The 49,928-nt window shown below is 40.5% G+C and carries 45 protein-coding genes and 8 pseudogenes; 36 read left to right on the top strand and 17 right to left on the bottom strand.

Going from position 1 to position 49,928, the window contains the following annotated elements; genetic code table 11:
- Nucleotides 1–145: 145 nt before the first annotated feature.
- Nucleotides 146–994 (bottom strand): putative RNA methyltransferase, encoded by an 849-nt coding sequence (locus HT729_RS02270; RefSeq protein WP_001095519.1) that lies wholly within the window; start codon nucleotides 992–994, stop codon nucleotides 146–148.
- 151 nt (nucleotides 995–1,145) lie between these two features.
- Between HT729_RS02270 and HT729_RS02275 the strand changes: the two genes are divergently transcribed.
- Nucleotides 1,146–1,424 carry a DUF6110 family protein gene (locus HT729_RS02275; protein WP_000910909.1) on the top strand — a complete coding sequence of 93 codons (279 nt, stop codon included), beginning with the start codon at nucleotides 1,146–1,148 and terminating at the stop codon, nucleotides 1,422–1,424.
- Nucleotide 1,425: 1 nt separating this feature from the next.
- Nucleotides 1,426–3,486: a heavy metal translocating P-type ATPase gene (locus tag HT729_RS02280; RefSeq protein ID WP_172931621.1), complete on the top strand. Its 2,061-nt coding sequence runs from the start codon at nucleotides 1,426–1,428 to the stop codon at nucleotides 3,484–3,486.
- A gap of 77 nt (nucleotides 3,487–3,563) precedes the next feature.
- On the opposite strand, the gene tyrS is transcribed toward HT729_RS02280, so the two are convergent.
- The gene (tyrS, locus tag HT729_RS02285) at nucleotides 3,564–4,820 is read right to left on the bottom strand and encodes a tyrosine--tRNA ligase (RefSeq protein ID WP_172931622.1); all 1,257 of its coding nucleotides are present in this window, start codon (nucleotides 4,818–4,820) and stop codon (nucleotides 3,564–3,566) included.
- Between the two features lie 141 nt (nucleotides 4,821–4,961).
- Between tyrS and pbp1b the strand changes: the two genes are divergently transcribed.
- From pbp1b to HT729_RS02315, 6 genes are all read left to right on the top strand, one after another.
- On the top strand, nucleotides 4,962–7,421 hold the full coding sequence (gene pbp1b, locus HT729_RS02290) for a penicillin-binding protein PBP1B (RefSeq protein WP_172931623.1): 2,460 nt from the start codon (nucleotides 4,962–4,964) through the stop codon (nucleotides 7,419–7,421).
- A 64-nt stretch (nucleotides 7,422–7,485) separates the two neighbouring features.
- A complete protein-coding gene (locus HT729_RS02295) occupies nucleotides 7,486–8,397 on the top strand; it encodes a DMT family transporter (protein WP_055349653.1) in 912 nt (303 codons plus the stop codon).
- 229 nt (nucleotides 8,398–8,626) lie between these two features.
- Nucleotides 8,627–9,325: a 2,3,4,5-tetrahydropyridine-2,6-dicarboxylate N-acetyltransferase gene (dapD, locus tag HT729_RS02300; protein ID WP_000127477.1), complete on the top strand. Its 699-nt coding sequence runs from the start codon at nucleotides 8,627–8,629 to the stop codon at nucleotides 9,323–9,325.
- 68 nt (nucleotides 9,326–9,393) lie between these two features.
- Nucleotides 9,394–10,524, top strand: a complete 1,131-nt coding sequence (locus HT729_RS02305; RefSeq protein ID WP_054392633.1) for an N-acetyldiaminopimelate deacetylase — start codon at nucleotides 9,394–9,396, stop codon at nucleotides 10,522–10,524.
- A gap of 11 nt (nucleotides 10,525–10,535) precedes the next feature.
- Nucleotides 10,536–11,075 carry a 5-formyltetrahydrofolate cyclo-ligase gene (locus tag HT729_RS02310; protein WP_023935345.1) on the top strand — a complete coding sequence of 180 codons (540 nt, stop codon included), beginning with the start codon at nucleotides 10,536–10,538 and terminating at the stop codon, nucleotides 11,073–11,075.
- Nucleotides 11,059–11,733, top strand: a complete 675-nt coding sequence (locus tag HT729_RS02315; RefSeq protein WP_000658506.1) for a rhomboid family intramembrane serine protease — start codon at nucleotides 11,059–11,061, stop codon at nucleotides 11,731–11,733. The genes HT729_RS02310 and HT729_RS02315 overlap by 17 nt, the downstream gene beginning before the upstream one ends.
- Nucleotides 11,734–11,893: 160 nt before the next feature.
- Here HT729_RS02315 and galU read toward each other — a convergent pair whose 3' ends face one another.
- Nucleotides 11,894–12,793 carry a UTP--glucose-1-phosphate uridylyltransferase GalU gene (gene galU / locus HT729_RS02320; protein ID WP_172931624.1) on the bottom strand — a complete coding sequence of 300 codons (900 nt, stop codon included), beginning with the start codon at nucleotides 12,791–12,793 and terminating at the stop codon, nucleotides 11,894–11,896.
- A gap of 21 nt (nucleotides 12,794–12,814) precedes the next feature.
- The gene (locus HT729_RS02325; RefSeq protein ID WP_050207897.1) at nucleotides 12,815–13,831 is read right to left on the bottom strand and encodes an NAD(P)H-dependent glycerol-3-phosphate dehydrogenase; all 1,017 of its coding nucleotides are present in this window, start codon (nucleotides 13,829–13,831) and stop codon (nucleotides 12,815–12,817) included.
- A gap of 400 nt (nucleotides 13,832–14,231) precedes the next feature.
- Here HT729_RS02325 and HT729_RS12340 point away from each other — a divergent pair, with 400 nt between their 5' ends.
- A complete protein-coding gene (locus tag HT729_RS12340; protein ID WP_078140763.1) occupies nucleotides 14,232–14,483 on the top strand; it encodes an arginyl-tRNA synthetase in 252 nt (83 codons plus the stop codon).
- Between the two features lie 114 nt (nucleotides 14,484–14,597).
- On the opposite strand, the pseudogene HT729_RS02335 reads toward HT729_RS12340, so the two are convergent.
- The 9 genes and pseudogenes from HT729_RS02335 to HT729_RS02375 form a co-directional block, all read right to left on the bottom strand.
- Nucleotides 14,598–15,029: pseudogene (locus HT729_RS02335) on the bottom strand (transposase); the annotation flags it as partial.
- 61 nt (nucleotides 15,030–15,090) lie between these two features.
- Complete coding sequence (phoU, locus tag HT729_RS02340; protein ID WP_001245781.1) at nucleotides 15,091–15,741, bottom strand: phosphate signaling complex protein PhoU; 651 nt, start codon at nucleotides 15,739–15,741, stop codon at nucleotides 15,091–15,093.
- Nucleotides 15,742–15,755: 14 nt separating this feature from the next.
- On the bottom strand, nucleotides 15,756–16,508 hold the full coding sequence (pstB, locus tag HT729_RS02345) for a phosphate ABC transporter ATP-binding protein PstB (RefSeq protein ID WP_000536446.1): 753 nt from the start codon (nucleotides 16,506–16,508) through the stop codon (nucleotides 15,756–15,758).
- Nucleotide 16,509: 1 nt separating this feature from the next.
- Nucleotides 16,510–17,325, bottom strand: a complete 816-nt coding sequence (gene pstA, locus HT729_RS02350) for a phosphate ABC transporter permease PstA (protein ID WP_000049768.1) — start codon at nucleotides 17,323–17,325, stop codon at nucleotides 16,510–16,512.
- Entirely contained in the window at nucleotides 17,318–18,181 is an 864-nt protein-coding gene (pstC, locus tag HT729_RS02355; RefSeq protein WP_023935334.1) for a phosphate ABC transporter permease subunit PstC, read from the bottom strand. Before pstC ends, pstA begins: the two co-directional genes overlap by 8 nt.
- Nucleotides 18,182–18,298: 117 nt before the next feature.
- Nucleotides 18,299–19,174 (bottom strand): substrate-binding domain-containing protein, encoded by an 876-nt coding sequence (locus tag HT729_RS02360; protein WP_138699688.1) that lies wholly within the window; start codon nucleotides 19,172–19,174, stop codon nucleotides 18,299–18,301.
- 165 nt (nucleotides 19,175–19,339) lie between these two features.
- Entirely contained in the window at nucleotides 19,340–20,671 is a 1,332-nt protein-coding gene (locus tag HT729_RS02365) for an ATP-binding protein (RefSeq protein WP_023935331.1), read from the bottom strand.
- Complete coding sequence (locus tag HT729_RS02370) at nucleotides 20,672–21,379, bottom strand: response regulator transcription factor (RefSeq protein ID WP_000166478.1); 708 nt, start codon at nucleotides 21,377–21,379, stop codon at nucleotides 20,672–20,674.
- Nucleotides 21,380–21,462: 83 nt separating this feature from the next.
- Nucleotides 21,463–21,603 (bottom strand): annotated as a pseudogene (locus HT729_RS02375) (cupin domain-containing protein); the annotation flags it as partial.
- On the opposite strand from HT729_RS02375, the pseudogene HT729_RS02380 reads away from it, so the two are divergent.
- Nucleotides 21,596–22,108: pseudogene (locus tag HT729_RS02380) on the top strand (transposase); the annotation flags it as partial. The pseudogenes HT729_RS02375 and HT729_RS02380 overlap by 8 nt on opposite strands.
- A 190-nt stretch (nucleotides 22,109–22,298) precedes the next feature.
- Here the strand turns inward: HT729_RS02380 and argS are convergent.
- Nucleotides 22,299–23,990 carry an arginine--tRNA ligase gene (gene argS, locus HT729_RS02385; protein ID WP_119947513.1) on the bottom strand — a complete coding sequence of 564 codons (1,692 nt, stop codon included), beginning with the start codon at nucleotides 23,988–23,990 and terminating at the stop codon, nucleotides 22,299–22,301.
- 135 nt (nucleotides 23,991–24,125) lie between these two features.
- On the opposite strand from argS, the gene argR reads away from it, so the two are divergent.
- The 26 genes and pseudogenes from argR to HT729_RS02515 form a co-directional block, all read left to right on the top strand.
- A complete protein-coding gene (gene argR, locus HT729_RS02390; RefSeq protein ID WP_001231476.1) occupies nucleotides 24,126–24,572 on the top strand; it encodes an arginine repressor in 447 nt (148 codons plus the stop codon).
- 50 nt (nucleotides 24,573–24,622) lie between these two features.
- The gene (gene mutS / locus HT729_RS02395; protein WP_172931625.1) at nucleotides 24,623–27,157 is read left to right on the top strand and encodes a DNA mismatch repair protein MutS; all 2,535 of its coding nucleotides are present in this window, start codon (nucleotides 24,623–24,625) and stop codon (nucleotides 27,155–27,157) included.
- Between the two features lie 145 nt (nucleotides 27,158–27,302).
- On the top strand, nucleotides 27,303–29,009 hold the full coding sequence (gene patA / locus HT729_RS02400; protein WP_031233400.1) for a multidrug efflux ABC transporter subunit PatA: 1,707 nt from the start codon (nucleotides 27,303–27,305) through the stop codon (nucleotides 29,007–29,009).
- A 1-nt stretch (nucleotide 29,010) separates the two neighbouring features.
- Nucleotides 29,011–30,777 carry a multidrug efflux ABC transporter subunit PatB gene (patB, locus tag HT729_RS02405; protein ID WP_172931626.1) on the top strand — a complete coding sequence of 589 codons (1,767 nt, stop codon included), beginning with the start codon at nucleotides 29,011–29,013 and terminating at the stop codon, nucleotides 30,775–30,777.
- A gap of 288 nt (nucleotides 30,778–31,065) precedes the next feature.
- Entirely contained in the window at nucleotides 31,066–31,755 is a 690-nt protein-coding gene (locus tag HT729_RS02410; RefSeq protein ID WP_050223431.1) for a gamma-glutamyl-gamma-aminobutyrate hydrolase family protein, read from the top strand.
- A 170-nt stretch (nucleotides 31,756–31,925) separates the two neighbouring features.
- On the top strand, nucleotides 31,926–33,275 hold the full coding sequence (locus HT729_RS02415) for a glucose-6-phosphate isomerase (RefSeq protein WP_172931627.1): 1,350 nt from the start codon (nucleotides 31,926–31,928) through the stop codon (nucleotides 33,273–33,275).
- A 182-nt stretch (nucleotides 33,276–33,457) separates the two neighbouring features.
- Nucleotides 33,458–34,258: an SDR family oxidoreductase gene (locus HT729_RS02420; protein WP_023934055.1), complete on the top strand. Its 801-nt coding sequence runs from the start codon at nucleotides 33,458–33,460 to the stop codon at nucleotides 34,256–34,258.
- A gap of 62 nt (nucleotides 34,259–34,320) precedes the next feature.
- Nucleotides 34,321–36,147, top strand: a complete 1,827-nt coding sequence (locus HT729_RS02425; RefSeq protein ID WP_080673552.1) for a PTS sugar transporter subunit IIA — start codon at nucleotides 34,321–34,323, stop codon at nucleotides 36,145–36,147.
- Complete coding sequence (locus HT729_RS02430) at nucleotides 36,147–36,626, top strand: transcriptional regulator GutM (protein WP_023934056.1); 480 nt, start codon at nucleotides 36,147–36,149, stop codon at nucleotides 36,624–36,626. The genes HT729_RS02425 and HT729_RS02430 overlap by 1 nt, the downstream gene beginning before the upstream one ends.
- Nucleotides 36,627–36,641: 15 nt before the next feature.
- Nucleotides 36,642–37,184: a PTS glucitol/sorbitol transporter subunit IIC gene (locus HT729_RS02435; protein WP_023934057.1), complete on the top strand. Its 543-nt coding sequence runs from the start codon at nucleotides 36,642–36,644 to the stop codon at nucleotides 37,182–37,184.
- A 16-nt stretch (nucleotides 37,185–37,200) separates the two neighbouring features.
- Nucleotides 37,201–38,181, top strand: coding sequence for a PTS glucitol/sorbitol transporter subunit IIB (locus HT729_RS02440; RefSeq protein WP_020992831.1), 981 nt, complete (start codon nucleotides 37,201–37,203; stop codon nucleotides 38,179–38,181).
- A 98-nt stretch (nucleotides 38,182–38,279) separates the two neighbouring features.
- Nucleotides 38,280–38,651, top strand: coding sequence for a PTS glucitol/sorbitol transporter subunit IIA (locus HT729_RS02445; protein WP_023935311.1), 372 nt, complete (start codon nucleotides 38,280–38,282; stop codon nucleotides 38,649–38,651).
- Nucleotides 38,652–39,097: 446 nt separating this feature from the next.
- Nucleotides 39,098–39,574: pseudogene (gene pgi / locus HT729_RS02450) on the top strand (glucose-6-phosphate isomerase); the annotation flags it as partial.
- Nucleotides 39,575–39,704: 130 nt separating this feature from the next.
- Nucleotides 39,705–41,165, top strand: coding sequence for a glutamate--tRNA ligase (gltX, locus tag HT729_RS02455; RefSeq protein WP_000031077.1), 1,461 nt, complete (start codon nucleotides 39,705–39,707; stop codon nucleotides 41,163–41,165).
- A 13-nt stretch (nucleotides 41,166–41,178) separates the two neighbouring features.
- Entirely contained in the window at nucleotides 41,179–41,613 is a 435-nt protein-coding gene (locus HT729_RS02460; protein ID WP_023934276.1) for a cytidine deaminase, read from the top strand.
- Between the two features lie 113 nt (nucleotides 41,614–41,726).
- The gene (locus HT729_RS02465) at nucleotides 41,727–41,966 is read left to right on the top strand and encodes a hypothetical protein (RefSeq protein ID WP_000907298.1); all 240 of its coding nucleotides are present in this window, start codon (nucleotides 41,727–41,729) and stop codon (nucleotides 41,964–41,966) included.
- Between the two features lie 318 nt (nucleotides 41,967–42,284).
- A pseudogene (locus HT729_RS02470) lies at nucleotides 42,285–43,322 on the top strand (zinc-dependent alcohol dehydrogenase family protein).
- A 149-nt stretch (nucleotides 43,323–43,471) separates the two neighbouring features.
- On the top strand, nucleotides 43,472–43,837 hold the full coding sequence (locus HT729_RS02475) for a DUF1033 family protein (RefSeq protein ID WP_172930802.1): 366 nt from the start codon (nucleotides 43,472–43,474) through the stop codon (nucleotides 43,835–43,837).
- A 75-nt stretch (nucleotides 43,838–43,912) separates the two neighbouring features.
- Nucleotides 43,913–44,854, top strand: coding sequence for a competence type IV pilus ATPase ComGA (comGA, locus tag HT729_RS02480; protein WP_172931628.1), 942 nt, complete (start codon nucleotides 43,913–43,915; stop codon nucleotides 44,852–44,854).
- On the top strand, nucleotides 44,802–45,818 hold the full coding sequence (gene comGB, locus HT729_RS02485; protein WP_172930804.1) for a competence type IV pilus assembly protein ComGB: 1,017 nt from the start codon (nucleotides 44,802–44,804) through the stop codon (nucleotides 45,816–45,818). Before comGA ends, comGB begins: the two co-directional genes overlap by 53 nt.
- Before the next feature lies 1 nt (nucleotide 45,819).
- Nucleotides 45,820–46,143, top strand: coding sequence for a comG operon protein ComGC (gene comGC / locus HT729_RS02490; RefSeq protein WP_050207887.1), 324 nt, complete (start codon nucleotides 45,820–45,822; stop codon nucleotides 46,141–46,143).
- Nucleotides 46,106–46,540: a competence type IV pilus minor pilin ComGD gene (gene comGD, locus HT729_RS02495; RefSeq protein ID WP_050207886.1), complete on the top strand. Its 435-nt coding sequence runs from the start codon at nucleotides 46,106–46,108 to the stop codon at nucleotides 46,538–46,540. The genes comGC and comGD overlap by 38 nt, the downstream gene beginning before the upstream one ends.
- Nucleotides 46,503–46,805, top strand: a complete 303-nt coding sequence (gene comGE / locus HT729_RS02500) for a competence type IV pilus minor pilin ComGE (RefSeq protein ID WP_000413380.1) — start codon at nucleotides 46,503–46,505, stop codon at nucleotides 46,803–46,805. The genes comGD and comGE overlap by 38 nt, the downstream gene beginning before the upstream one ends.
- Nucleotides 46,768–47,229, top strand: a complete 462-nt coding sequence (gene comGF, locus HT729_RS02505; protein ID WP_172922103.1) for a competence type IV pilus minor pilin ComGF — start codon at nucleotides 46,768–46,770, stop codon at nucleotides 47,227–47,229. Before comGE ends, comGF begins: the two co-directional genes overlap by 38 nt.
- Nucleotides 47,207–47,620 (top strand): competence type IV pilus minor pilin ComGG, encoded by a 414-nt coding sequence (comGG, locus tag HT729_RS02510; protein ID WP_000265633.1) that lies wholly within the window; start codon nucleotides 47,207–47,209, stop codon nucleotides 47,618–47,620. The genes comGF and comGG overlap by 23 nt, the downstream gene beginning before the upstream one ends.
- 32 nt (nucleotides 47,621–47,652) lie before the next feature.
- A pseudogene (locus HT729_RS02515) lies at nucleotides 47,653–47,778 on the top strand (SAM-dependent methyltransferase); the annotation flags it as partial.
- 579 nt (nucleotides 47,779–48,357) lie between these two features.
- Here HT729_RS02515 and HT729_RS02520 read toward each other — a convergent pair.
- The 3 genes and pseudogenes from HT729_RS02520 to HT729_RS02530 form a co-directional block, all read right to left on the bottom strand.
- Complete coding sequence (locus HT729_RS02520) at nucleotides 48,358–48,834, bottom strand: GNAT family N-acetyltransferase (protein ID WP_000777684.1); 477 nt, start codon at nucleotides 48,832–48,834, stop codon at nucleotides 48,358–48,360.
- 149 nt (nucleotides 48,835–48,983) lie between these two features.
- Nucleotides 48,984–49,091, bottom strand: a pseudogene (locus HT729_RS02525) (IS5/IS1182 family transposase); the annotation flags it as partial.
- 102 nt (nucleotides 49,092–49,193) lie between these two features.
- Nucleotides 49,194–49,890: pseudogene (locus HT729_RS02530) on the bottom strand (IS5 family transposase); the annotation flags it as partial.
- Nucleotides 49,891–49,928: the final 38 nt, after the last annotated feature.

The raw sequence follows: 49,928 nt of genomic DNA on the forward strand, positions 1-49,928 counted from the left end.
TCAACTATTTCCTCTTAATGTGTATAGAAACTCCAGTGATTTTTGCATAACAAAACGCATAAGATTAAGGTTTGAGTACCTGTTCTTATGCGTTTTTGTAATATTGAAGATTTTCGGTAAGTTTTATACCTTTGGGAAGTCTAGTTTAGAATGCTTTCCCAACCAGAATCTCAGCCTCAATAGTAATCTCTGTCAGTTGGCTCCAGTCAATCTTGCTCTGGTCAACGTGAAAGAGGAGAGGAGTCATACTGAGTAGGGCTTGGAGTTGTTCTACTGTGATAGTCTTAGTCAGAGAGGCAGTTTGGTTAGATAGGATGGTAAAGTGTTCTTGGAAATGATTTTTGATATTTTGGTTGGAATAGTCCTTGTTTGTCAGCTGGTCTTGTACCTTCTGACGGATTTCCTTGAGGTGATTTTCAGTTGGGATAACCTTGATCAAGATACCGTCTTTGGATAAAACGCGACGAAATTCTCCATAGTTGGCAGGTGAAAAGATATCTAGTAGGATATCCATGCTGGCGTCTTTGATAGGAAGACGAGCCAAGTCACCAACGAACCAATTGACTGCCCAGTTGGGTTCACTTTTAGCAGCGATTTGGACTGAATCTTTGGAGATGTCAAAGGCATAGAAAGTTTTTTCAGAGTGACTTTCTTGTAGTTTGCGAGAATAGAATCCTTCACCACAACCGATATCCAAAATTGTTGTGGTTGTTTTTGAGCTTGCAAGCAAGTCAGATACAGCATCTAAGATAGCTTGGTAAAAGCCGGCTTCTAGGATTTGTTGACGGTTTTGAAAATTTTCCTTGTCATAGTTAGCAGATTGCTTGATTTGAGGTGCCAGATTGACATAGCCAAATTTCGCCAAGTCAAAAGAATGACGGTTGCAGCACTTGAAACTAGTCTCTAACAGAGTCAGATTTTCTTGACAGATAGGACAGGCAAAGGCAGTCGCAGAAGCAAAACGCTGAAGTTTGGGCTTGAGATTTGTATTCATAGTTTAAGTGTATCAAAAGAGGCAAATGAAAGCAACTTTAGGAATAAGTAGATGGGAGATTCAGTAGAAATAAAACTAATTCTCCAATTTATAGAATGAAATTGCTTTTATATCTAAATTGCTATATAATAATGATAAGGAGGAAATAAGTATGTTAAAAGAAGTATTAACCGTTGCAAAAGTTGCGAAAAAATCTTCATTATTTTTGGGTGGTGTCGCATTTGGTACCCTTGGTTTGAAAATCTTAGCAAGTAAGGAAGCTAAAAAAGGTTATTCTAAAGCTTTGGCTAAGGCTTACAAGTTGAAAGACGAGCTAGATGCATCTGTTTCTGTTGTGAAGCAACATGGAGACGATGTCTTGCAAGATGCCAAATATTTGTACGAGCAAGAGAAAAAAGAAGAGCAATTAGATAGCCTTATAGGTGAATAATATGTCTTTTAAAGTGCTACATAGAGGATACCAACATATCCGACTATCATCTTCTTTTTCACTTACCTTGGATATTCAAGACTATCTTCGTTCCTTGGCGAGAGATGAAAAGGGGATTGAGTCTATCCAGTTTTACATGGATCAACAGCACTTTACTCTACGCATAAAAGAAGGCTTTTCTGTATTAGATAATGCAGAAGCCTTTTTAAAAAGAATTGATAAAGGGAAAGTTTCTGAGTTGATGACTCTTCCCATTCGTAGAGAAGAGAGTGCTTATTCTATTGTTTCAGGTGCAGCGGTTAAGCGTGTACTTTTTCGTAGTTTTGTGCCGTATCCTATTCGCTATATATGGACTTGTTATCAGGCTTTGGGTTATATTAGAGAAGCCTATCAAACACTAGCGCGTAAGGAACTAACGATGGAAGTCTTGGACTGTTCGGCTATTTTATTGTCTTTGTTTATGAACCAATCCAAGACAGCTAGCAATATCATGTTTATGCTTGATTTGGGGAATCATTTAGATCAGTGGTCCTTGAAAAAAACTGCAACAGATTTAGAACAGAGTCTTCTTGCAAAAGAGAGCGACGTATTCTTAGTACAGGGCGATACGGTTGTTAGTATCAAGAGTTCCGATGTTCAAATAGGAGATGTCTTGGTCCTATCTCAAGGAAATGAAATTCTGTTTGATGGACAAGTAGTTTCAGGTTTAGGTATGGTCAACGAAAGTTCCTTGACGGGAGAGAGTTTTCCAGTTGAAAAAAGAGAGTCTGATTTGGTTTGTGCAAATACAGTATTAGAAACTGGAGAGTTACGCATTCGTGTAACCGATAATCAGATGAACAGCCGGATTTTACAACTGATTGAGTTGATGAAGAAATCTGAAGAAAACAAGAAAACGAAACAACGCTATTTCATCAAGATGGCGGACAAGGTCGTCAAATATAATTTCTTGGGGGCTGGGCTGACTTACCTATTGACAGGTTCTTTTTCTAAGGCTATTTCTTTCCTATTGGTCGATTTCTCCTGCGCTTTGAAAATCTCTACTCCTGTAGCTTATTTGACAGTTATCAAGGAAGGGTTGAACCGTGAAATGGTGATTAAGGATGGAGATGTTCTGGAGAAATATCTGGAAGTTGATACTTTCTTGTTTGATAAGACAGGAACAATCACAACTAGTTATCCTATAGTTGAAAAGGTGTTACCTTTTGGAGACTATAGTGAGGAAGATATTCTCAGAATCAGTGCCTGTCTTGAGGAACACATTTATCATCCTATTGCTAATGCCATCGTCAAGCAAGCTGAGATAGAGGGGATTGAACATGAGGAAATGCATGGGAAACTCCAATATATCGCAAGCAAGGGAATTAAGTCCCATATCGATGGTCAACCAGTTCTTATTGGAAATTATGTCTTGATGCAGGATGAGCAAATTCATATCAGTTCAGAACAAAATGCTTTAATTGAAGAGTACAAGAGTCACTACAATCTCTTATTCTTAGCCTACCAGAATGAATTGATTGGAATGTTCTGCATTCATACTCCTTTGAGAAAAGAAGCAAAAGCAGCCTTGGAGAAACTTAAGGCACAAGGGAAAAAATTGATTCTGGCAACAGGGGACACCTTGGTTAGGACAGAGGAATTAGTCAAAGATTTGCCCTTTGATCAGGTCTATACAGACTTGAAACCTGATGGGAAATTTGAGTTAGTAGAGGAACTGCAGAAAGCAGGTCACACTATTTTGATGGTTGGAGATGGCTTGAATGACTCAGCGGCTCTAACCCTATCAGATATCGGTGTGGTGATGAATGAGAGCGCAGATATTTCTAAGCAGATGAGTGATATCTTATTGTTAGATAATCGTTTGGATTTCTTCCAAGAGTTGGATTCGCTATCATCATCTTTGCAAACACTCATCAAGAAGAATATTCAAGATACCGTTGTCGTAAATAGTAGTTTGATTGGCTTTGGCTTGTTTAATTGGCTCAGTCCTTCAAATCTTTCTATCTTACATAATCTAACAACCTTACGTATTGTACTGCGTAGCCTGTCTATTAAGGGATAGGTGGGGACTATTAACAGCAAAAAGGAGTTACCTTTCTCGAGGGTAACTCCTTTTTTTATAGGTAAATGTTGAACAATTTAGTAAGTTAATACAAAGTATTTTTTCTTTCCACGACGGATAACAGTCAGTTCATTTTCTAACTTATCTGCGTCACTCAAGACATAGTCAAGGTCTTGGATACGGTCGCCGTTGACGTAGATAGCTCCGTTTTGGACATCTTCACGGGCTTGGCGTTTTGAGTTAACCACACCAGATGACACGAGCAGTTCCACGATATTGTGGTTTTCGTCTGATTGAACTTGGTAGTTTGGCACACCACGAAGTCCTTGTTTAAGTTCTTTAACAGAAAGGTTTTTGATGTTTCCTGCAAAGAGCTGCTCAGTGATGTTGAGGGCTTCTTTGTAGGCTTCTTCGCCGTGAACAAGTGTAACGACTTCACGAGCCAAGACTTTTTGAGCCAAGCGTTCGTGTGGCGCTGCTTCAAATTGTTTACGAATGTCTTCAATCTCATCAAGTGACAAGAAAGTAAAGATCTTCAAGAAGCGAACAGCGTCAGCGTCCATAACATTCATCCAGAATTGGTACATTTCGTATGGAGAGGTCTTTTCAGGATTGAGCCAGACTGCGTTTCCTTCTGATTTACCAAACTTCTTACCAGTTGCATCTGTAATCAATGGAACAGTGATAACGTGACCAGTCTTGTCAGACTTACGACGAAGCAATTCGGTACCAGCTGTCATATTTCCCCATTGGTCAGAACCACCGATTTGTAGCGTTACGTTGTGGTCTTGGTTAAGGACGAAGAAGTCGTAACCTTGCATGATTTGGTAGGCAAACTCAGTGTATGAAATTCCTGTTTCAATCCGTTTTTTTACAGACTCTTTACTCATCATGTAGTTGACAGTGAAGTATTTTCCAATATCACGGAGGAAGTCAATGAAGCTGATGCTGCCAAACCAGTCGTAGTTGTTGACCATGACAGCCTTGTTTTTACCATTTTCAAAGTCAAGAAAACGAGAAAGTTGTCCTTGGATAGACTTGACCCAGCCCTCTACTGTGTCTTTTGTTTGGAGACTACGTTCAGCATCTTTGAAGGACGGATCTCCGATGAGACCTGTAGCACCGCCAACGAGCGCATAAGGTTTGTGACCTGCTAGTTGCAAGCGACGACTTGTCAAGATTGCGACAAGGTGGCCTAGGTGAAGGCTGTCAGCAGTTGGATCGTAGCCAGTATAATAAGAAACTTGACCTTCTTCTAGGGCTTTACGCAAAGCTTCTTCATCAGTCGTTTGAAAAATCAAACCACGCTCTTTTAGCTCATCAAAAATGTGCATGTGTCTTTTCTCCTTTTTAAAATTATTGTTTCTACCTATTGTATCATAAACTTGGGCAATAGCCTAGCAGAATAGGGAAGAAAGTGGCTATTTTATTGAAAGTTTCCCTTTTGTGGTATAATAGATAGAGTGAGGAAATCCATGCAAAATCAATTAAATGAATTAAAACGAAAAATGCTGGAATTTTTCCAGCAAAAACATAAAAAATCAGCTAGACCTGGCAAGAAAGGTTCAAGTACCAAAAAATCTAAAAGCTTAGATAGGCCAGCCATTTTTCCAGCTATTTTACTGAGTATAAAAGCCTTATTTAACTTACTCTTTGTACTCGGTTTTCTAGGAGGAATGTTGGGAGCTGGGATTGCTTTGGGATACGGAGTGGCCTTATTTGACAAGGTTCGGGTGCCTCAGACAGAAGAATTGGTACATCAGGTCAAGGACATCTCTTCTATTTCAGAGATTACCTATTCGGACGGGACGGTGATTGCTTCCATAGAGAGTGATTTGTTGCGCACTTCTATCTCATCTGAGCAAATTTCGGAAAATCTGAAGAAGGCTATCATTGCGACGGAAGACGAACACTTTAAAGAACATAAGGGTGTAGTACCCAAGGCGGTGATTCGTGCGACCTTGGGGAAATTTGTAGGTTTGGGTTCCTCTAGTGGGGGTTCAACCTTGACCCAGCAACTGATTAAACAGCAGGTGGTTGGGGATGCGCCGACCTTGGCTCGTAAGGCGACAGAAATTGTGGATGCTCTTGCCTTGGAACGCGCCATGAATAAAGATGAGATTTTAACGACTTATCTCAATGTGGCTCCCTTTGGCCGAAATAATAAGGGGCAGAATATTGCAGGAGCTCAGCAGGCAGCTGAGGGAATTTTCGGTGTAGATGCCAGTCAGTTGACTGTTCCTCAAGCAGCATTTTTAGCAGGACTTCCACAGAGTCCCATTACTTACTCTCCCTATGAAAATACTGGAGAGTTGAAGAGTGATGAAGACCTAGAAATTGGCTTAAGACGGGCTAAGGCAGTTCTTTACAGTATGTATCGTACAGGTGCATTAAGCAAGGACGAGTATTCTCAATACAAGGATTATGATCTTAAACAGGACTTTTTACCATCGGGCACGGTCACAGGAATTTCACGAGACTATTTATATTTTACAACTTTGGCAGAAGCTCAAGAACGTATGTATGACTATCTAGCTCAGAGAGACAATGTCTCCGCTAAGGAGTTGAAAAATGAGGCAACTCAGAAGTTTTATCGAGATTTGGCAGCCAAGGAAATTGAAAATGGTGGTTATAAGATTACTACTACCATAGATCAGAAAATTCATTCTGCCATGCAAAGTGCGGTTGCTGATTATGGCTATCTTTTAGACGATGGAACAGGTCGTGTAGAAGTAGGGAATGTCTTGATGGACAACCAAACAGGTGCTATTCTAGGCTTTGTAGGTGGTCGTAATTATCAAGAAAATCAAAATAATCATGCCTTTGATACCAAACGTTCGCCAGCTTCTACTACCAAGCCCTTGCTGGCCTACGGTATTGCTATTGACCAGGGCTTGATGGGAAGTGAAACGATTCTATCTAACTATCCAACAAACTTTGCTAATGGCAATCCGATTATGTATGCTAATAGCAAGGGAACAGGAATGATGACCTTGGGAGAAGCTCTGAACTATTCATGGAATATCCCTGCTTACTGGACCTATCGTATGCTCCGTGAAAAGGGTGTTGATGTCAAGGGTTATATGGAAAAGATGGGTTACGAGATTCCTGAGTACGGCATTGAGAGCCTGCCAATGGGTGGTGGTATTGAAGTCACAGTTGCCCAGCATACTAATGGATATCAGACCTTAGCAAATAATGGTCTATATCATAAAAAACATGTAATTTCTAAAATTGAAGCAGCAGATGGTAGAGTGGTGTATGAGTATCAGGACAAACCGGTTCAAGTCTATTCAAAAGCTACTGCGACAATTATGCAGAGCTTGTTGCGAGAAGTTCTATCCTCTCGTGTGACAACAACCTTCAAGACGAATCTGACTGCTTTAAATCCTACTCTGGCTAATGCAGATTGGATTGGGAAGACTGGTACAACCAACCAAGACGAAAATATGTGGCTTATGCTTTCGACACCTAGATTAACCCTAGGTGGCTGGATTGGGCATGATGATAATCATTCATTGTCACGTAGAGCAGGTTATTCTAATAACTCTAATTACATGGCTCATCTAGTAAATGCGATTCAGCAAGCTTCCCCAAGCATTTGGGGGAACGAGCGCTTTGCTTTAGATCCTAGTGTAGTGAAATCGGAAGTCTTGAAATCAACAGGTCAAAAACCAGGGAAGGTTTCTGTTGAAGGAAAAGAAGTAGAGGTCACAGGTTCGACTGTTACCAGCTATTGGGCTAATAAGGCAGGAGCGCCAACGACCAGTTATCGCTTTGCTATTGGTGGAAGTGATGCGGATTATCAGAATGCTTGGTCTAGCATTGTGGGGAGTCTACCAACTCCATCAAGTTCCAGCAGTTCAAGTAGTAGTTCTAGCGATAACAGTAACTCAAGTACTACACGACCTTCTTCTTCAAGGGCGAGACGATAATTCTCTAAATGAAGTGGCCAATCAATGGATTGCCACTTTTTTCCTTTCGTGTTACAATAAGGGTATGAATCAGTATCAGAAAAAGATTGTTAACGGAAAAATTTATTCGCTCCTATCCGGCTTAATATGGGGAATCTGTGGAATTTTAGGAGAGTACTTCTTTACTCATTATCAGGTGTCTTCGGGCTGGATTACCTCTATGCGTTTGACACTGGCAGGGAGTCTTGTACTCATTTGGTCTGCAATACAATTAAAATCGCAAGTGCTAGATATTTGGCGAGATAAGAAAAATTACCTGCCCTTTTTGGCCTACGCTATTTTAGGGATTTTTTCAGTCCAGTATTTTTTCTATCTCTGTGTAGAATACTCAAATGCAGCGACAGCGACTATTTTACAGTTTATCAGTCCTGTCTTTATCCTCTTTTACAATCGCTTGGTTTATCAAAAACGAGCGTCAAAAAGTGCTATTTTCTATGTTTTGATTGCTATGCTGGGTGTTTGCTTGATGGCGACAAAGGGAGATCTCTCTCAGTTATCCATGACACCACTAGCCCTTGTGACGGGCTTACTGAGTGCTATGGGTGTTATGTTTAATGTTATCTTGCCCCAGCCTTTTGCGAAGCGCTATGGTTTTGTTCCTACGGTTGGGTGGGGGATGATTTTGGCAGGTTTATTTAGCAATGTTCTCTCGCCAGTGCATCAGCTTTCCTTTACTCTTGATATTTGGAGTATCTTGATTTGTCTCATTATCGCTTTCTTTGGGACGGCTTTTGCTTTTTTTATTTCCATGAAGGCGGTGTCCTTGGTTTCTCCTTTGGTGGTTTCCGTTATCAGTGCCAGTGAACCTCTCTCTTCTGCTCTCTTGAGTGTTTTGTTCTTAGGCCTGGTAGTGGATTGGTCACTCCTTCTAGCTATGGCCTTGATTATTTTACCCATGATATTTTTGTCTATAGAAGAAGCGAAAGAAAGTAGATAAAAAGTCTTTTCTTAATTCTAAAAGTGTGCTATACTAGAATAGTCAATAAAACACGGGGAGATAGTTGTGAAGAGTGTTTTTAGGTTGTATCGGTAGGGGTTTGCTTTTACCGACAGCACGTTTTATCTCACATCCCTAAAAAATCATACCTAAAAACAGACAAAAAGGCTTCAAATTTGAGGCTTTTTTTGGTAGAATAGTTATCATTATAAAGAACCAGGAGGCACCTATGACTGCTACAAAAATGAATGCTCAAGAAATTATCCAATTTATCGCTAATGCTGAGAAGAAAACCAGTGTGAAAGTAACTTTTGAGGGACAACTCGCAACTGCTGTACCTAGCTCGGTTGTTAGACTAGGGAATGTTTTATTTGGAGACTGGAAGGACGTGGCTCCGCTTCTCAATGGTTTGGTAGAAAATCAAGACTATGTTGTTGAGCAAGATGCTCGCAATTCTGCAGTTCCTTTGCTAGATAAACGTGCTATCAACGCTCGTATCGAGCCAGGCGCTATTATCCGTGACCAGGTAGAAATTGGTGACAATGCTGTTATCATGATGGGAGCTGTTATCAATATCGGTGCTGAAATCGGTGCAGGAACCATGATTGACATGGGGGCTATCCTTGGTGGCCGTGCCATCGTTGGGAAAAATAGCCACGTTGGTGCAGGTGCAGTTTTAGCAGGTGTGATTGAGCCAGCTAGCGCAGAACCAGTCCGTGTTGGAGACAATGTTCTTATCGGTGCCAATGCAGTGGTTATTGAAGGAGTCCAAATCGGTAGTGGTTCAGTTGTCGCAGCAGGAGCTATCGTTACCCAAGATGTTCCAGAAAATGTAGTAGTAGCAGGTGTTCCAGCTCGAATTATCAAAGAGATTGATGCCCAAACTCAACAAAAAACAGCGCTAGAGGATGCGCTTCGTACCTTGTAATTTGTAAAAGAAAAATAGAGGCGGGACCCTTTTTCCAGCCTCTTTCTGCTATATAGGAGGATAGATAGATGTTAGATTTGATTCAGACTAGACGAGATTTGCACCAGATTCCAGAGATTGGCTTGGAGGAGTTCAAGACTCATGCTTATTTGCTAGATGTGATTGAGAAATTGACTGCGGGCAAGAATTTTGTTCAAGTTCGTACTTGGCGGACAGGGATTTTGGTTTATTTGCAGGGAAGTCAGCCAGAGCGTACCATTGGTTGGAGAACAGATATTGATGGCCTGCCTATCGTCGAACAAACAGGCCTTCCTTTTGCTTCTCAGCATCAAGGTCGCATGCATGCTTGTGGACATGATTTTCATATGACTATTGCCTTAGGCTGTCTAGAGCGCGCCCTTGAGGAGCAACCAAAGAACAATCTGCTCTTTCTGTTTCAACCTGCTGAAGAAAATGAAGCTGGTGGCATGCTTATGTATGAGGATGGCGCTTTTGGAGACTGGTTGCCAGACCAGTTTTATGGGCTCCATGTGCGACCAGATCTGAAGGTTGGACAGATTGCGACCAATACTCATACACTCTTTGCAGGGACCTGTGAGGTGAAGATTCGTTTCAAAGGCAAAGGTGGCCACGCAGCTTTTCCTCATGAAGCTAATGACGCCTTGGTGGCGGCTAGTTACTTTGTGACCCAGGTGCAGTCAGTTGTCAGCCGCAATGTCAACCCAATAGAGGGAGCAGTGGTGACCTTTGGTCTTTTCCAAGCTGGAACAACCAACAATGTCATCACAGACACAGCCTTTTTACATGGAACTATTCGGGCCTTGACTCAGGACATGAGTCTCTTGGTACAAAAGCGGGTCAAAACAGTTGCAGAAGGAGTTGCAGCTGCCTTTGATATGGAAGTCGAAGTGGAACTCAAACAAGGTGGATACCTACCTGTTGAGAACCATCCAGCCTTGGCGCGTGAACTAATGGACTTTTTTGAAGAGAAAGACGGAATTGAGTTGATTGATATCGAGCCTGCTATGACAGGCGAGGACTTTGGTTATCTCCTTTCAAAGGTTGATGGCGTGATGTTTTGGCTGGGTATCGATAGTCCCTACGCCCTTCATCACCCTCAGATGGCTCCTAAGGAAGAAGCATTAGCTATTGGGGTGGATGCGGTCTCTAGTTTCCTGAAAAAGAAGGCAGCAGAGTAGAGGGGTTGTCTATGAAATCGGAACTACGCAAGCAAGTCTTGCAAGAAATGAAGGCTATCCCTCGACAGCAAAAACAGTTTATAGACCAAACTTTAACTGAGCGGCTTTTACACCATCCCTTCTACCAAGAAGCCAAGGTCATCGCAACCTATCTCTCTTTTCCGCACGAATTTCAAACGCAGGGATTGATTGAGCAGGCGCTGAGGGACGGCAAGAAGGTTCTGATACCCAAAACCTATTCCAAGGGGCGCATGGACTTTGTGGTCTATGATCTGCAACAACTGGTCAAAACTTCCTTTGGCTTACTGGAACCACAGGGAAATTTAGAAGTGGTAGATGCCTCTCAGATTGATTTGATTCATGTCCCAGGGCTGGCTTTTACGATGGAAGGCTATCGGATTGGCTATGGCGGAGGTTATTATGACCGCTATCTGGAATATTTTTCTGGTCATACTTTGAGTACGATATATCCTTGTCAAATTCAGGACTTTATTCCTGAAAATCATGATATTCCTGTTCAGGAGGTACTGATTGATGAAAGAAATCTTTGATAGGCGTTACCCTGTGACGAGTTTCTTTCTTTTAGTGACGGCCGTGGTATTTCTACTAATGTTGGTAACTACAGGAGGAAACTTTGACAGGGCGGATACTCTATTTCGATTTGGAGCCATGTATGGGCCTGCCATTCGCCTCTTTCCCGAGCAAATTTGGCGTCTCTTTTCGGCTATTTTTGTTCATATTGGGTGGGAGCATTTCATTGTTAATATGCTTTCACTTTATTATCTTGGAAGGCAGGTAGAGGAGATTTTCGGTTCTAAGCAGTTTTTCTTTCTCTATCTTTTATCAGGAATGATGGGCAATCTCTTTGTTTTTGTATTTAGTCCCAAATCCTTAGCAGCAGGTGCATCCACCTCTCTTTATGGTCTATTTGCCGCGATTATCATTCTTCGCTATGCAACTCGTAATCCTTATATCCAACAGCTAGGACAGTCTTATCTGACACTTTTTGTGATTAACATTATTGGAAGTGTTCTGATTCCAGGAATCAGCCTAGCAGGCCATATCGGAGGTGCAGTTGGTGGCGCATTTCTAGCAATTATCTTTCCAGTTAGAGGAGAAAGACGGATGTATAGTGCTAGTCAGAGACTGGTAGCGTTAGTCTTGTTCGTAGGACTCGCAGTCTTACTTCTCTACAAGGGAATGGGATGAAAATTTGTGGAATGAAAAAAGATAAGGCATTTTTTGAACCTTATCTTTTTTTATTTTATACTCAATGAAAATCAAAGAGCAAACTAGGAAGCTAACCGCAGGCTATACTTGAGTACGGCAAGGTGAAGCTAACGTGGTTTGAAGAGATTTTCGAAGAGTATTATTCCTTCTCAGCCAATTCTTTTCCCAGTTGGATGAGGTAATCTTTTAAGTCATCTTTGACTTGTGGATGTTTGAGGGCGTAGTCAATAGATGTTTTCATAAATCCAAACTTATCCCCAACGTCGTAACGAGCTCCTGTAAATTCACGGGCAAAAACACGCTGTGTTTTATTGAGCGTATCAATAGCATCAGTAAGTTGGATTTCATTTCCAGCACCAGGAGCTTGCTTTTCGAGGATATCAAAAATCTCAGGTGTGAGTAGATAGCGACCGATGATTGCCAAATCACTTGGTGCATCTTCGGAAGCTGGTTTTTCAACGAAAGTTTCGACACTGTAGAGACCATTAATCCCTTCACCTTGAGGAGCGATAACTCCATATGATGAAACATCTTCGTGTGGTACGGGCATGACAGCAATGGTTGATGCGTGTGTCTTTTCGTAATCATTCATCAGTTGTTTTGTCAAAGGAACGGCATTCTCGTCTGTGATGTCCATAAGGTCATCACCCAGCATAACAACGAAGGGCTCATTCCCCACAAAAGCTTTGGCTTGTAAGACAGCGTCTCCAAGACCACGAGGGTGAGTTTGGCGGATGAAATGAAGGCGCATACCAGTTGCTTCATCTACTAATTTTAACAGATCTGTTTTCCCTTTTTCTTTGAGATTATATTCCAATTCAAAGTTTGAATCAAAGTGGTCCTCAATAGAACGTTTTGATTTACCAGTGACAACCAGAATATCTTCAATGCCTGATTTAAGAGCTTCTTCTACGATAAACTGGATAGTTGGTTTATCTACAATTGGCAACATTTCTTTAGCAAGTGCCTTGGTGGCTGGTAAGAAACGAGTCCCGAGTCCAGCGGCAGGGATGACTGCCTTTCTAACTTTTGATGTCATAAGAATCCTTTCTTTAGAGGGTTAAGACCACTCATTTTCTGCTTTAAATTCATTGTTCATGATATCATAAATGGCATCTTTGATGTTGGTTCCGTGATAAATAACTTGGTAAATGGCCTGTGTAATTGGCATATAGACTCCAAGTTCTTGCGCTAGTTCATAGGCTGCTCGAGTCGTTGAAATCCCTTCAATCACCATGCCCATATTGGCTTCGATATCAGCTAGGGATTCTCCCCGACCAAGGGCATCTCCAGCTCTCCAGTTACGAGAGTGGATGGAGGTTCCTGTTACGATCAAATCTCCCACACCAGATAAGCCGCTATAGGTCAATGGACTGGCCCCGAGTGCTACCCCTAGGCGGGTGATTTCTGCCAAGCCTCGAGCGATGATGGCTGCCTTGGCATTGTCACCAAATCCCAAACCATGTAAAGCTCCGGCGCCAACAGCGATAATGTTTTTAAGAGCACCAGCGGTTTCAACCCCGATAACATCCGTATTGGTATAAAGTCGGAAGTAGTGATTACTAAAGAGTTCTTGAACGTATTGAGCCGTTTGTAAATCTTTAGAAGCAGCAGTGATTAAAGTTAGGTCACGTACAATGGTCTCTTCTGCATGACTAGGGCCTGAAACAACGACAATATCACTGCGGAGATGTTCAGGAATTTCTTCTTCAAGGATGGTTGATAATCGTTTATGGCTATCAGGTTCTAATCCCTTTGATGCGTGCATGATGATAGCCTTATGGTCCAATGTTTGTGCAACTTGTTGGGCAACAAGTCGTGTCACTTTTGTTGGGACAACAAACAAAATCGCATCCACATCTCTCAGTGCCTCTGCTAAGTCGGTGTAGGCAATGATATTTTTATCTAGAACGACATCTTTAAAGTAGTGTTTGTTAGTATGATAGGTATTAATTTCATTGATTTGTTCGGGAATGTTTCCCCAAATACGTACCTCGTGTCCATTGTCATTTAAGACTTGTGAAAGGGCAGTTCCCCAAGAACCAGGCCCCAAGACGGCGATGGTTTGTTTTTCCATGATTTCCTCCTTGATAGAGTTCTTTCTCTTATTCTATCATATTCTAGGGGATTTTGCACTTTCATTACTGGGGTATGGTGGAAAAATGCACAAAAACCGAGACGAAGGGATAAACTCTTAGTCTTTAGTTAAAGTGAGAAGAAATCTGATAGATAGTTTGATTCAGTATATGCTTATAATAGAGGTAAACAACTCAGGAGGTTCTTGTAGCTTGCGAGAGTTTGGCGAAAAAATTAAAAGATTACGTTTGGCTAAAAAAATCAGTCGTTCAGAATTTTGTGGCGATGAGTCTGAATGAAGTATCCGTCAATTAATTAGAATTGAAAATGGAGAATCCAGACCAATACTAACAAAGTTAAAATATATTGCTGAACGTTTGGAGGTTGAAGATTACAAGTTGATGCCAAGTTATATAGAGTTGGATAAGGAATACCTAGAATTGAAGTATTTCTTGATGAGGACTCCTACATACGAAGATGAAACTATCGCCCAAAAGAAAGAGAGTGTTTTTGATAAGATTTTTGAAGAGTATTATGATAGGCTACCTGAGGAAGAAAGATTTATCATCCCAAATTATTCATATCTGGCACTAACGAACTACACAGTTCAAAAATTACCAGAAAAGCTAGTTAAACTACTGTCCTTCTGGTGATTTTGCTTAATTTCTGATGTTCGAGACATGATTGAGGAGATTTGTCTTGATTTTTTCCTAAAAAAGGGCAGACTCCTCCCTTGGTTTGATGCTCGATTTTTAAAATAAGGTGACTTATTCTGTTAGGCATGTTTTCCCCTGCCCTCTAGCTCTATATGGAACAGGGAGTATCAGATTTATCTGGCAGATTGTATCAAATAAGGCTTGAAACTGTTTTGAATAGGAATATAGACTTGAGAATTTGAGAATATGTCGTCTAGCAGTAGAGACATATTTTCCGGCAATATGAAGGAAGAGACGTCGAAAACGCTTGATAGTCAAGGCCTTTACTTCATCACCAGCTAGCTGCTTTAAAAAGAGGTAGAGATTATAAGCCAGACAGCCCATCATCATACGTACTTCATTCTTAATCATGGTCGAACTATCTGTCTTATCCCCAAAGAATCCTGCTTTCCTTTCTTTGATAAAGTTTTCAGCATTCCCTCGTTCACGATAGAATTGAAACAGCTCCTCACTATCTACACTGCTTAAATTGGTCAAATGAACTTTTTTACAACCATAAAAAAGAGCACTTAATCGTACTCTTCTCTTTTAAGGATTAGTTGAATTAATTCAAATCCACTAGTTCTCCTGTTTCTAGGTAGACTAGGCGTTCACAAATGTTAGCAATGTAATCAGCGAAGCGTTCCAGATGCCCTATGATATAAAGGTATTGAGTTCCATTGGGAATTGAGGTTTCTTGGTCTTTCATAAGTCCAATGATTTCCTTTGATAAGGCATAATAATATTGGTCAATCTGTTCATCTTTTTGAGCAATACTAATAGCTTTTGAGGCTTGGTGCAAAGGAAAGGCAACCAATAAATCGGCTAGCATGCTGAGGGATAATTTACCCATTTGGTGTAACTGTTCTTCGTCAGGGGCTAGTTGATTTTCTTTTAGTTGCAAAACAGCTTTGGCAATGCCTGCCATATGGTCTCCCATACGTTCAAGGTCTGAACAAGAAGACATGATGCTAATCACAAATCGAAGGTCAGACACTTGTGGCTGCTGCAAGGCTAACAAACGGGCACAGGTCAATTCGATAGCGCTTTGACCTTGGTTGATAGCATGATCCTTATTGATAATTAGCTCTGCCATCTCCTTGTCTTTGGAGGCTAAGGCCAGTAAGGCTTTTGAAGCTGTTTCAAGGACAAGTTGTCCTAGTCCTAAAAAGGATTGTTCTAATTCATGCAATTCTAAATCAAATTGATTTCTCATAGGTTTTTCCTTCCTTATCCGAACCGTCCTGAAATATAGTCTTCTGTGCGCTGATCTTTTGGATTGGTAAACACGTCAACGGTATCTCCAAATTCGCAAATTTCTCCTGTTAAGAAAAAAGCAGTTTTATCTGAAATACGTGAAGCTTGTTGCATGTTATGGGTAACAATGATAATCGTATAATCCTTTTTTAGTTGCTGAATGAGGTCTTCAATTTTTAAAGTGGAGATAGGGTCTAAGGCTGAAGTCGGCTCATCCATTAACAGAATATCAGGTTCTACTGCTAAAGCTCGCGCAATGCAAAGGCGTTGCTGCTGACCGCCTGATAAGGACATGGCACTCTTTTTAAGATTATCTTTGACTTCGTCCCAAATGGCTGCCCCTTTTAAAGATTTTTCCACTAAGGCATCTAATTGTTTTTTGTCTCGAATACCATGTGTCCTTGGGCCATAAGCCACGTTATCATAGATAGACATGGCAAAGGGATTAGGCTGTTGAAAAACCATCCCTACACGCTTACGTAGCTGATTAAGGTTGAATTTGCTACTATAAATATCTTGCTCATCTAAGAGGACTTGGCCTTCAATATGGCAAGAAGGAACCAAATCGTTCATCCGATTAAGGGTTTTTAGAAAAGTTGATTTACCACAACCAGATGGGCCTATCAAGGCAGTAATCTGTCTTTCTGGTAATTGAATCGAAATATTTTTTAAGGCTTGAAAGTCCCCGTAAAATAAGTCTAGGTGTCTGACTGAAAATGTTCCCATACTAGGAAGCTCCTTTCACAAGTTTCCGAGATAATAAGCTTGATAGAGTATTTATCATTAAAACAGTAATAATCAAAATCACGCCGGTAGCATAGGCTTCATTGACATGTAGCCCCTCACTTGACAGCATATACATATGTAGGGCTAGAGAACGGCCTGAAGACATGAGACTACTTGGCGTATTGGTAGAGGTACCTAATGTATACATGAGGGCAGCTGTTTCACCAACGATACGGCCAATAGCTAGTATCACTCCAGCTAAAATACCTGGCATGGCAACTGGTAGAACAATTCTAAAAACAGTCCGTAACTTACCTGCCCCAAGTCCATAACTTGCTTGACGCATGCTATCACTAACAGATAAAAGGGCTTCTTCTGTTGAGCGAATAATGACTGGCAACACCATGATGACTGAGGTTAAGATTCCTGATAACAGAGAGTATTGAAAACCTAAGAAGACTACAAAGAAGAGCATGCCAAACAGACCAAAAACAATGGAAGGAATCCCAGACAAGGTATCTGAGGCCAATCGCATGATTTTAACACAAAGGGAATCTTTTTTTGTATATTCCACAAGATAAAAACCAGCAAAAATCCCTATGGGCAAGGCTAAAAGAAGAGCACCAAAGACCAGAATAACGGTGGAAATAATCGCTGGCATAAGGGAAATGTTCTCAGAAGTATAAGTCCAAGAAAAGAGGGATAGACTTAGATGAGGTAAGCCTTTGATGAGGATAAAACCAATGATTAAAAAGAGAGAGCCAAAGGTTAAAGCTGAAAAACAATAAACGAGAAGTTTTAGCAGGTATTTACTCATAAGATGATTTTCCTTTCAAGTAGGCAAAGTAGGCATTAATCAAGAGAATAAGGAAAAAGAGAACTGCTGAGGTTGCAATAAGGGCTTCCCTATGCTGACCTGATGCGTAAGCCATTTCCAGAACAATATTGGTTGTTAAGGTTCTGGTTCCTGAAAAGAGTCCACTTGGAATAATCGGCTGGTTGCCTGCCACCAAAATAACTGCCATGGTTTCGCCTACTGCGCGACCGATTCCTAAAATAACTGCTGATAAAATACCAGATCTCGCAGCTGGCAAGATGACACTAAAAATACTCCGTTCATGACTAGCTCCTAGAGCCAAGCTACCAGAATAATACGTTTTGGGAATTGTTCGGATAGCAGATTCTGACAAACTGATAATGGTTGGCAAAATCATTATTCCTAATAGTAACGAAGCGGTTAGGACACTCATGCCATTTCCTAAAAAGGTTCTAATCCAAGGCACCAATAATTGTAGGCCGAAAAAACCATAAACAATAGATGGAATGGCCGCCATCAAGTTGATAGCTGATTTTAAGAAGCCATAGACGGGCTTTGGACAATAATAAACCATAAACACCGATGTCAAGATGCCTGTTGGCACCCCAATCACAATCGCTCCTAAGGTAATTAATAAGGAACCAACAATCATTGGTAAAATACCATAGCTTGCCGGATTGTTCGTTGGCGACCAATCACTGCCTAATAAAAAACGGGTAAAGCCGTAGTTAGCCATGAAAGGCAAGCCATTACTAAAAATAAAGAAACAGATTAGCAAAATAGCTACAACAGCTACTGCTGCACTCATGAAAAAAATTGCCCTAAAAACTGCTTCCTTGAAGGCTTGTTTTGTCACATTTTGTCCTTTCTAGTGAAGAAAGTAAGGGAGATGCGACACCTCCCTACTTGCCTTCTTTATCTTATTGTACGATGAAACGTCTGCATCTCTTTAGAGATTTATGGAGCAAACATTTTATTTAATTTTGTCCCAGGTGGTTAATTTGCCACTAAAAACGTCTGCAAGTTTAGCCATACTGACTTGGCTTGCCTTATTGTCATTATTGACCACAACAGCAATACCGTCTAAAGCAATAGCATCATGGCTGAGACTCTCACCTTCTTCAGGAGTTAATTCCCTAGAAACCATACCAATATCAGCGGTTTTCTCCTTAGCAGCGGTAATACCTGCTGAAGACCCATTAGAGGTAATATCAATCGTAACTTCGGGATTTTCTTTTTTATAAGCTTCTGCTAATTTTTCCATTAAAGAAGATACTGAAGTGGAACCTACAACAGACAACTTGCCTGATAAGTGTTGGCTTGTATATTCTGTGGTTTCGGTTTTAGCTTCAATAAATTTATTATCTGTGACCACTTGTTGACCTTGTTTGGAGTGGATAAAGCTGATAAAATCTTGACCTAGCTTGGAAAGATTAGAAGACCAAACAATGTTGAAGGGACGTTGAAGAGGGTATTTACCATCTAAAACTGTGTCTCGACTAGCCTTGATACCATCAATCTCTAAAGCCTTGACAGATTTCGATAAAGATCCCAAGGAGATGTAGCCGATAGCATTAGCATTCCCTTGAACTGCTGAGAGAACACCTTCTGTGCTATTTTGAATCACAGCTGTTTTGGCAGTGTTGTCAATTTTTTTATCACCGTCTTTTTTGAGAATCCCTGTGATTTCTGTGAAGGCACCCCGTGTTCCAGAGCCATTTTCTCGTGAAATCACCTCAATCGTTTCTGAAGCTGACTGTTTGGAAGCAGATGACTGATTGCCACAGGCAACAAGCCCAAATCCTGATAAGCCAATGGCTGCAAGAGTAAGCATTTTTTTGAATTTCATAATAATCACCTTTATTTCTATGTATTTTTCTTGTGTAGGATTACTACACTTATAGTCTAACAAGTCTTTGTAAAGGTTTATCCCTGATTCATGTAAAGATTGTGTAAAGAATCAAAAAAGCCACTTTTGAAAAGTGGCTGCTCCTAAAAATAGCTTTAAAAATTATTAGTCCTGTGCGAAAGATTGGTTAGGAAGAAAAATCGTGAAGCAACTGCCTCTGCCAAGCTGACTCGTCACCGTGACTTGGCCACCTAATAATTGACTAAGTTCTTTGACAATAGCAAGGCCAAGACCAGTGCCACCAGTTTGTCTGCTTCGACCTTTATTAACTCGGTAAAAACGTTCAAAAATACGATCCTGCTCTAATTGACTAATACCAATCCCTGTATCTGACACAGAAATCTTAATGCCTTCGTTCACCTTTTGGGTCTTGACCTCAATTTTTCCCCCTTGTTCAGTGTAACGGATGGCATTGGTTAAAAGATTGAGTAAGATTTGGGAAAGTAATTGACTATCTGATACGAGGGTGATATCATCTGGCACCTGCACCTTTAGCTGTAAATCCTTCTTCTTGAGCTGAGGTTGCACGCTTTGAGTCAAATCCTGTACAAATTCTGCCAAAGAAAGGGTCGTCCATTGTATAGGCATTTGTTGAGCCTTAGATAAGGTAAGAAGATGCTCAACAATATGCTCAAGACGCAAGCTTTCTTTGTAAATAATGTCTAGAAAGTCATCCTTGAGCGCTTCTTCTTCAGCTGACATCTCCTTAATGGTTTCAGCAAAGCCCTTAATCGAAGTAACTGGTGTCCTCAATTCATGGGAGGCATTTGAGACAAAGGCTAAATTTAACTTTTCATAAGTTCTAATCGTTGTTAAATCATATAACAAGACGAGCACAGCTTCCACAGATTGGGTGGGGCTAAAAACGGGAACTGCTGTCACTTCTAAAATCAGGTCACCCTCATGAAACCCACTTACTTCTTGTTTTAACCTTGTTTTTTGATCGAAGGCTTGGTGAACTAAATTCCGAATATCCATCCGTTTGAGGTCATCAAGTGAACTTATGTCGCCGTCCACATCGGGAAAATAATGAGGCAGAGAGCGACTGGATAATAACATCTGACCTTGAGCGGAAACTAAAAACGTCCCCATGGTTAGGTGCGACAGAAGAACCTCCATTGTTTCGGCTAGGTCCTTGTATTGCTGATCCTGTTGGGAGACTTTGGTTTTTAGGCCAGACACATACTGAGCCAAAGACTTTAAGTCTTCTTGCCCTTTTTCTAAAAAGTATTCACTACTGGTCAAGAGAGGTTGGTGCAAGGTCTCAAAAGCAACTTCCCATTTCCAAAGGCAAAAGAGCCAGTAGCTACCTAGTCCCAAAGAAAGGGCTAGAAGAAAGAGACCGATGCCTTTACTGATCCAAGTTAATGCCATCCCTGCAATCAGAATGAGGCTAACACTTAGATTGACTAGCCAAAATTGAAGGTAGCGTTTCATCTATAACTCCTTGAACTTATAACCATAACCCCGAATGGTTCGAATAAATTGAGGGGCTTTAGGATTGTCTTCAATTTTTTCCCTCAACTTACCAATATGAACGTCCACCAAACGTGTTTCCTGCCCAAAGTCATACCCCCAGATACGTTCCAAAAGACGCTCTCTAGTCAGTGTCATGTTGGGATGTTTCATAAGATAGAGCAAGAGTTCAAATTCTTTTGGGGTCAAACTCAGTAACTTATTCGCCTTGTAGACTTCATGACGCTCAGGGTATACTTTCAAGGTCCCAAATAGCCAAGAATCGTCAGCGATATTATCTGAATCATCTCCTTCTTGTTCTCCTTTAGTTCGCCTGAGGACAGCCTTGACACGCGCCAGCAATTCTCTAGGGCTAAAAGGCTTGGTCAGGTAGTCATCAGCCCCTAATTCCAAGGCCAAAACCTTATCAAATTCATCACTTTTCGCAGAAACCATCATAATTGGAGTTTTGACGCCTTTGGCTCTCAGCCGCTTACAAACTTCTATGCCATCTAATTGTGGTAACATGATATCAAGCAAGATAAAATCAAAGGGTTCTGTTTCTGCCAAAGCTAAGGCCTTCCGTCCATTTGTTACCAATTGAGTAGAAAAGCCTTCCTTACTTAAATGGTAGTCAAGCAATCTCAGAATGTGTTCTTCATCATCCACTAATAAGACTTGTTTTGTCATCTATTATCTCCTATTGGTAACATTATAACACAATTATCAGAAATCCTAACATTGCTAAATCAGATTAAATTTGCTTATCAAGACTAGGATCTGGTCAAACGCTCAATCATCTCCTTGTGCTCTAGATAGGTCGCCAGTAGATCTACCCTTTCAAATAATTCAAAATCCTCAAATTCAAAACCAGGAGCAACAAGACAAGAAACCAGAGCATAATCCTTATCAACTTCAAGAACTCCTCTCAGTTCTGAGGACACGGTAATGATTGATGCGACGGAAGTAAAAATCCATCGCCTTAAAAAACAATTAGCGAATGATTCTGGTAAAAAGAAATGCCACGCTATGAAGGCTCAAGCGATTGTCACAAGTCAAGGGAGAATTGTTTCTTTGGAGATCACTGTGAACTATTGTCATGATATGAAGTTGTTCAAAATGAGTCGCAGAAATATCGGACAAGCTGGTAAAATCTTGGCTGACAGTGGTTATCAAGGAATCATGAAGATAGATCCTCAAGCACAAACTCCACGTAAATCCAGCAAACTCAAGCCGCTAACAGCTGAAGAGAAAGCCTGTAACCATGCGCTATCTAAGGAGAGAATCAAGGTTGAGAACATCTTTGCCAAAGTAAAAACGTTTAAAATGTTTTCAACAACCTATCGAAATCATCGTAAACGCTTCGGATTACGAATGAATTTGATTGCTGGTATTATCAATCATGAACTAGGATTCTAGTTTTGCAGGAAGTCTATTATTTGGTTAGGTGAATTAGTGAAGCGTTTAGGCAAGTGTCTCTGGTTACGACGTAAAGAAACATAAATCGATCATATTTATGTCCTAAAACTAGTGAAGCGCCTAGCCAAAGTCCGAATAGGATTTGGCGTTAGTTACTTAGATTGCTTTGCAATCAAGTAACTTTGGCGATTTACATCTTCTCTGGCGCTTCTACTCCAAGCAAGCGAAGGGCTTCTTTGAGAACGACTGCGGTTGCGTAGCTGAGGGCTAGACGGCTGTCGCGTTCTGGGCTTTCATCCAAGATACGTGTATGTGCATAGTATTTGTTAAAGGATTGAGCTAGGTTAATTGCAAATTTAGCAATGATAGAAGGTTCAAAGTTATCTGCCGCACGGTTGATAATACGTGGGAAGTCTTGAATGAGTTTAATGATTTCCCAGCTTTCAGCATCATTCAAGCTATAGTTGCCAGCTGTTTCTGGTTTGAAATCCGCTTTGCGTAAGATCGATTGGATACGAGCGTAGGCGTATTGAACATAAGGTCCAGTTTCACCCTCGAAGGATACCATGGCCTCTAAGTCGAAGTCATATCCGTTTGTACGGTCAGTCTTGAGGTCATAGAACTTAATGGCTCCAACCCCAACAGCATGTGCTACCTGATCTTTATTTTCCAATTCAGGATTTTTTGTTTCAATTTGGGCTTTTGCACGACTAATAGCCTCTGCAACAGTGGGCTCTAGCAAGATGACATTCCCTTTACGGGTAGAGAGTTTTTTCCCTTCTTTTGTAACCAAACCAAAAGGAACATGAGTAATGTCGTCACTCCAATCGTAGCCCATCTCTTGCAAGACAGCTTTGAGCTGTTTAAAGTGGGCAGATTGCTCTTGACCAACTACGTAGATAGATTTAGCAAATTGGTATTCGTTTTTACGGTAAAGGGCTGCAGCCAAGTCACGTGTGATATAGAGAGTTGCACCATCAGATTTTTTGATAAGGGCTGGATGTTCAATTCCATATTTCTCAAGATTCACAACTTGGGCACCTTCTGATTCAACAAGAAGGCCTTTTTCAGAAAGAATGTCTACAACTGCATCCATCTTATCGTTGTAGAAGGCTTCTCCGTTATAGCTGTCAAAATCAACCTGCAATTCATTGTAAAGGCGGTTAAATTCCACCAAACTTTCATCACGGAACCATTGCCAGAGAGCGAGGGCTTCCTCATCTCCATTTTCCAGTTTACGGAACCATTCGCGTGCTTCTTCATCCAAGCTAGGGTCATTTTCAGCCTCAGCATTGATGCGGACATAGAGTTTAAGAAGTTCATCAATTGGATGAGCTTTTACAGCTTCTTCGTCGCCCCATTTTTTGTAGGCAACAATCAACATCCCAAACTGTTTACCCCAGTCTCCCAAGTGGTTGACCTTGACTGTTTGATAACCGATTTTTTGGAAAATATGTGACAAGCTATCTCCGATAACAGTTGAGCGTAGGTGGCCAATAGAGAATGGCTTAGCGATATTGGGACTAGACATATCGATAACAACATTTTCTTGTTTGCCAATAGTTTGATCAGCATAGTGTTCTTTTTCAGTGATAACAGCTTGCAATACTTGAGCAGAAATGGCAGATTTATCAAGGAAAAAGTTGACGTAAGGTCCTGTTGCAACAACCTTTTCAAAGGCTTGGCTGTTAATTTTTTCAGCCAGTTCAGCCGCAATCATTTGAGGTGCTTTACGTTCGACTTTTGCAAGAGAAAAAGCAGGGAAAGCAATGTCTCCCATTTCTGAGTTTTTAGGGGTTTCCAGTAAATTTAAAATAGCCTCTTGGTCCAGGCTATCAATGACGCTAGCCAATTCGCTAGCAATCAATTCTTTTGTATTCATTAAGAGCTCCTTTTTGGACTTTTCTACTATTTTATCACAATTTTAAAGAAAGAAGAAAAAATTTTTGAAATCTCCTATTTTTTTGGTATAATATAGTTATAAAAATAGTTATAAATATTCACATAAGAGGATTTTATGAGAAAAAGAGATCGTCATCAGTTAATAAAAAAAATGATTACTGAGGAGAAATTAAGTACACAAAAAGAAATTCAAGATCGGTTGGAGGCGCACAATGTTTTTGTGACGCAGACAACCCTGTCTCGTGATTTGCGCGAAATCGGCTTGACCAAGGTCAAGAAAAATGATATGGTGTATTATGTACTAGCAAATGAGACAGAAAAGATTGATTTGGTGGAATTTTTGTCTCATCATTTAGAAGGTGTTGCAAGAGCAGAGTTTACCTTGGTGCTTCATACCAAATTGGGAGAAGCTTCTGTTTTGGCAAATATTGTAGATGCAAACAAGGATGAATGGATTTTAGGAACAGTTGCTGGTGCCAATACCTTATTGGTCATTTGTCGAGACCAGCACGTTGCCAAACTCATGGAAGATCGTTTGCTAGATTTGATGAAAGATAAGTAAGGTCTTGGGAGTTGCTCTCAAGACTTATTTTTGACAAGGAGAGACGGAAAATGGCGACAGAAAAGCTATCACCCGGCATGCAACAGTATGTGGAGATTAAAAAGCAATATCCAGATGCTTTTTTGCTCTTTCGTATGGGTGATTTTTATGAATTATTTTATGAGGATGCGGTCAATGCTGCGCAGATTCTGGAAATTTCCTTAACGAGTCGCAACAAGAATGCCGACAATCCGATTCCTATGGCGGGTGTTCCCTATCATTCTGCCCAACAGTATATTGATGTCTTGATTGAGCAGGGCTATAAGGTGGCTATCGCAGAGCAGATGGAAGATCCTAAACAAGCAGTTGGGGTTGTGAAACGAGAGGTTGTTCAGGTCATTACGCCAGGGACAGTGGTCGATAGCAGTAAGCCGGACAGTCAGAATAATTTTTTGGTTGCCATAGACCGTGCTGGCAATCAATTTGGCCTAGCTTATATGGACCTGGTGACGGGGGACTTTTATGTGACAGGTCTTTTGGATTTCACACTGGTTTGTGGGGAAATCCGTAATCTCAAGGCGCGCGAAGTGGTGCTGGGCTATGACTTGTCTGAGGAAGAGGAACAAATCCTTAGTCGCCAGATGAATCTGGTACTTTCCTATGAAAAAGAAGGCTTTGAAGACCTTCATTTACTGGATTCACGATTGGCAGCTGTGGAGCAAGCGGCATCTAGTAAGCTACTCCAGTATGTTCATCGGACTCAGATGAGGGAATTGAACCACCTCAAACCTGTTATCCGCTATGAAATCAAGGATTACTTGCAGATGGATTACGCGACCAAGGCTAGTCTGGATTTGGTTGAGAATGCTCGTTCAGGCAAGAAGCAAGGCAGTCTTTTCTGGCTTTTGGATGAAACCAAAACAGCCATGGGTATGCGTCTCTTGCGTTCTTGGATTCATCGTCCCATGATTGATAAGGAACGAATTATCCAACGTCAGGAAGTGGTGCAGGTCTTTCTCGACCATTTCTTTGAGCGTAGTGATTTGACAGACAGTCTCAAGGGTGTTTATGACATCGAACGTTTGGCTAGTCGTGTTTCTTTTGGCAAGACCAACCCAAAGGATCTCTTGCAGTTGGCGACTACCTTGTCTAGTGTGCCACGGATTCGTGCGATTTTAGAAGGGATGGAGCAACCTGCTCTAGCCTATCTCATCGCACAACTGGATGCAATCCCTGAGTTGGAGAGTTTGATTAGCGCAGCGATTGCTCCTGAAGCTCCTCATGTGATTACAGATGGGGGAATTATCCGAACTGGATTTGATGAGACCTTAGACAAGTACCGTCGCGTTCTCAGAGAAGGGACTGGTTGGATTGCTGAAATTGAGGCTAAGGAGCGAGGAAACTCTGGCATCAGCACGCTCAAGATTGACTACAATAAAAAGGATGGTTACTATTTCCATGTGACCAATTCGCAACTGGGAAATGTGCCAGCCCATTTTTTCCGTAAGGCGACGCTGAAAAACTCGGAACGCTTTGGAACCGAAGAATTAGCCCGTATCGAGGGAGATATGCTGGAGGCGCGTGAGAAGTCAGCCAACCTAGAGTACGAAATCTTTATGCGTATTCGTGAGGAAGTCAGCAAATACATCCAGCGTTTGCAGGCTCTAGCTCAAGGAATTGCGACGGTTGATGTCCTGCAAAGTCTCGCAATTGTTGCGGAAACCCAGCATTTGATTCGACCTGAATTCGGAGATGATTCGCGAATTGATATCCAGAAAGGGCGCCATGCTGTCGTTGAAAAGGTTATGGGGGCTCAGACCTATATTCCCAATACGATTCAGATGGCAGAAGATACCAGTATTCAACTGATTACAGGGCCCAACATGAGCGGGAAGTCAACCTATATGCGTCAGTTAGCCATGATGGCGATAATGGCCCAGATGGGTTCCTATGTACCGGCAGAAAGCGCCTATTTACCGATTTTTGATGCGATTTTTACCCGTATCGGAGCAGCCGATGATTTGGTTTCAGGCCAATCAACCTTCATGGTGGAGATGATGGAGGCCAACAATGCCATTTCGCATGCAACAAAGAATTCCTTGATTCTTTTTGATGAGTTAGGTCGTGGAACTGCAACTTATGACGGGATGGCTCTTGCCCAGTCCATCATCGAATACATCCATGAACATATCGGAGCCAAGACCCTCTTTGCGACCCACTACCATGAGTTGACTAGTCTGGAGTCTAGTTTACAACACTTGGTCAATGTCCACGTGGCAACCTTGGAGCAGGATGGGCAGGTCACCTTCCTTCACAAGATTGAACCAGGGCCAGCTGATAAATCCTATGGTATCCATGTTGCCAAGATTGCTGGTTTACCGGCTGATCTTTTAGCGAGAGCGGATAAGATTTTAACGCAACTGGAGAGTCAGGGGCAAGAAAGTCCTGCTCCTATGAAACAAACAAGTACTGTCTCAGAACAAATTTCACTCTTTGATACGACTGAAGAACATCCTATCCTAGCAGAATTAGCTAAACTGGATGTTTACAATATGACACCTATGCAGGCTATGAATGTCTTGGTCGAGTTAAAACAGAAACTATAAAGAGAAAATTACTAGTCATTCTAGCTGTATCAAGGAGACTTCTTTGACAATCCCCCACTTTTTTGCTAGAATAACATCACACAAACAGAATGAGAAGGAGCTGACACATTGTCGCTCCCTTTTGTCTATTTTTTAAGGAGAAAGTATGCTGATTCAGAAAATAAAAACCTACAAGTGGCAGGCCTTGACTTCGCTTCTGATGACAGGCTTGATGGTTGCTAGTTCACTTCTGCAACCGCGTTATCTGCAGGAAGTCTTAGACGCCCTCCTTGCTGGAAAATATGAAGCTATTTATAGTATCGGGGCTTGGTTGATTGGTGTGGCCGTAGTCGGTCTAGTTGCTGGTGGACTCAATGTTGTCCTCGCAGCCTATATTGCCCAAGGAGTTTCATCTGACCTTCGGGAGGATGCCTTCCGTAAAATCCAAACCTTTTCTTATGCTAATATTGAACAATTTAATGCGGGAAATCTAGTCGTTCGCATGACAAATGATATCAACCAGATTCAGAACGTCGTCATGATGACCTTCCAAATTCTTTTCAGACTCCCCCTCTTGTTCATCGGTTCCTTTATCTTGGCAGTTCAAACCTTACCTTCTCTGTGGTGGGTGATTGTTCTCATGGTAGTCTTGATTTTTGGTTTGACTGCTGTCATGATGGGAATGATGGGGCCTCGTTTTGCCAAGTTTCAAACCCTTCTTGAGCGCATCAATGCCATTGCCAAGGAAAATCTGCGCGGTGTTCGTGTGGTCAAGTCCTTTGTCCAAGAAAAAGAGCAATTTGCTAAGTTTACGGAGGTTTCAGACGAGCTTCTCGGTCAAAATCTTTACATCGGTTATGCCTTTTCAGTAGTGGAACCCTTTATGATGTTGGTCGGCTACGGGGCGGTTTTCCTCTCGATTTGGCTAGTTGCTGGGATGGTTCAGTCGGATCCGTCAGTTGTTGGTTCTATTGCTTCCTTTGTCAATTACCTGAGCCAGATTATCTTTACCATTGTTATGGTTGGATTTTTAGGAAATTCTGTCAGTCGTGCCATGATTTCTATGCGTCGTATTCGAGAAATTCTGGACGCAGAGCCAGCCATGACCTTCAAGGATGTCCCAGATGAAGAGTTGGTCGGAAGTCTTAGCTTTGAAAATGTGACCTTTACCTATCCAATGGATAAGGAACCGATGCTGAAAGATGTGAGCTTTACTATTGAACCTGGTCAGATGGTTGGTGTAGTTGGAGCCACTGGTGCAGGAAAGTCAACCTTGGCTCAATTGATTCCACGTCTCTTTGACCCGCAGGAAGGGGCTATCAAAATCGGAGGCAAGGATATTCGCAAAGTGAGTGAAGGAACCCTGCGTAAAACTGTTTCTATCGTTCTCCAACGTGCTATTCTCTTCAGTGGAACCATTGCAGATAACTTGAGACAGGGCAAAGGAGATGCCACTCTATTTGAAATGGAGCGTGCAGCCAATATTGCCCAAGCCAGTGAATTCATTCATCGTATGGAGAAAACCTTTGAAAGTCCAGTTGAGGAACGAGGAACCAACTTCTCAGGTGGACAAAAACAAAGGATGTCGATTGCGCGTGGGATTGTCAGCAATCCACGTATTCTGATTTTTGACGATTCGACCTCGGCCTTGGATGCCAAGTCAGAGCGTCTAGTGCAAGAAGCCTTGAATAAGGACTTGAAGGGGACGACAACCATTATCATCGCGCAAAAGATTAGCTCGGTTGTTCATGCAGATAAAATCTTGGTTCTAGATCAAGGACGATTGATTGGTCAAGGTACGCATGCAGACTTGGTTGCCAACAATGCCGTTTACCGTGAAATCTACGAAACACAGAAAGGAAAGGAGGAGTAAAATGAAGACAGTTCAATTTTTTTGGAATTATTTTAAAGCCTATAAGCTATCATTTGTAGTTGTCATCCTGATGATTGTTCTGGCGACTCTTGCCCAAGCTCTCTTTCCGGTCTTTTCTGGACAAGCAGTGACGCAACTAGTTAATTTAGTCCAAGCTTATCAAGATGGCAATCCAGAACTTGTTTGGCAAAGCCTATCAGGAATCATGGTCAATCTTGGTCTGCTGGTTTTGGTTTTATTTATTTCTAGTGTCATATACATGTGTCTCATGACGCGCGTGATTGCAGAATCGACCAACGAGATGCGCAAAGGTCTCTTTGGTAAGCTTGCTCAGTTGACGGTTTCTTTCTTTGACCGTCGACAAGATGGCGATATCCTGTCTCATTTTACCAGTGATTTGGATAATATCCTCCAAGCCTTTAACGAAAGCTTGATTCAGGTCATGAGCAATATTGTTTTATACATTGGTCTGATTCTTGTCATGTTTTCGAGAAATGTGACGCTGGCTCTTATCACCATTGCCAGCACCCCATTGGCTTTCCTTATGCTGATTTTCATCGTGAAAATGGCACGCAAATACACCAATCTCCAGCAGAAAGAGGTAGGGAAGCTCAACGCCTATATGGATGAGAGTATCTCAGGCCAAAAAGCCGTGATTGTGCAAGGAATTCAAGAGGATATGATGGCAGGATTTCTTGAACAAAATGAGCGCGTACGCAAGGCAACCTTTAAAGGAAGGATGTTCTCAGGAATTCTGTTCCCTGTCATGAATGGGATGAGTCTGGTTAATACAGCCGTCGTTATCTTTGCTGGTTCGGCCGTTCTATTAAACGATAAGACTATTGAAACAAGTACAGCCCTAGGTTTGATTGTGATGTTTGCCCAATTTTCACAACAGTACTACCAGCCTATTATTCAAGTTGCAGCTAGTTGGGGAAGTCTTCAGTTGGCCTTTACAGGGGCTGAACGGATACAGGAAATGTTTGATGCAGAGGAAGAAATCCGACCTGAAAAGGCACCAATCTTCACTCAGTTGCAAGAAGGTGTCGAAATCCGTCACATTGATTTTTCATACTTGCCTGATAAACCTATTTTGAAAGATGTCAACATTTCTGCCCCTAAAGGCCAGATGACTGCAGTTGTTGGGCCAACGGGTTCAGGGAAAACCACTATTATGAACCTCATCAATCGCTTTTATGATGTTGATGCTGGCGGTATTTATTTTGATGATAGAGACATTCGTGACTATGATTTAGATAGTCTCAGAAGCAAGGTGGGAATTGTCTTGCAAGATTCCGTTCTTTTTAGCGGAACCATTCGAGACAATATCCGTTTCGGTGTGCCAGATGCCAGTCAGGAAATGGTTGAGTCAGCAGCCAAAGCAAGCCACATTCACGACTATATCGAAAGTTTGCCTGATAAGTACGATACTCTTATTGATGATGAGCAGAGTATCTTCTCGACAGGGCAGAAGCAATTGATTTCCATTGCTCGAACCCTGATGACAGATCCAGAAGTTCTCATTCTCGATGAAGGCACTTCAAACGTAGATACGGTGACAGAAAGCAAGATTCAGCATGCCATGGAGGCAGTTGTAGCAGGCAAAACCAGTTTCGTTATTGCCCACCGCTTGAAAACTATTCTCAATGCTGATCAGATTATTGTCCTTAAAGATGGAGAGGTCATTGAACGTGGTAACCACCATGAACTCTTGAAACTAGGTGGATTCTACTCAGAACTCTATCACAATCAATTTGTTTTTGAATAAGAAAGAAGTTGTCCTATGGGGCAGCTTTTTCTTGTCCATAAAAAATTTTTATCACAGTCTTAAAAAAAACATATTAGACGAAAGACGCTTTGAGTGATATGATAGGACTATCGTTATACTCAATGAAAATCAAAGAGTAAACTAGGAAGCTAGCCGTAGGTTGCTCAAAGCACTGCTTTGAGGTTGTAGATAGAACTGACGAAGTCAGTAACATATATACGGTAAGGCGATGCTGACGTGGTTTGAAGAGATTTTCGAAGAGTATTAATATTCGAAAGGAGAGACATCATGCCTAGAACCGTTGTAGGAGTTGCTGCAAATCTATGTCCCGTAGACATAGAAGGTAAAAACATTCATTCATCTGTATCTTGTAGATTCGCAGAGAGCATTCGTCAAGTCGGTGGTCTCCCTCTAGTCATTCCTGTTGGTGATGAGTCAGTTGTACGCGATTATGTAGAAATGATTGACAAATTGATTTTGACAGGAGGCCAAAATGTTCATCCTCAGTTTTATGGAGAGAAAAAGACCATCGAGAGCGATGATTATAATCTGGTCCGTGATGAATTTGAATTGGCACTCTTGAAAGAAGCACTCCGTCAGAATAAACCAATTATGGCAATCTGTCGCGGTGTTCAACTTGTCAATGTTGCCTTTGGTGGAACCCTCAATCAAGAAATCGAAGGTCACTGGCAAGGACTACCTTTCGGAACATCTCACTCTATTGAGACAGTGGAAGGAAGCGTGGTTGCCAAGCTATTTGGAAAAGAAAGTCAGGTCAATTCCGTCCATCGTCAGAGTATCAAAGAATTGGCATCTAATTTCCGTGTAACTGCTATTGATCCGAGAGATCAAACCATTGAAGCGATTGAATCTATCGACGAACACCGCATTATCGGTTTGCAGTGGCATCCAGAGTTTCTGGTTAATGAAGAAGATGGTAATTTAGAATTATTTGAGTATTTATTGAATGAACTGTAACGACTGGAACATCTAGTCGTTCTTTCTTTTATTTTTTCAAAATTTTTGGAATGTGACATTTTTACGCAAACGTTTGAATTCTGATAAAAATTGGAGAAATTCGACAAAAAAGCTTGAAAAAAACGAAGGTAAGCGTTATGATAGAAAAGAAGAAATATTGGAGGAATAACATGTCACATATTAAATTTGATTATTCAAAAGTTTTAGACAAATTTGTTGCACCACATGAAGTGGAATACATGCAATCACAAGTAACAGCAGCAGATGAATTGATTCGTAAAGGAACTGGTGCTGGTAGCGACTTTTTGGGATGGTTGGACCTTCCTGAAAACTACGACCGCGAAGAATTTGACCGTATCTTGAAAGCTGCTGAGCAAATCAAATCAGACAGCGATGTTTTAGTTGTGATCGGTATCGGTGGATCTTACCTTGGTGCCAAAGCAGCAATCGACTTCTTGAACCACCACTTTGCAAACTTGCAAACAAAAGAAGAACGCAAGGCTCCACAAATCCTTTACGCAGGAAACTCAATCTCATCTACTTACCTTGCTGACTTGGTAGAGTACGTAGCTGATAAAGATTTCTCAGTAAACGTGATTTCTAAATCAGGTACAACAACTGAACCAGCGATTGCTTTCCGTGTCTTCAAAGAACTTTTGGTTAAGAAATACGGTCAAGAAGAAGCCAACAAACGTATCTATGCAACAACTGACCGCCAAAAAGGTGCTGTTAAGGTTGAAGCAGACGCTAACGGTTGGGAAACATTTGTTGTTCCAGATGACATCGGTGGACGCTTCTCAGTATTGACAGCTGTTGGTTTGCTTCCAATCGCAGCATCAGGAGCTGACATCAAAGCCCTTATGGAAGGTGCGAATGCAGCTCGCAAAGACTACACTTCAGATAAAATCTCTGAAAACGAAGCTTACCAATACGCAGCAGTTCGTAACATTCTTTACCGTAAAGGCTATGCAACTGAGATCTTGGTAAACTACGAGCCATCACTTCAATACTTCTCAGAGTGGTGGAAACAATTGGCTGGTGAGTCAGAAGGAAAAGATCAAAAAGGTATCTACCCAACTTCAGCCAACTTCTCAACTGACTTGCACTCACTTGGTCAATTTATCCAAGAAGGAACTCGTATCATGTTTGAAACAGTTGTCCGTGTTGACAAACCTCGCAAGAACGTGATTATTCCTAGCTTGGAAGAAGACCTTGATGGACTTGGTTACCTTCAAGGAAAAGACGTTGACTTTGTAAACAAAAAAGCGACTGACGGTGTTCTTCTTGCCCACACAGATGGTGACGTACCAAACATGTACGTGACTCTTCCAGAGCAAGATGCTTTCACTCTTGGTTACACTATCTACTTCTTCGAATTGGCTATCGCTCTTTCAGGTTACTTGAATGCTATCAACCCATTTGACCAACCAGGTGTTGAAGCCTATAAGAAAAATATGTTTGCCCTTCTTGGGAAACCTGGATTTGAAGAGCTCGGTGCAGAACTGAATGCACGTCTTTGATTCTCATATATGTTGAGCTAATTCAGAATAAAAAAGATCCACAAGTTCATTTCTTGTGGATTTTTAGTACAAGCCTTTTAATTAGTTTATCATTTTTTTGAACAGTGTAAAAAAGAGTGTCTTAATTCTTTTATGAAAGCGCTGTATAATTGCCTTGTAAATAAAACTTGAGAGGTATCAAAATGAATGATTGGTTAAATATAAAAGGCAAAACAGTTCTTGTGACGGGTGCGTCATCTGGGATCGGTAAGGCAATCGTTGAAGAATTGCTGGAATTAGGTGTCAATGTAGCGAATTTTGACCTTAGCGACAACGATTTGCGTCACCCGAATCTATTATTTGTAAAAGTTGATGTAACTTCTCGCTCTGAAGTAGAAGTAGGAGTCGCTAAAATAGTTGAAAGATTTGGCAATATTGATGCGGTGGTCAACAATGCGGGGATTAATGTCCCTAGATTATTAATTGATGCAGAAAATCCTAAAGGTCCTTACGAGTTAGACGATGAAACGTTTGAAAAAGTAACAATGATTAACCAAAAAGGTCTGTATTTGGTTAGCCAGGCAGTAGGCCGGATTCTGGTTCAAAATAGAAAAGGTGTAATTGTAAACATGGCTTCAGAAGCAGGCTTGGAAGGTTCTGAAGGACAAAGTGCCTATGCTGCCACGAAAGCAGCAGTCTATAGTTACACTCGTTCATGGGCGAAAGAGCTTGGTAAACATGGTGTACGTGTGGTTGGAATTGCTCCAGGAATTATGGAAGCTACGGGTCTTCGAACTCTTTCTTACGAGGAAGCTCTTGCTTATACCCGTGGAAAGACGGTAGAAGATATTCGAGCTGGTTATGCTTCAACTTCAACGACTCCATTGGGACGGAGTGGGAAACTACGGGAAGTAGCTGATCTTGTAGCGTTCTATATTTCAGACCGTTCTAGCTATATAACAGGTGTCACTACAAATATTGCCGGAGGTAAAACTCGCGGTTAAAAAAATGAAGGTGAGGAAGAGAGTTGACCTTAGTAAATCGATGGTATAACATTTTAGAAAAAATGGTCTCACAGCCAACTTATTTCTTGGTAGATATGCGCTCGGAGCTGGATATTAGTATGCAAACCTTGCAAAAGAGTATCCAACAATTAAATGATGTTTTGGCTCCTAATATCCAGATTATCTCACAAGATGATCAATTAATGTTAGAAGTGTATGACTATACAGAGTTGGAAAAGATTTTATCTGGTAGTTTAAAACAGGAGAGTGACTTCAATTCTTCCAGTAAAAGAATCGCCTATTTGCTAAAACGTTTAATTGAGTCAACCTCCCCTCTTCTTATTGACGATTTGGCTGAGGAAGTAGGTGTTAGTAGAAGTACCCTTAATAAGGATTTAAAACAAGTAAAATCTTTGGCAGAGAGTTACTCTATCACTATTTCAGGAAAGCCCAATCGTGGGCTGGAGGTCTTGGGGAGCGAGCTGAATTTGCGCTTGCTCTATATTCACCAAGTGGCTCCTTACTTTGAAGGAAGGACACTCACTGAGGCAACATCTTCTTTTCTGGAGACGCTAGTCCAGGATTATAAAATCCCTAAAGAAACACAGGAGCTCCTTCGAAAGACCCTTTCAATTATGGTGGATCGTATTCATACATCTAGGGTGTTGAATTGTCCTATTCCCTACTATAGGAATGATTTAACAGAGACACATTTGGCTGAGAAATTAATCTATCATATTGAGGTGACTTATAAGATTTCCCTCAGTCAGTTTGAGATAGACTTTTTGTGTTTTCCGTTTAATGTCCGTTTTATTGACACTTTAAGCAAGCCGTCTTATCAATCTGAACAGCTTGCATACATTTTTCAAGGGATTGTCAAGAAAGTCAAAGAAACTATGTTGGTTCACTTTGATGATGAAGAATTATTTGAAGAAATCAAGTCTCATTTAGGGTCCTTAATCAATCGACTGATTTTCCATGTGCAAGCTAATGATATATTTCATGGCGAGGTTCAAACTCAATATCCTTTTGCTTTTGAAATGGCGAAAATTGCTGGAGAAGAACTATCTACAATTTTTGGTTCTGAATTGGAATTATCTGAAATCGGATATCTGGCTTTGTATTTTGAAATGATTTTAAGAAAACAAAATTCTGCTGTTAAGGGTTCTCGCAAGCAGATAGCTGTGGTTTGCACAACAGGAAGAGGAACTGCTGCGATGATTATCCAGCAACTCAGACGAGTCATTGGAAATGATGTAGACATTACTCAGTATTCTGAAGAGGATTTTAATGTGGAATTGAATCAGGACTATTTCGCGATTTTTACGACAGTTCCTCTAAAATATAAAGATTCTAAATCTCCAGTCATTCAAGTTAATCATCTTTTTGATGATCAATGGCTGCAGGAAGAATGGCAGAAAGCCAATGCTTTTCATCAAAAAAATCTAGAAACAGTCAGCTTACGTTTTATTCGATTAAGCCCCCAAAAAACCTATCAGCAATACTTGCTAAATATGTCTGCGGAGTTAGAGAAACTTCAGATGATTGATGAAGGTTTTAGAAATCGGATAATTGATAGGGAGAAAAAGCAATCAACCATTTTTGGTGGAGGAATTGCGTTCCCCCATACAATTAACCAGGGTTATGCAAAGACTATTTTAATGTTCGGAAAACTAGAAGAGCCTTATCAAAAAGGAGATGAATGGATTGAATTTATCTTTCTAGTCGCCATACCCTCAGAAATTGAAAGAAAAATGGAAAGTGAATTGCTGGAATTGTATGACGACATTTTTCGAATTGCAGGAGAGCCTTCTCTAAAAGAAGCATTGAGGGCTGTAGAAACAGAGACAGAGTTTCTATCATTTTCTAAGAGCAAAGGAGTATTTTAATGAATTCGATAATAATTTTCGCTGTATTTGTCATGGCAGCTTATATATTTCAAATGTTCCTCGGCTGGCAGCAACTGAAAGACTTCAATAAGACCTATACGATGCTCCGGAAACTGGGGCGCGTAGCGATTGGCAGGAAATCCGGAAGAATCAAATCCGGTACGATTGTCATGTTCGCGGTTGATGAAAACGGTCGGGTTCTTAAAGCTAGCAAAATGCAAGGAGTCACAATCTTAGCGCGTTTTCAAAATATGGACGATTATGTTGGAGAAGACATCCATTATTTTGACAAGTATAATCCTCTTGTGAGAAAAGAAAATAAGTTGATGCAATCAGCTATAGAAGATGCTAGAAAAGTCTATCTTTGGCATGAGGCAGGTATTGAGAAAGAGACAAGTTCTTCTGATTCTTTTCTGGGATTCGGCTTTTATGCGGCTTACTTACAATTATCTATTAAACAGTTATTTAAAAAAAAATAAGAAAAGGAGTTCCTTATGAATTATATTACAGAATTTGCAGAGAGTTTTATGAAACTCTTCCAATTAGGTGGAGAAACCTTTATTAGCTGGATGACAAATATTGTACCTCTTGTCTTGATGCTATTGATTGCAATGAATACCCTTATCGCTTTCTTGGGAGAAGAGAAGGTCAATTCCCTAGCTAAGATTTCTGCCAAAAATCCTGTTAGCCGGTATATGATTTTACCTTTCATTTCAGCCTTTATGCTGGGGAATCCGATGGCGATTAGTATGGGACGTTTCTTACCAGAATATTATAAACCTAGTTTTGTAGCAGCTCAGATGCAGTTCTGCCATACTTCAAATGGTGTATTCCCGCATATCAATCCTGGGGAGTTGTTTGTATGGGTGGGAATTGCAACAGGAATTCAAAATTTAGGTTTAAGTCAAACGGACTTAGCCATTCGTTACATGCTTGTTGGGATTGTCATGAACTTTGTAGGCGGTTGGGTAACCGATTTTACAACTGCTTATGTAGCAAAACAGCAAGGTGTTACCTTGAGTAAAACATTTGATTGATAGAAAGAGTGAAATTATGTCATATAAGAGTATAAAAGTTGTTAAAGGAAATGGTGGTTTCGGGGGCCCTTTGGTCATTACACCTAGTGAGGCTAAGCATAAATTCATCTATATCACTGGTGGCGGAGAAAAGCCAGATATTGTAGATAAAATTGCTGATTTGACCGGTATGGAAGCTGTTAACGGGTTTAAAACTTCTATCCCAGATGAGGAAATTGCTTTAGCAATCGTAGATTGCGGCGGTACTCTTCGCTGCGGTATTTATCCTAAAAAGGGGATCCCTACAATCAATATTGTCGCTACAGGGAAAAGTGGCCCTCTAGCTCAATATATCACCGAGGAAATCTATGTGTCAGCAGTTGGCCTTAATCAAATTTCTGCTGCTAATGAAGACGAAAAAGCGACAACTGTGGTAACTGAAAAGCCAACTTACGATACTAGTAAAAAAATTACAGAGCAAAAAGCTGAAACAAGTATTGTAGCACGAATTGGGATGGGCGCTGGGAAGGTCGTTGCGACTTTCAACCAGGCTGCTCGTGAAGCCATTCAGACAATGCTCAATACAATCATTCCTTTCATGGCCTTTGTTTCCTTGCTGATTGGGGTTATTCAAGGTTCAGGTGTTGGAAATTGGCTGGCAAAATTAATGGTTCCCCTGGCGGGGAACATCTGGGGGCTCATTTTGATTGGCTTTATCTGTTCCTTGCCATTCCTATCTCCTTTGTTAGGCCCCGGAGCTGTTATCAGTCAGATTATCGGAACCTTAATTGGAGTCGAAATCGGAAAAGGAAATATTCCACCCCAAATGGCTCTACCAGCTATATTTGCTATCAACACCCAAAACGGTTGTGATTTCATCCCTGTAGCACTCGGTCTTTCTGAAGCCAAAGCTGAAACAGTTGAGGTTGGTGTTCCTTCTGTACTTTATTCACGCTTTCTAAATGGTGTTCCGCGGGTGCTAGTAGCTTGGATAGCTAGTATTGGCCTTTATCAGTAGAACTTTGATAGATGCACGTAAACACAGCAACTATTATGTTAAACTTATCTATAAGCATAAGTTTATGACAGATTTGAGAAAGGATGAATAGGAATTAGATGAAGAAAATTTTTGAAGCTAAAGTAATTCAAGTGGGGCTTGAAGCTCAGAATATGATTCAAGACGCTAATATGCTCATTTTATTTGGAGAAGAAGCTCCGGAAGATTTAGCAGAGTATTGTTTTAAAATCGATAACAAAAATCTTCTAGGTGCAATACTAGAAGGTGGAAAGCTGGTCGTAGATAGTCAGGAATATTCGATTACTGCCGTAGGAAATGTAGTAGAAAAAAATTTAACTGGACTGGGGCATATCACGATTTCTTTTGATGGTTCAAAAGAGGGGAGCCTTCCTGGTACACTCCATGTCGCAGCAGACCAAGCAGTAGTACTTGAGAAAGGTTCTACCATTCAGATTTTCGAAGCTGCCTAAGTAAGATAAAATATCTAATTAAGAATACTAGAAAAATAAGAGTCTAAAAACTTGAATCAGAGCCTGGGCAAAAAGTCCAGGCTTTTGAGTCTAAATTTAAAAAAACAGATAACTTAGTGGTTGATTGGCATCTTCCTTCGCTTTGTAAGTCCCAAAGATTGCCTGATCAACTGTGCGGGGGGAGGTGGAAGACGAACTTTTTAACTTGTTTGAAGTTCTTTCCCACTCTCTTTTTTGATAGGAAAAATAATTTATATTATAATATTGTGAAATTTGTCATTGTTTTTCAATGTTTTCGCAATATGACAAATCAACAAAATTTATAAGGAGAAAAGCATGCCAGAATAAGACGGTCAAGGTCAAGCGCAAAGGGCTTGGCAAGTCAATCAAACTAGCCAGCCAGTGCAAGGGAATTTCCAGCAGATGCATCTACAAGGGGTGCCTGAACAGAAGGAAAAGACCAAAAAGGTATCTACCCAACTTCAGCTAACTTCTCAACTGACTTGCACTCATTGGGTCAATTTATCCAAGAAGGAACTCGTATCCTCTTTGAAACAGTTATCCGTGTAGATAAACCTCGCAAAAATGTGCTGATTCCTGAATTGGCAGAAGACTTGGACGGTCTTGGTTACCTTCAAGGAAAAGACGTTGACTTTGTAAACAAAAAAGCGACAGATGGGGTGCTGTTAGCACACACTGATGGTGGAGTTCCAAATATGTTTGTGACACTGCCTGAGCAAGACGCTTTCACTCTTGGTTATACAATCTACTTCTTCGAATTGGCTATCGCTCTTTCAGGTTACTTGAATGCTATCAACCCATTTGACCAACCAGGTGTTGAAGCCTACAAACGTAACATGTTCGCCCTTCTTGGAAAACCAGGATTTGAAGAATTGAGCAAAGAACTTAACGCACGTCTGTAATAATAGAAGAAAAGAGTGGTTTGTCCACTCTTTTTACTCTCTTTATCCATAGAAATTGGACTCAGCCAAGACTTGTGATATAATATAGAGAGCAAAAAGGCAGACGCCTAGAGACTTTATAGGAGAAACTATGTCAAAAGATATCCGCGTACGTTACGCACCAAGTCCAACAGGACTACTACACATCGGGAATGCCCGTACAGCATTGTTTAATTACTTGTATGCGCGCCATCATGGTGGAACATTTCTCATTCGTATCGAAGATACTGACCGTAAACGCCATGTCGAGGATGGTGAACGTTCACAACTTGAAAACCTTCGCTGGTTAGGCATGGATTGGGATGAAAGTCCAGAATCACATGAGAATTATCGCCAGTCTGAGCGTTTGGACTTGTATCAAAAATACATTGCCCAACTATTAGCTGAAGGAAAAGCCTATAAATCTTACGTTACAGAAGAAGAGTTGGCAGCTGAACGCGAACGCCAAGAAGTAGCTGGCGAAACACCACGCTACATCAATGAATACCTTGGTATGAGTGAAGAAGAAAAAGCAGCTTACATCGCAGAACGTGAAGCAGCAGGGATCATCCCAACTGTTCGTTTGGCTGTCAATGAGACAGGTATCTACAAGTGGCATGATATGGTCAAAGGTGATATCGAATTTGAAGGTGGCAATATCGGTGGTGACTGGGTTATCCAAAAGAAAGACGGTTATCCAACATACAACTTTGCCGTTGTCATCGATGACCATGATATGCAGATTTCTCACGTAATCCGTGGAGACGACCACATCGCTAATACACCAAAACAGCTCATGGTTTATGAAGCACTTGGTTGGGAAGCTCCAGAGTTCGGTCACATGACCTTGATTATCAACTCTGAGACTGGTAAGAAGTTATCTAAACGTGATACTAATACACTTCAATTTATAGAAGATTACCGTAAGAAAGGTTACCTTCCAGAAGCAGTTTTTAACTTTATTGCTCTTCTTGGTTGGAACCCAGGTGGCGAAGATGAGATTTTCTCTCGTGAAGAACTCATTAAACTGTTCGATGAAAATCGCCTCAGCAAGTCTCCAGCAGCCTTTGACCAGAAAAAACTAGACTGGATGAGCAATGACTATATCAAGAATGCAGACCTAGAAACTATCTTTGAAATGGCAAAACCATTCCTAGAAGAAGCAGGTCGATTGACTGACAAGGCTGAAAAATTAGTTGAGCTCTATAAACCACAAATGAAATCAGTAGATGAGATTATCCCATTGACAGACCTCTTCTTCTCAGACTTCCCAGAATTAACTGAGGCTGAGAAAGAAGTCATGGCAGGTGAAACAGTCCCAACAGTTCTTGAAGCCTTCAAAGCAAAACTCGAAGTGATGACAGATGATGAATTCGTGACAGAGAATATCTTCCCACAAATTAAAGCAGTCCAAAAGGAAACAGGTATTAAAGGGAAAAATCTTTTCATGCCTATTCGTATCGCAGTTTCAGGTGAAATGCATGGACCAGAATTACCAGATACAATTTTCTTGCTTGGACGTGAAAAATCAATCCAGCATATCGAAAATATGTTAAAGGAAATCTCTAAGTAAGAAGGGTACAATAATGGACATCTGGGAAAAGATGTACGAAGAAGCACAGAAACTATACAATCCACATGAAGTATCAGACTTTGTTTATGCCAATCATGTTGTAGCTGCAGTAGAAGCAGAAGATGGACAAATATTTACAGGTTTCTGTATGGAGGGAACCTGTGGTGTTTTCCATCTCTGTGCAGAACGGGCGGCCCTCTTCAATATGTACCAATTTTCAGGACAAACTAAGGTTAAGAAAGTATTAGCCTTTCGAGATAAAGCACCTTATGGTGGAAGTTCAGGAATGCCCTGTGGCGCTTGCAGAGAATTCCTTTTAGAGTTGAACGCTGAAAATAAAGATGCAGAATTCATGATGGACTACGATACAAGAAAGACAGTGAAAGTCGCAGAACTAATGCCCTATTGGTGGGGAGAAGAACGTGCTTCTAAGTTTAATAATCAATAGAAGAGTCAGTATAATTCTGGCTCTTTTTACTATAATTTGAAAAACTGTACTTGAAAAAATGAAAAAAGTTTAAAAAAGTAGAAAATCTAATTGCTACTGCTATTTCCGGTGGTGTGGCAGGCATTGGTAATTTGGTAAAGAAAAAAGGATTGGCAGTTGCTAAAGCTACTTTAAGTAGGGTAGCTAAAAAAGCTGCTATTCGTTTAGGCATTTATAGCAATCGGTTAGCTGAACTTCTTGAACGTATATTTGATTATATTAACATTTTCTACAATGTAGGTTATGCGGTAGCTCAATGGGTTGATGCTAGGGATGTATATCCAAATAATGGACGGATTAATTTCTGGGCTTAAATCTATGTGTAAGATTTTATTATCTTTGTTTTTGTTTGTTTTCTTATTTCATTTGCTAGAACATTACATTTTTGGATTTGATCAGTTGAGTGTTACCCAATTATTATTATCTTCGATTTTTGTTGCAGGTATCAGAAAAATTGGAGATGAGTCATAAGAGAGAAGGCAGAAGTTAGAGGCTAGCTTCTGCTTTTTTATCTACATTGCTTTACCGGTAAATAAAAAAGTTAAAAATATCACAAAAATACCTAAAGAGCCAATTGAAAAGGCTTGCAATTATATTATAAATAGTACATTTAAAAAACGGAGGAGTGCTTTATGAAAACCTATACTTATGTTAAACCAGGACTTGCTTCTTTTGTTGATGTAGATAAACCAGTTATTCGCAAGCCAACAGACGCTATTGTGCGTATCGTAAAATACTATTTGTGGAACAGACCTCCATATTATCAAAGGGGATGTTCCTGCTTGTCAAAGTGGTACCATTCTTGGCTACGAAGGGATTGGGATTGTTGAAGAAGTTGGGGAAGGAGTTTCTAACTTCAAAAAAGGCGACAAGGACTTGATTTCTTGTGTCTGCGCCTGTGGTAAATGCTACTACTGTAAAAAAGGAATTTATGCCCACTGTGAAGACGAAGGGGCTGGATTTTCGGTCACTTGATTGATGGTATGCAGGCTGAATATCTACGTGTCCCTCATGCAGATAACACTCTTTACCATACTCCAGAAGACTTGTCAGATGAATCCTTGGTTATGCTATCAGACATTCTGCCTACTGGATATGAAATTGGTGTCTTAAAAGGGGAAGTGGAACCTGGTTGTAGCGTAGCTATTATTGGTTCAGGACCAGTTGGATTGGCTGCACTTTTGACAGCTCAATTGATTATGGTAGACCTAGATGATAACCGCTTGGAAACTGCCCTATCATTCGGTGCGACTCATAAGGTTAATTCTTCAGATCCTGAAAAAGCCATTAAAGAAATTTATGATTTGACAGATGGTCGTGGTGTAGATGTTGTTATCGAAGCTGTTGGTATTCCTGCAACATTTGATTTCTGTCAAAAGATTATCGGTGTAGACGGAACAGTTGCCAACTGTGGTGTGCATGGTAAACCAGTTGAATTTGATTTGGACAAGCTTTGGATTCGCAACATCAATGTAACAACTGGTTTGGTATCTACAAATACAACTCCACAATTGTTGAAAGCACTTGAAAGTCATAAGATTGAACCAGAAAAATTGGTAACTCACTATTTCAAACTAAGTGAAATTGAAAAAGCCTATGAAGTCTTCAGTAAGGCAGCAGACCACCATGCAATTAAGGTCATCATCGAAAACGATATTTCTGAAGCCTAGGTAGTAAAAAGATTTTGGAACATAAGCAAATAGAAATTCAGTCATCATAGGATGGCTGGATTTTTTATCAAAAAATTAAGAGATGAGCATATTTCTTTCCTTGTTTAGCGGAATTGGTTATAATATACGGTACAAAGGAATGAATGAATATGTATCGTGTTATAGAAATGTACGGAGATTTTGAACCCTGGTGGTTCTTAGAAGGTTGGGAAGAAGATATTATAGCTAGTAAGAAATTTGACCAGTATTATGATGCTCTCAAATACTACAAAACTTGCTGGTTTAAATTAGAACAAGAATCCCCTCTTTATAAAAGCAGAAGTGACTTGATGACCATTTTTTGGGATCCAGAAGACCAACGCTGGTGTGATGAATGTGATGACTATTTACAACAATACCATTCTTTGGCTCTATTACAGGATGAGCAGGTTATCCCAGATGAAAAACTACGTCCAGGTTATGAAAAGCAAACTGGTAAGGAAAGGCACCGTTCTTGCCGTATGAAATTAAAATAGAGAAAAAGTAACTTTTTGGAGTTACTTTTTTTATTTTTCCAAATCTTTGCGAATAGTATAGGTGAGGAGGTAAGTATGGTTCAAGAAATTGCACAAGAAATCATTCGTTCGGCCCGGAAAAAAGGTGCGCAAGACATTTATTTTGTCCCTAAGTTAGACGCCTATGAGCTTCATATGAGGATAGGAGACGAGCGCTGTAAAATCGGTTGTTATGATTTTGAAAAGTTTGCGGCCGTCATCAGTCACTTTAAGTTTGTGGCGGGTATGAATGTGGGAGAAAAGCGACGTAGCCAACTGGGTTCCTGTGATTATGCCTATGACCAGAAGATGGCATCTCTACGTCTATCTACTGTAGGCGATTATCGAGGACATGAGAGTTTAGTCATTCGCTTGTTGCACGATGAGGAGCAGGAGTTGCATTTTTGGTTTCAGGATATTGAAGAACTGGGCAAGCAGTACAGGCGACGTGGTCTCTATCTCTTTGCTGGCCCAGTCGGCAGTGGCAAGACAACCTTGATGCACGAATTGGCTAAATATCTCTTTAAAGGACAGCAAGTTATGTCCATCGAAGATCCTGTCGAAATCAAGCAGGACAACATGCTCCAGTTGCAGTTGAATGAAGCGATTGGGCTTACCTATGAAAATCTGATCAAACTTTCCTTGCGTCATCGACCAGATCTCTTGATTATCGGAGAAATTCGTGACAGCGAGACGGCGCGTGCAGTGGTCAGAGCTAGTTTGACAGGGGCGACAGTCTTTTCAACCATTCATGCCAAGAGTATTCGAGGTGTTTATGAGCGCCTGCTGGAGTTGGGTGTGAGTGAAGAGGAATTGGCAGTCGTTCTGCAGGGAGTCTGCTACCAGAGATTAATCGGGGGAGGAGGAATCGTTGACTTTGCAAACAAAGACTATCAAGAACACCAGCCAACTAGCTGGAATGAACAGATTGACCAGCTTCTTAAAGATGGACATATCACAAGTCTTCAGGCTGAAACGGAAAAAATTAGCTACAGCTAAGCAAAAAAATATCATCACCTTGTTTAACAATCTCTTTTCCAGCGGTTTTCATCTGGTGGAGACCATCTCCTTTTTAGATAGGAGTGCTTTGTTGGACAAGCAGTGTGTGACCCAGATGCGCACGGGCTTGTCTCAGGGGAAATCATTCTCAGAAATGATGGCTAGTTTGGGCTTTTCAAGTGCCATTGTCACTCAGTTATCCCTAGCGGAAGTCCATGGAAATCTCCACCTGAGTTTGGGAAAGATAGAAGAGTATCTAGACAATCTGGCCAAGGTCAAGAAAAAACTAATTGAAGTAGCGACCTATCCCTTGATTTTGCTGGGTTTTCTTCTCTTAATCATGCTGGGACTACGGAACTATCTACTACCACAACTGGATAGTAGTAATATTGCCACCCAAATTATTGGCAATCTGCCACAAATTTTTCTAGGTATGGTAGGGTTTGTTTCCGTACTTGCCCTTTTAGCACTCACTTTCTATAAAAGAAATTCTAAGATGCGTGTCTTTTCTATCTTAGCACGCCTTCCCTTTCTTGGAATTTTTGTGCAGACCTATCTGACAGCCTATTATGCGCGTGAATGGGGGAATATGATTTCGCAGGGAATGGAGCTGACGCAGATTTTTCAAATGATGCAGGAACAAGGTTCCCAGCTCTTTAAAGAAATCGGTCAAGACCTGGCTCAAGCCCTGCAAAATGGCCGAGAATTTTCTCAGACGATAGGAACCTATCCTTTCTTTAAGAAGGAGTTGAGTCTCATCATCGAGTATGGGGAAGTCAAGTCCAAGCTGGGTAGTGAGTTGGAAATCTATGCTGAAAAAACTTGGGAAGCCTTTTTTACCCGAGTCAACCGCACCATGAATTTGGTGCAGCCACTGGTCTTTATCTTTGTGGCTCTGATTATCGTTTTACTTTATGCGGCAATGCTCATGCCCATGTATCAAAATATGGAGGTAAATTTTTAACATGAAAAAAATGATGACATTCTTGAAAAAAGCTAAGGTTAAAGCTTTCACTCTGGTAGAGATGTTGGTGGTCTTGCTCATCATCAGCGTGCTTCTATTACTCTTTGTACCTAATCTGACCAAGCAAAAAGAAGCAGTCAATGACAAAGGAAAAGCTGCTGTTGTTAAGGTGGTGGAAAGCCAGGCAGAGCTTTATAGCTTGGATAAAAATGAAGATGCTAGTCTAAGTAAGTTACAAGCAGATGGGCGAATCACAGAAGAGCAAGCTAAAGCTTATAAAGAATATCATGAAAAACAAAATAAGACTCAAACGGTCGCGGATTAAGGCCTTTACCATGCTTGAAAGTCTCTTGGTTTTGGGACTTGTGAGTATCCTTGCCTTGGGTTTGTCAGGCTCTGTCCAGTCTACTTTTGCGGCGGTAGAGGAGCAGATTTTCTTTATGGAGTTTGAAGAACTTTATCGGGAAACTCAAAAACGCAGTGTAGCCAGTCAGCAAAAGACTAGTCTGAACTTAGATGGGCAGACGATTAGCAATGGCAGTCAAAAGTTGATAGTCCCCAAAGGGATTCAGGCACCATCAGACCAAAGTATTACATTTGACCGAGCTGGGGGCAATTCGTCTCTGGCTAAGGTTGAATTTCAGACCAGTAAAGGAGCGATTCGCTATCAATTATATTTAGGAAATGGAAAAATTAAACGCATTAAGGAAACAAAAAATTAGGGCAGTGATTTTACTGGAAGCAGTAGTCGCTCTAGCTATCTTTGCCAGCATTGCGACCCTCCTTTTGGGACAAATTCAAAAGAATAGGCAAGAAGAAGCAAAAATCTTGCAAAAGGAAGAAGTCTTGAGGGTAGCTAAGATGGCCTTGCAGACAGGTCAAAATCAGGTAAACATAAACGGAGTTGAGATTCAGGTGTTTTCTAGTGAAAAGGGATTGGAGGTCTACCATGGTTCAGAACAGTTGTTGGCTATCAAAGAGCCATAAGGTCAAGGCTTTTACCTTATTAGAATCCCTGATTGCCCTCATTGTCATCAGTGGAAGCTTACTCCTCTTTCAAGCCATGAGTCAGCTTCTCATTTCAGAAGTTCGCTACCAGCAACAGAGCGAGCAAAAAGAGTGGCTCTTGTTTGTGGACCAGTTGGAAGCAGAATTAGACCGTTCGCAGTTCGAAAAAGTGGAGGGCAATCGTCTCTATATGAAGCAAGATGGCAAGGACATAGCCATTGGCAAGTCCAGATCAGATGATTTTCGTAAAACAGATTCTAGTGGTCGAGGCTATCAGCCTATGGTTTATGGTCTCAAATCTGCGCATATTACAGAGGAGAATCAAGTGGTTCGCTTTCGTTTTCAATTCCAAAAAGGCTTAGAAAGGGAGTTCATCTATCGTGTGGAAAAAGAAAAAAGTTAAGGCAGGTGTTCTCCTCTATGCAGTCACCATGGCAGCCATCTTTAGTCTTTTGTTACAATTTTACTTGAACCGACAAGTCGCCCACTATCAAGACTACGCTTTAAATAAAGAAAAGCTGGTCGCTTTTGCCATGGCCAATCGAGCCAAAGATAAGGTTGAGCAAGAAAGTGGGGAACAGACCTTTAATCTGGGTCAGGTGAGCTATCAAAATAAGAAAACAAGCTTGGTGACAAGGGTTCGTACGCCGAAGAGTCAATATGAGTTTCTGTTTCCTTCAGTCAAAATCAAAGAAGAGAAAACAGAGAAAAAGGAAGAGGTAGTGACTGATTCAAGTAATCAAGCAGAGAAGAAAAAATCAGAAGAGAAGGTTGAAAAGAAAGAGAATTCCTAGCCAATCAAGCTATTTTGTGCTAAACTAAAAATATGAGACATGATTTTAACCACAAAGCAGAAACTTTTGATTCCCCTAAAAATATCTTCCTTGCAAACTTGGTTTGTCAAGCAGTCGAGAAACAGATTGATCTTCTATCAGACAAAGAAATTTTGGATGCTTTTTTTGTGAATAATCGGGGTAGCTACCTATCCGAATTTTTAAATTTTCCTAGTACAAAGAAGTTGCTAAGGAACATCGCGAAAGGTTCTGTTAATCAATCCAATATAAATGCAAGGAGTAGTAAATGCGAAACAAATTTTAAAATTTTTTAAATTGAAATTTGGTTTTTAACATGAGGAGTCTCCCTTCACCAAATTTGAGTCTGCCTATCCCTTGACTATTCTTTCCTTTTCACAAACGATTCGCTTATTCAATTATAAGTTTACGTTCTCCTAGTCACAGTTCTTGTGCTTGATGGAAAGAATGACACCTATAAATATGCGAGGTAGTGGCTGTATCACTCACTTATTCACCTCCCCGTGATTTGTAGTAGTGATAGACTTTCTCACTATTATTATAAAACAAAATAAAGAGCACACCACTTTTTCATTCTGTCTTGTGCCTTGAGTGAAACGAAAGGAATGAATTATAAACATAAAAGTTTAGTATATAGATTATTCCTCTCAAAATATGCAAATAAGCTAGAATACTAAATTTATAGCAGACTTAGTGAAAAGCAGAAACTAGAAATGATACTAGTTTCTGCTTTTCTCCATAATAATTAATTTCCCCTTTTTTCCTTCTAAATCTTTCTTCACAACAAAAAAACCTGAATTTCTATATGCTTTTTGAGCCAATATATTTTTTTCATTTACAGCCAATACAATATGGTTAATTTCTAATTTTAAAGTTGAGTCTATGAATTCAAATATTTTATTCAGAGCATTAGAACCATATCCTTGATTTCTGAAATTATCATCAATAGAAAATCCTCTAATAAGCGCATAATCATTTTGATAATAGCCATACTCTTTAGGACCAGTGTTTAGGTGTAGGCAAAAAAATCCAATTACTTTATGTTCTTTATTAAGTATTACTATTGGGTATCTATACTTATCTTTTTTAGACTTTTCAATAATATTTTTTGGGGTATCAGTATGTGTAATATCATTTAAAGAATAAGAACTTAAAGAATGGTAATGGTCAACTTCACTATACAAAGATAATTTCATGATAATTAATTCCTTTCTCTTTATGTAAGATACATAACTAAATAGGACTCTAGGTATGTAGATTTTTTTATGAAACGTCCTATAAAAATCAGATATATTTAGAGTTATTACTTTAGTCCTTTATTTTCATTATTAGACTTCCTGCAAAACTAGAATCCTAGTTCATGATTGATAATACCAGCAATCAAATTCATTCGTAAGCCGAAGCGTTTACGATGATTTCGATAGGTTGTTGAAAACATTTTAAACGTTTTTATAGTGAAATGAAATAAGAACAGGACAAATCGATCAAGACAGTCAAATCGATTTCTAACAATGTTTTAGAAGTAGAGGTGTACTATTCTAGTTTCAATCTACTATACTCTGTCAAAAATATTCTCAACCTTGATTCTCTCCTTAGATAGCGCATGGTTACAGGCTTTCTCTTCAGCTGTTAGCGGCTTGAGTTTGCTGGATTTACGTGGAGTTTGTGCTTGAGGATCTATCTTCATGAGCCCTTGATAACCACTGTCAGCCAAGATTTTACCAGCTTGTCCGATATTTCTGCGACTCATTTTGAACAACTTCATATCATGACAATAGTTCACAGTGATCTCCAAAGAAACAATTCTCCCTTGACTTGTGACAATCGCTTGAGCCTTCATAGCGTGGCATTTCTTTTTACCAGAATCATTCGCTAATTGTTTTTTAGGGCGATGGATTTTTACTTCCGTCGCATCAATCATTACCGTGTCCTCAGAACTGAGAGGAGTTCTTGAAATCGTAAAACCACTTTGAACAAGAGTTACTTCAACCCATTGACTCCGACGGATTAAGTTGCTTTCGTGGATACCAAGATCAGCCGCAATTTCTTCATAAGTTCGATATTCTCGCACATATTGAAGTCGCCATAAGAAGGTATTCTAGGCTTAGTTTAGGTTTTCGTCCCCCTTTTGCGTGTTTACCTTGATAATCTCTTTTTAATACAGCTAACATCTCTTCAAAAGTCGTGCACTGAACACCAACCAGGAGCTTAAATCGTGCATCAGTTAGTTGTTCACTTGCTTCATAATCCATAGAACTATTATACCATATATTGTTTCGCAGGAAGTCTA

Origin of the sequence: Streptococcus sp. 79, assembly GCF_013277425.1 — a bacterium.
Lineage (GTDB): Bacteria > Bacillota > Bacilli > Lactobacillales > Streptococcaceae > Streptococcus > Streptococcus pseudopneumoniae.

Bases quoted from the DNA above. Each gene is read 5' to 3' on its own strand.
- pstA (WP_000049768.1), bottom strand. From the start codon at position 17,325: ATGAGTAAATACCTGCTAAAACTTCTCGTTTATTGTTTTTCAGCTTTA.
- HT729_RS02425 (WP_080673552.1), top strand. From the start codon at position 34,321: ATGGTCTCACAGCCAACTTATTTCTTGGTAGATATGCGCTCGGAGCTG.
- dapD (WP_000127477.1), top strand. From the start codon at position 8,627: ATGACTGCTACAAAAATGAATGCTCAAGAAATTATCCAATTTATCGCT.
- HT729_RS02360 (WP_138699688.1), bottom strand. From the start codon at position 19,174: ATGAAATTCAAAAAAATGCTTACTCTTGCAGCCATTGGCTTATCAGGA.
- HT729_RS02440 (WP_020992831.1), top strand. From the start codon at position 37,201: ATGTCATATAAGAGTATAAAAGTTGTTAAAGGAAATGGTGGTTTCGGG.
- tyrS (WP_172931622.1), bottom strand. From the start codon at position 4,820: ATGCACATTTTTGATGAGCTAAAAGAGCGTGGTTTGATTTTTCAAACG.
- patA (WP_031233400.1), top strand. From the start codon at position 27,303: ATGCTGATTCAGAAAATAAAAACCTACAAGTGGCAGGCCTTGACTTCG.
- HT729_RS02275 (WP_000910909.1), top strand. From the start codon at position 1,146: ATGTTAAAAGAAGTATTAACCGTTGCAAAAGTTGCGAAAAAATCTTCA.
- pstB (WP_000536446.1), bottom strand. From the start codon at position 16,508: ATGGGAACATTTTCAGTCAGACACCTAGACTTATTTTACGGGGACTTT.
- HT729_RS02270 (WP_001095519.1), bottom strand. From the start codon at position 994: ATGAATACAAATCTCAAGCCCAAACTTCAGCGTTTTGCTTCTGCGACT.
- HT729_RS02305 (WP_054392633.1), top strand. From the start codon at position 9,394: ATGTTAGATTTGATTCAGACTAGACGAGATTTGCACCAGATTCCAGAG.
- argR (WP_001231476.1), top strand. From the start codon at position 24,126: ATGAGAAAAAGAGATCGTCATCAGTTAATAAAAAAAATGATTACTGAG.
- pbp1b (WP_172931623.1), top strand. From the start codon at position 4,962: ATGCAAAATCAATTAAATGAATTAAAACGAAAAATGCTGGAATTTTTC.
- HT729_RS02295 (WP_055349653.1), top strand. From the start codon at position 7,486: ATGAATCAGTATCAGAAAAAGATTGTTAACGGAAAAATTTATTCGCTC.
- HT729_RS02475 (WP_172930802.1), top strand. From the start codon at position 43,472: ATGTATCGTGTTATAGAAATGTACGGAGATTTTGAACCCTGGTGGTTC.
- comGB (WP_172930804.1), top strand. From the start codon at position 44,802: ATGGACATATCACAAGTCTTCAGGCTGAAACGGAAAAAATTAGCTACA.
- HT729_RS02280 (WP_172931621.1), top strand. From the start codon at position 1,426: ATGTCTTTTAAAGTGCTACATAGAGGATACCAACATATCCGACTATCA.
- patB (WP_172931626.1), top strand. From the start codon at position 29,011: ATGAAGACAGTTCAATTTTTTTGGAATTATTTTAAAGCCTATAAGCTA.
- galU (WP_172931624.1), bottom strand. From the start codon at position 12,793: ATGACATCAAAAGTTAGAAAGGCAGTCATCCCTGCCGCTGGACTCGGG.
- HT729_RS02520 (WP_000777684.1), bottom strand. From the start codon at position 48,834: ATGAAATTATCTTTGTATAGTGAAGTTGACCATTACCATTCTTTAAGT.
- HT729_RS02460 (WP_023934276.1), top strand. From the start codon at position 41,179: ATGGACATCTGGGAAAAGATGTACGAAGAAGCACAGAAACTATACAAT.
- HT729_RS02410 (WP_050223431.1), top strand. From the start codon at position 31,066: ATGCCTAGAACCGTTGTAGGAGTTGCTGCAAATCTATGTCCCGTAGAC.
- comGC (WP_050207887.1), top strand. From the start codon at position 45,820: ATGAAAAAAATGATGACATTCTTGAAAAAAGCTAAGGTTAAAGCTTTC.
- HT729_RS02365 (WP_023935331.1), bottom strand. From the start codon at position 20,671: ATGAAACGCTACCTTCAATTTTGGCTAGTCAATCTAAGTGTTAGCCTC.
- HT729_RS02415 (WP_172931627.1), top strand. From the start codon at position 31,926: ATGTCACATATTAAATTTGATTATTCAAAAGTTTTAGACAAATTTGTT.
- mutS (WP_172931625.1), top strand. From the start codon at position 24,623: ATGGCGACAGAAAAGCTATCACCCGGCATGCAACAGTATGTGGAGATT.
- HT729_RS12340 (WP_078140763.1), top strand. From the start codon at position 14,232: ATGCCAAGTTATATAGAGTTGGATAAGGAATACCTAGAATTGAAGTAT.
- HT729_RS02310 (WP_023935345.1), top strand. From the start codon at position 10,536: ATGAAATCGGAACTACGCAAGCAAGTCTTGCAAGAAATGAAGGCTATC.
- comGD (WP_050207886.1), top strand. From the start codon at position 46,106: ATGAAAAACAAAATAAGACTCAAACGGTCGCGGATTAAGGCCTTTACC.
- HT729_RS02315 (WP_000658506.1), top strand. From the start codon at position 11,059: ATGAAAGAAATCTTTGATAGGCGTTACCCTGTGACGAGTTTCTTTCTT.
- HT729_RS02430 (WP_023934056.1), top strand. From the start codon at position 36,147: ATGAATTCGATAATAATTTTCGCTGTATTTGTCATGGCAGCTTATATA.
- HT729_RS02325 (WP_050207897.1), bottom strand. From the start codon at position 13,831: ATGGAAAAACAAACCATCGCCGTCTTGGGGCCTGGTTCTTGGGGAACT.
- phoU (WP_001245781.1), bottom strand. From the start codon at position 15,741: ATGAGAAATCAATTTGATTTAGAATTGCATGAATTAGAACAATCCTTT.
- argS (WP_119947513.1), bottom strand. From the start codon at position 23,990: ATGAATACAAAAGAATTGATTGCTAGCGAATTGGCTAGCGTCATTGAT.
- comGA (WP_172931628.1), top strand. From the start codon at position 43,913: ATGGTTCAAGAAATTGCACAAGAAATCATTCGTTCGGCCCGGAAAAAA.
- HT729_RS02420 (WP_023934055.1), top strand. From the start codon at position 33,458: ATGAATGATTGGTTAAATATAAAAGGCAAAACAGTTCTTGTGACGGGT.
- comGF (WP_172922103.1), top strand. From the start codon at position 46,768: ATGGTTCAGAACAGTTGTTGGCTATCAAAGAGCCATAAGGTCAAGGCT.
- gltX (WP_000031077.1), top strand. From the start codon at position 39,705: ATGTCAAAAGATATCCGCGTACGTTACGCACCAAGTCCAACAGGACTA.
- HT729_RS02370 (WP_000166478.1), bottom strand. From the start codon at position 21,379: ATGACAAAACAAGTCTTATTAGTGGATGATGAAGAACACATTCTGAGA.
- comGE (WP_000413380.1), top strand. From the start codon at position 46,503: ATGGAAAAATTAAACGCATTAAGGAAACAAAAAATTAGGGCAGTGATT.
- HT729_RS02435 (WP_023934057.1), top strand. From the start codon at position 36,642: ATGAATTATATTACAGAATTTGCAGAGAGTTTTATGAAACTCTTCCAA.
- HT729_RS02445 (WP_023935311.1), top strand. From the start codon at position 38,280: ATGAAGAAAATTTTTGAAGCTAAAGTAATTCAAGTGGGGCTTGAAGCT.